This window comes from Croceicoccus naphthovorans, from assembly GCF_001028705.1.
GTDB classification, from domain to species: Bacteria; Pseudomonadota; Alphaproteobacteria; order Sphingomonadales; family Sphingomonadaceae; genus Croceicoccus; species Croceicoccus naphthovorans.
This window is the reverse complement of the sequence record NZ_CP011770.1, coordinates 2550448-2606969: the sequence shown is the minus strand read 5'-3', so window position 1 is coordinate 2606969 and position 56522 is coordinate 2550448. Positions and strand designations below refer to the sequence as shown.

The window sequence follows — 56522 nt, the reverse complement described above, 5'->3', positions numbered from 1 at the left end:
ACACGATCGCCACCCTTGCCGACATCGCCCGGCCCGCCAGTTGCGCGCGGCTGGTGATCAAGGTCGGTTCGGCGCTGCTGGTCGGGCCGGACGGACAGCCCCGCCGTGAATGGCTGGCATCGCTGGTGCAAGAGATTGCCGAGGCGACGGCGCGGGGGCAGCAGGTGATTGTCGTGTCCTCAGGCGCGATTGCGCTGGGCGCGGCGCGATTGGGGCTGGCGAAGGGCGGGCGTGGCAGCCTTGCCGATGCCCAGGCCGCTGCTGCCGTCGGCCAGATCGGGCTGGGCGGATTGTGGGCCGAATTGTTGGCCGAGCACGGGTTGACCGGGGCGCAATTGCTGCTGACGCTCGATGATCTGGAAGATCGGCGGCGGTATCTCAACGCCTCGGCGACATTGGGCCGTTTGCTGGAGGCGGGCGCGGTTCCGGTCGTGAACGAGAACGACTCGGTCGCGACGCAGGAAATCCGCTTTGGCGACAACGACCGGCTGGCCGCGCGCGTGGCGCAGGCCGGGCGGGCCGATGCGGTGCTGCTGCTGTCCGACATCGACGGGCTGTACGATCGCAATCCCAAGGATCCGGCTGCGACGATGGTGCCGGTCGTACGCGGGGTTTCGGCGGATATTCACGCGATGGCCGACGGCGGGTCCGCTTCGGGTCTTGGCTCCGGCGGCATGACCAGCAAGCTGCAAGCCGCGGAAATCGCGGAACGGGCAGGCATCGCGCTGGCCATCATTAATGGCACCTACACCGCGCCGATCGGGCGTGCGCTTGGTAGTGGGACTGGGGATGGCGGGATCGGTACGCTGTTCCTACCCCGCCGCCGCGATGGCGCGCGCAAGGCTTGGCTGGGCGGCCGGTTGAAATTGAAGGGCGTGCTTAACGTCGATGCCGGGGCGGCCAAGGCGCTGTTGTCGGGGCGTAGCCTGCTGGCCAAGGGCGTGACGGCGGTATCGGGCGAATTCACGCGTGGTGATGCGGTCGAGGTGCGCGGACCGGACGGTTTCGCGTTGGCCAAGGGGCTGGCAGAATACGATGCCGCCGAATGCGCGGCGATCATGGGGCGGCATACCGACGATCAGGAATACCTGCTGGGTTATGCACCGCGATCTGCCGTGGTTCATCGCAACCAGATGGTCCTGCTGTGATCATCGCGCTGACCGGTGCGACGGGGTTCGTCGGGTCAACCCTGCTCGATCTGGCATTGGCGGAAGGGCATTCGGTTCGGGCGCTGACCCGGCGCGAGCAACCGGCGCGAGAGGGCGTCGAATGGGTTCGCGGCGATCTGGCTGCGGCCGATGCCTTGCGCGCCTTGTGTGAAGGAGCCGATGCGGTGGTCCACGTGGCTGGCGTGGTCAACGCGCCCGACAATTTTGGGTTCGTGTCGGGTAACGTTACGGGGACGCAAGCGGTTGTCGACGCGGCGAAAGCAGCGGGCGTAGGGCGCTTCGTCCAAGTCTCTTCGCTAGCCGCGCGCGAGCCGAACCTGTCGGATTACGGCAACTCGAAAGCCGGGGCCGAGGCCGTGGTTGAGCGCAGCGGCCTCGACTGGGCGATGGTGCGCCCGCCCGCGATCTATGGCCCGCGCGATACAGAGATGTTCGAGTTGTTCAGGGCGGCGAAGTTGGGCGTTGTGCCCCTCCCGCCCGAAGGTCGCGCCTCGATGATTCACGTTTCGGACCTAGCCGCGCTTTTGCTCGCGCTGGCGGTCACACCGGCGCACGCGGGGCAGGTTTACGAGGCCGATGACGGCGTCGACGGCGGTTGGCGGCACGTCGAAATGGCGCGGGCCATCGGCGATGCCGTTGGGCGCAAGGTGATCCCGATCTCGATGCCCGCCGCCTTGGTGAAAGGCGCGGCACAGATCGACCGATTGATACGCCGCGGCAAGGCCAAGCTGACGCCCGACCGCGCCGGCTACATGATGCATCCCGACTGGACGGCAGACCCTGCCAAGCGCCCGCCCGCTGGGTTGTGGCAGCCGCGTATAGAAACGCGCGAAGGGTTGCGGGCCACGGCGGATTGGTACCGCAACGCCGGCTGGCTCTGAGCCTTTAGAAAACCGGGTCGAAATCGGGCGGCAGGTCGCCGTCCTTGGTCAATCCCGGCACCTGGTGGATACCGCACTCGGTCTTGTCCCAACCGCGCCAGCGGCCCGAACGCGGGTCCTCGCCCTCTGCCACCGTGCTGGTGCAGGGCATGCAGCCGATCGACGGATATCCTTTGGCCACCAGCGGATGGCGGGGCAACTCGTGCTCGTCCATATAGGCGATCAGGTCGTCCCGGCTCCACCCGATCAGCGGGTTGACCTTCAGCCGACCGGCGGAGTCCGAGGTATCGATCTCGAACACCGGCAGTTCGGCGCGGGTCGCCGACTGGAATGCCTTTCGCCCGGTGATGGACGCGTCATAGCCCGTCAGTGCCTTGGCCAGCGGGATCACCTTGCGAATTTCGCAGCAGCCGTCGGGGTCGTAGGACCAGCGCAGCCCGCTCTCATCCTTCGCCGCCAGAGCATCGGCATCGGGCGTCAGGTTGATCAGCCCGGTCAGGCCAAAACGCTCGGCCAGAAGGTCGCGGTATTCCAGAGTTTCGGGAAAATGCTTGCCGGTTTCGAGGAACAGCACCGGTGCATCTTTCGCCACTTTCGAGGCCAAATGCAGCAGCACCGAACTTTCCGCACCGAAGCTGGAGACGAGTGCGATCCGTCCCGCAACGCCGTCGATCAGCACTGCGCGCAAGATATCCTCTGCCGAAGCACCCGCGTAACGGGCGTTCAGCGCGGCGGCATCGTCCGCGGTAAAGCGGACACCGGTGTCGATACGGTCAAGGCGGCGGACAGCTTCCATCGGATCAGCCGTGACGAAGCGCCCAGATCGGCGTGCGGCCATCGGTGGTTTTTTGGTACACGTTGTCCCAGCGATTAAGTGCGGCTTCGACATCGGCCTTGTTCATGGCCTTGTCCGGCGCGAAAGCATCGAATCCGCAGCGGCGCATATAGGCGATCTGGTCGACTGCGACATCGCCCACCGCGCGGATTTCACCCTCGTAGCCAGCTTCGCGCAGAATGCGTGCCGCCGAATAGCCGCGGCCGTCGCCAAAGACGGGGAAGTTCACTTCTACGCGGGTCAGGTGCGATATGTGCGGGAGCAGTTCGCGTGCGTCGTCACCCGGCTCGATGCGAACGGCACCGGCATTGGTCTGTTCGCCGAAGCTGTCGACCGTGACCGCCGGGCTTTCACCCTCGTTGTCTTTTGGCGGCTCGTCGTCGCGCAACCGGTAAAGCTCAACCATAGATCGCCTCCTTGAACGGCTCCATGCCGATACGGCGGTAAGTATCGAGGAAACGTTCCTCACCCTCGCGCTTGGCGAGATAGACTTCGGTGGCCTTTTCAACCGCGTCGACAATGCCGTCCTCGTCGAAACCGGGGCCGGTGATCTTGCCCAGCGTCGTGTCTTCGGCCTCACACCCGCCGAGCAGAAGCTGGTAGTTCTCCACCCCCTTGCGGTCGACGCCGAGGATGCCGATGTGGCCTGCGTGGTGGTGCCCGCAGGCGTTGATGCAGCCCGAAATCTTCAGCTTCAGCTGACCCAGTTCGCCGGTCTTGCCGGTGCTGGCAAAGCGTTCGGAAATCTTCTGCGCGACCGGGATCGAACGTGCGTTGGCAAGGCTGCAATAGTCGAGGCCGGGGCAGGCGATGATATCCTCGATCGTGTCGAGGTTCGGCGCGGCCAGATCATATGCGTCCAGCTTGGCAAACAGTTCGGCCAGACGGCCCTTTTCGACATGCGGGAGGACGATGTTCTGCGTGTGCATGACGCGGCACTCGTCGAACGAATACTCGGTCGCAAGATCGCCCATCAGGCGGATCTGGTCCGCCGTCGCATCACCCGGAATGCCGCCGACCGGCTTCAGACTGATGACCGCGCTGACATAGCCGGGGGCCTTGTGCGGGATCGTGTTGCGGTCCACCCACAGCGCAAAATCCGGGTCGCTGCGATCGATATCGTCGCTTAGGCCGGTCTTGAACGCGGGGTCCGCGAAATAGGGCTTGATCCGCTCCAACTCTGCCAGCGGGGGCTCGATGCCCTGCGACTTCAGGTGCGCGAACTCCTCCTCGACCTGACGCGTGTACTCATCCTTGCCCATTTCGTGGACGAGGATCTTGATGCGCGCCTTGTATTTGTTGTCGCGGCGGCCATGGCGGTTGTAGACGCGCAAGCAAGCCTCGGAATAGGTGATCAGGTCGTCCAGCGCGACGAATTCGTTGATGCACGGCGCAACCATCGGGGTACGGCCCATGCCGCCGCCGACGTAGAATGCGCAGCCGATTTCGCCAGCGTCATTCTTCACGATCTGGATGCCGATGTCGTGCAAACGCATCGCCGCGCGGTCGGTATCCGACGCGATGACTGCGATCTTGAACTTGCGCGGCAGATAGCTGAATTCGGGGTGGAAGCTGGACCATTGGCGCAGCAGTTCGGCGTAGGGGCGCGGGTCGACGACTTCGTCGGCAGCGGCCCCGGCAAAGTGATCCGAACTGATGTTGCGGATGCAGTTGCCGCTGGTCTGGATCGCATGCATCTCGACCTTGGCCAGATCGGCCAGAATGTCGGGTGCGTCCTCCAGCTTGATCCAGTTGTACTGGATGTTCTGGCGCGTGGTGAAGTGGCCATAGCCGCGATCATACTTGTCCGCGATATCGCCCAGCGCCTTCATCTGCGCACCCGATAGCGTGCCGTAGGGCACGGCAACGCGCAGCATGTAAGCGTGCAGTTGCAGGTAGAGGCCGTTCATCAGGCGCAGCGGGCGGAATTGTTCCTCGCTCAGCTCACCCGACAGGCGGCGGCGGGTCTGGTCGCGGAATTCCTCGACGCGGGTGTCGACCATCTGCTGGTCGTATTTGTCATACTGGTACATGGCTTAAATCACCCAGTTTCCGGCCGTCGGATCGGCGGGTTTCAGCGTGAGGTCGGGACGCACCGTCGGGCCAAGGGCGCGGATGCGGTCCTTGATATGGGCGGGGCGCACGCCGTTATCGTCGGTCGTCGCCTCGATGGCATAGGCGGCAAACACGTTGCGCAGGCCTTCTTCGCGCGCGATGATTTCGTCGCCTTTATCGCCGACATCGACGCTGTCGTTCACGTGGCGGGACCAGCTGGTGCCGTCCCACCAGACGACGTCGCCGGACTTCAGGTCATTCCCGGTCAGGATCTTCATTGTTTTGCTCTCAGGGCTATTGCGGCAAGCGCATCGTCACGCTCGCGGGTAACTTCGCCGATCACGATCAGCGCGGGGCTTTTCACGCGCTCATTCTCTACCAGATCGGGCAGAGCGGCCAAGACGCCGCGCAGCACGCGCATTTCGGGGCGGGCGGCATTCTCGATCACGGCCACGGCCATGTCTGGGGCCAGACCGTCTGCGATCAGCTTTTCGGCAATTCTAGCGGCGGTTTTGACACCCATATAGATAACGAGCGTGCGGCCGACCCCGGCAAGGCCCGACCAGTCCTGATCGGACAAGCCCTTGCACTGGCCCGCAACGAAGCTGACGACGCTGGCATGGTCGCGGTGCGTCAGGGCGATCTGCGCAGCGGCACCGGCGGCGTTCGCGGCGCTGATGCCAGGTACGATTTCCACGGGAACGCCAGCGGCGCGGCAGGCCTCTGCCTCTTCGCCGCCGCGTCCGAATACCAGCGGGTCGCCGCCCTTCAAGCGCACGACGTCGTTACCGGCCAGCGCTTCGCGAACCAGCAGGGCGCAGATGTCTTCTTGCGGCATGGTGTGGTGCGCGCGGCGCTTGGCGACGGAAATCAGCCTTGCCTTGGGGTGCGCCATCGCAAGGATCGCGGGATCGACCAGACCGTCGTGGACGACGATCATCGCCTGCGCCAACAGCCTTGCGGCGCGCAGCGTCAGCAGTTCCGGATCGCCGGGGCCCGCGCCTACCAGATAGACGCGGCCGATCTGTTCGGACGGAATCGACATGGATGGCGAAATGGGCGCTCGGCCCGCGCGATGCCAGCCAGAATGCTTTGATGGGGGGGTAGCTGACCTTTAGCGCAGCTGCAAAAAGGGCTAATCGCCTGATTTCACGTCTGTCTTTGCATCGACGCGCTGGGCGATGGCAGCGACCAGTTGTTCGAACTGTGCGTTGCCGCGCAGGTTTATGTCGCGCTGCGGGAAAGGGATTTCGATACCGTGTTCCTGAAACAGGTCCCACAGGTTTTTCAGTACTTCTGACCGAACGTTGCCGACGCCCGCTTCGGGATCGCGAATCCAGCAATGGATCGTGAAGTCGACCGAACTGTCACCATACCCGTTCAGCCATACGCTGGGCGCGGGCAGTTCCAGCACGCGTTTGACCTTTTTGGCCGCCTCCAGCATCAATTCCTCGGCCTTGTGAATGTCGCAGTTGTACGACACGCCGACCGGCACCTGCATGCGTACGTTGCGGCTGGAATAAGACCAGTTTTCCACTTGGTTGATCATCAGGTTTTCGTTGGGAATCAGATATTCGCGCTCGTCGCGCGTGGTAACGGAAATCGCGCGGATGCCGATCTTGCGGATCTGGCCGAACGTCTCGTTCCCGGCCATGTCGGTCACAGCGATCACGTCGCCCGGCTTGATCGATCTGTCCATCAACAGGATCATGCCCGCGATCAGGTTGCCGAATGTTTTCTGAAGGCCGAAACCGATGGCAAGGCCGAACGCGCCGGAAAATACTGCCAGCGCCGTCAGGTCGATGCCCAGAAGGTCGATACCGATCAGCAGGGCAAAGGCCCAGACCGCCATGGTCAGCAGTTTTTCCGCCAAGAGGCTTTGCGTCGGTGACAGGCGCGTCATGCGTTTCAGCAGGGCATGCGCGCCCTTGCTGGCCACGCGGGCAAAGATGATGACGCCCGCGATGACCATGACGACCAACAGCGCGGTCCAGACCGAGAACCGCGTATCGCCCACCGTTACGCCCATTGAATCGAGATAGTCGACGATCTGCGCGATCGTCATCGACTGTTCGGCGACCGCTTCCTTGATCTGGTCCGCGCCTTTCAGCGCATCGTTCTGCGCCGCCTCTGTCGCAGCGGCAGTCGCGGTCGCGACGGGTTCGGCGACGCTGGTGGCATCGGCTATGGGCGGTTCGGCGGTAACGGTCATGCGGCAGCCCCCATCCTGTCGAAAGCCTGCGCAAGATCGGCGATCAGGTCGCCTGCGTCTTCAAGGCCGATGGACAAGCGTATGCCAAGCGTGGCCTCCGGGTCCACCCCTACCGGCGGCCAGCTGCTGACCGAACGGTCGGCGGGGGGGTCGATGGGGATGGCAAGACTTTCAAACCCGCCCCACGAATAGCCGAGGCCGAACAGGGCCAGCGCGTCGACAAACTGCGCGCGTGCGTCGCGGTCGGTGGTTTTCAGGACAAAGGCGAACAACCCGCAGCCGCCGCTGAAGTCGCGCTGCCACAGGTCATGCCCCGGCGCGCCCGGCAGCATCGGACAGAGCACGGCGGCAACCTCTTTGCGCCGGGTCAGCCATTGCGCGACGGCCAGCGCGCTTTCGCTCTCGCGCTTGAGCCGCACGTCGAGCGTGCGCAGACCGCGCAGGGCCAGCGCCGCATCGTCGGGCGATACCACGATGCCCATCTGCTGCGACCGCATCCGCAACCGGCGATACATCCGTTCGGTCCCGGTCGCCGCGCCCATCATCAGGTCGGAATGCCCGCCGACATGCTTGGTCAGGGCATTGACGGTGCAGTCGATGCCCATCGCCAGCGCGGCCAGGCCGGTCGGCCCGCTCCACGTGTTGTCGAGGATCGTCCACGCCCCGATCTCTTTCGCGATGCCGACCAGCGCGGGCAGGTCGCAGACCTCGAACGACAGCGAGCCGGGCGCCTCGAGGAATACTGCCTTCGCCCCTTCAGCCACCAAGGCGCGATAGGCCTCGATGTCGAGCGGATCGAAGAACCGCGTCTCGATCCCGAAGTCCTTGAGCAGCCCCAGTCCCATCTTGCGCGTCGGGTCATAGGCATTGTCAGTGATCAACACGCGGTCGCCGGGTCGCAGCACCGCCATCAGCGCGCCGTTGATCGCCGCCACGCCCGATGGATAGAGGATCGTGCCATGCGCCCCCGGCTCCAGCGCGGTCAGCGCCTCAGCCAGCGCCCATTGCGTCGGCGCGCCGCGACGGCCGTAGAACAGCTTGCCGTCCTCGTTGGTCTTCGGGCCCTCGGCCATGGCGGCGGCATCGGGATATAGGTGCGTGCTGGCGCGCCAGACTGCCGGGTTGACCACGCGATTGGCTTGGCCGGGAATGCCGGTCCACTCCGCCCGCCGCCCCCCGGTGACGAGCCGGGTTGCGGGTTTCAGATCGTCGCTATCGCTCATGCCCGATTTTCCGTCATGCTGGCCCGGTCGCCTTGGGCGTGGCTGGATCGGCAGCCCATTCGCTCCAGCTGCCATCATAGATCGCGCTCGGCTTGCCTAACCGGTCAAGCGCGAATGACAGGTTCGCGGCCGTCACGCCCGAGCCGCAACTGGTGACGATCGGACGGCCCAAATCCAGCCCCGCGCCAAGGAACTCCGCCTCGATTCCCGCCAGGTCCTTCATCGTTCCGTCCGCTTCGTAAAGCGTGCCGATGGGCACATTGCGCGATCCCGGTATATGGCCCGATACCATGCCGGGGCGGATTTCCTCCGCCTCTCCGGTAAAGCGATCCGCGCCGCGCGCATCGACGACCTGTTCGGCGCGGCTGTCGATATTGGCCAGCATCTGCGCCTTGTCGCGCAGCTTCGCGGGATCGGCCTTGGCGGTAAACTTGGCAGGCTGCCATTCCGGCTCGCCCTGTTCCTCTGCGCGTCCCTCGGCCTGCCACTTGCCCAATCCGCCGTCGAGGATCGCAGCATCCTTGCCGAACATCTTCAGCAGGAACCACACCCGTGCCGAGGTGCGGTGCGGGCTGTTGTCGTAGATGACGACGGTGCTGCCGTCGCTGACGCCCAGATCGCCCATCCGCGCGGCGAAAGCATCTGCCGAGGGAGCGGTGTTGTCGAGGCCGCTGGTCATGTCCGCGATCGTATCGAACCCGACGAAGCGTGCGCCCGGGATGTGGCCCGCCAGATACTCGGCCCGCGCATCGCGGCCTGCGGCGGGAAGGTGATAGCTGCCGTCCAGCACGACGAGAGCGTCGCTGCCCAGATTGTCGGCAAGCCATTGGGTCGAAACGAGATGCGGCATGAAGCCCTCCTTTCCATCAGAGGTAGCGTGCCCCCCGCCTGTCGCCAAGGCGCTTGAGCATCTTGCGCGCCCGTGCGAAAGGCGCATCTGCGATGACCGACGAACCGATCAGCCCCCTTCATCCCCAACCCATTCATTTGGGCCAGACCAGTGCCTTGCCCGCTTCTCCCGATGAGGCGGTGCTCGACTATGTGCCCAATCCGCGCACGGGCAGCCTCTACACCGTGCGCTTTGCCGCGCCCGAGTTCACCTCGCTGTGCCCGGTGACTGGCCAGCCCGATTTCGCGCATATCGTTATCGACTATGCGCCGGGCGAGACCATCGTCGAATCGAAATCGCTGAAGCTGTTCCTTGGCTCATTCCGCAACCACTGCGGTTTCCACGAGGATGTGACCGTGGGGATCGGCCAGCGCCTAGCCGACGAAATGAAGCCGCAATGGCTCCGCATCGGCGGGTACTGGTATCCGCGCGGAGGCATTCCCATCGACGTGTTCTGGCAGACCGGGGCACCACCGGTGGGGCTATGGGTACCCGATCAGGGTGTCGCGCCCTATCGGGGGCGCGGCTAGCTAACCGCCAGAGCTTTCCTCTCCGCCCATCATTGTAAAGCCAAGCCCGAACGCACCAAGGCTGAGCGCGGTTGCGATCAGCATCAGCAAGCCATCGCGCACCATCAGTCCCAGCCCGAACGCGGCAATCGCCAGCATCGGCCCCGAACTGGCAAAGGGTAGAACTTCCAGCGGTGGAACCGTCGCACACAGCCCGATGATCAACAGCGCCGCGATCCGCACCGGCACACCGTGGGTCAGCGCTTTCAATCGACCGTGGAACCACTTGTCGAGGAACGCCGCGATCTTGCGCAGCTTGTGGCTCGACTTCTCGACCTTGTCCGCGCTAACCGACCGGTGACGGATAAAGCCGGGAAGCCAGATGTGCTTGCGCCCGAACAGCATCTGCAACGCGATGATCGCGATGATCACGGCGAGAAACGTCGGCACGCCGGGGATCGCGCCGACGGGCGTGATCTCAAGCAGGGCAGGGATCAGCAGGAATGGCCCGTAACTGCGACTGCCGATGGCGTCGAGGACGTCGCCGACCGAAACCTTGTCGTGCTCGTCGGCGACCTCGTCCAGACAGTCGAGAATCTCGCAGACGCTATGCGGATCGTTGGCCATTCGTGTGTTCACATCCCCGTTTGTCACCGAACAATCCGCGAAACCGCGCAAAGTGCCCGCCAAGACGGCTTGGCAGACGCGGGGCGAGGGCGCTAGAGGTTTCGTCCGCGACTATCTCTTACGCGGGAACCCGTCCTCTTCCATGCCAAGCCAGATCATCAGCCTAGCCGGCATCGCCGTTATCCTTGCGATTGCCGTCCTGCTGTCCACCGCCCGCCGCCGCATCCGCCTGCGCGTCGTGGGGGCGGCTTTCGCTTTGCAGGCGCTCATGGCGCTGCTCGTCCTGCGCACGCCGTGGGGCGTCGCAGCGATTTCCGCAATGAGCCGGGGGGTGTCGAACCTGCTCGGCTATGCGGGCGAGGGAACCCGATTCATCTTCGGCCCATTGGCCAGCCCGGAAATCGGCGGCAACAGCTTTGCCATCGCGGCGCTGACGGTGATCATCTTCTTCGCCAGCCTCGTCTCGGTGCTCTATTACCTTGGCGTGATGCAGCTGATTATCCGCTGGGTCGGCGGGGCGATCGGGTGGATCACCGGGATCAGCCGGGTGGAGGCGCTGGCCGCAGCGGCGAATATCTTTGTCGGGCAATCGGAAAGCCCGCTCGTCGTGCGGCCCTATCTGGCGGGCCTTGCGCCCAGCCGCCTGTTCACGATGATGGCGGTGGGCATGGCGGGCGTGGCGGGCACGATCCTTGCCGCCTACGCTTCGCTGCTGGGTGAAGAATACCTGCCCTACTTGCTGGCCGCCGCATTCATGAGCGCACCCGGCGGCATCTTGATGGCCAAGATTATCATGCCCGACACGGACGAGCCAAGCGATGCGGCAGAGGGCGAGCTCGACCTGCCCGATTCGCGCCGCAGCGGTGAGGGTCCCGCTGCGCTGATGCCTGAGGGCGGTCGCCCCGCAAAAGCCGACGTGCCCGACGCGCATGACGACGAGGAAAAGCCCGCGAACGTCCTGATGGCCGCCGCCCAAGGCGCGCAGACCGGCGTGAAGATCGCGGTCGCGGTTGGCGCGATGGTGCTGTCTTTCGTAGCGCTGGTGGCGCTGGCCAATGGCTTGCTGTCGGGCGCGGGGGCCCTGGTGGGGCTGGAGGACCTGACCTTCCAGGCGCTGCTCGGCTATGTTTTCTCGCCGATCATGTTCCTGTTGGGAATTCCTTGGCAGGAGGCGCAGATCGCGGGCGGGCTGTTCGGCACCAAGATCGTGCTCAACGAATTCGTCGCCTTCATCGACCTTGGCGCTCTGGATGCCAGCGCGCTCAGCCCACGGGCGCGGGCCATCGCGACATTCTCGCTTTGCGGGTTCTCGAACTTCTCTTCGATCGCCATCCAGATCGCGGTGATCGGCGGACTGGCCCCGAACCAGCGCCCGGTGGTGGCGAAGCTGGGCCTGCGCGCGCTGGCAGCAGGGTCGCTCGCCAACCTGATGAGCGCGGCGCTGGCGGGCCTTTTCCTTGCCTGAGCGCTTGGCTAAAGCCGCGAAATAGTTACAACCGTTACGAATTGCAGGGTATCACGATGACCAGCCCAATCGCCGCCGTCTCGCTGACCGAACCGATGGACGAACTGGCCGACAAGCTGGGCCGCAGTTTTGGCGAATACGGTTTCGCCGTAGTGCAGGATCACGGCATCGACCCGGACCTGATCGCCCGCGCCGAGGATATGTCGCGCCGCTTCTTCGCGCTGCCCGAAGACGTGAAGCGCCGCTATTTCATCGCTGGCGGCGGCGGTGCGCGCGGCTACACCCCGTTCAAGACGGAAATCGCCAAGGGTTACGACAAGAAAGACCTGAAGGAATTCTGGCACGTCGGTCGCACGCTGCCCGAAGGCGATCCGCTGGCCCAGTACATGGCGCCCAACATCTGGCCCGAAGAGATCGATGGTTTCCGCGCGACGTTCGAGGCGCTCTATACCGAGTTCGAAAAGGCTGGCGGCAAAATCCTGCGCGCATTGGCCATCCATCTGGGGCTGAAGCCGGACTGGTTCGACGCCACAGTGGACAAGGGTAACTCGGTGATGCGGCTGTTGCACTATCCGCCGATCGAGAATGCCGACGGCGCGGTCCGCGCGGCACCGCATGGCGACATCAACACGATCACATTGTTGCTGGGCGCGGAAGAGGCGGGGCTGGAGCTGCTGTCGAAGCAGGGCGAGTGGATCCCTGTGCAACCGCCAAAGGGCGCGCTGGCCGTCAACATCGGCGACATGTTGAGCCGCCTGACCAACGACCGGCTGCGCTCGACCATCCATCAGGTCCGCAACCCGGAAGGCGAGGGCGCGCGGCGGTCGCGTTATTCAATGCCGTTCTTCCTGCATTTCCGGCCCGACTTCGTGATCGAGACCCTGCCATCGTGCATCGATGAAGCGCATCCCGACCAATATCCCGAGTCGCTGACGGCGCACGATTTCCTTGCCATCCGGCTGAAGGAAATCGGCCTGATGTGACAATCGATTCGGTCTTCGGGGCGAATTGTCATCGACCCGTCATACAAGTTACCGGTGAAATCGTTTTTGCCGATCCATGTGGCGGCGCAGCAACACCTGACATAACTGTCAGTAATTGCGATGAAATTTATGAAATTTCCGGCTCTTGCAGTCCTTTGGACTCCTGCAGTCGTCCGCTTTCTGCACAGCGTCATATTGCAGTCGCACAAACGAAAAAATAGCGACGCATTGCCTTTTTAGTTGGCCCTTCGAACCGAGGGGTTGGTCGTCGGGATCGTCAATACTGTGGGGACAGTGCAGTCATGAAACTCAAATACCTTCTCGCCGCATCGGTGGCGGGCATCACCGGAGCCGTCGTGCTCCCCGCGCCGGTCATGGCGCAGCAGATCACCTCGGGCGTCGAGGGCATCGTTCTTGCAGAAGACGGCAGCGCCATTCCCGGTGCCACTGTTACCGTCACCGATGAACGTACGGGCGCGGCGCGCACCGTTAGCGCTGGTTCTTCGGGCAACTTCCGCGTGTCGTCGCTGACGACCGGCGGCCCCTACACGATTACGGCGACCGCACCGGGTTATGAAGGCCAGAGTCTGCCCGACCAGTCGATCACCCTGCAGGGCAACACATCGTTCACGTTCCGCCTTGCGCCGACCGAAGTCGCGGGCGACGTCATCGTCGTCACCGGCGCGCGCGTGCAGGTCACGCAGTTGGCCGTCGGCCCGGGCACAAGCTTTGGCGAACAAATTCTGGACGTTGCGCCGACGTTCAACCGCGACATTCGCGACGTCCTGCGCCTCGATCCACGCGTAAATCTGGCACGCGACGATCTGTCGGGTCAGGATCGCATTTCGTGCCTTGGCGGTAACGACCGTTCCAATGCTTTCACGGTCGATGGAATCAGCCAGAGCGACGTCTATGGCCTGAACGACAACGGCTTCGCATCCCGTTCTTCGGCGCCGCTGCCCTACGATGCGGTTCGCGAGACGCAGGTCCAGTTCGCGCCGTTCGATGTCGATTACGGCAACTTCACCGGCTGTGCGATCAATGTCGTGACAAAGTCGGGTACCAACGATCTGCGTTTTGGCGGGTTCTTCGAATATTCCGACAACGGAATGCGCGGCAACAAGGTGGCCGACGAAGATGTCGGCGCGATCGAAGCCGAAAAACGCTACGGCTTCTATCTCGGTGGTCCAGTGATCAGGGATCGCCTGTTCTTGTTCGCCGCGTACGAGCACCAAGAAGCTGGCGGCCCGCAGGAATACGGCCCGACCGGATCGGGCGCGGCCAAGGAACTCGGTTCGATTTCGCTCGACCAGTTCAACGAAGTTTCGGACATCCTGTCCAGCGTTTATGGCATAGAGACCGGCCCGCTTGCCTACTCCCTACCCTACGAAAACGATCGCTATTTCGTTCGCGCCGACCTGCAGATCACCGACGACCACCGGTTTGAGGCTACCTATCAGCGGCTTGAGGAAAACACGGTCAAGACCGACGACTTCTTTACCTCGACCAGTTCGTCACAACTGACCGGCCTGAACACGTATTACAACTCGGGCACCACGTCGGACTACTATTCGGGTCGTCTGTATTCCCAGTGGTCGGACATGTTCTCGACCGAAGTGCGCTACTCGCGTTCAGAAGTGCTTGATGCGCAGGATCCGATCGGTGGTTACGAAGCTCAGTCTTCGAACCCGACGCCGCGCATCATCGTAGGTATCGACAACCCGACCGGACCCGATGCTACGATCCTTGCGGGTCCGGGCGTCAACCGTTCGGCCAACGCACTTAGCCCGGTTTATTCATGAGGCCGCAGCAGCGAAGTGGATGGGCCTTGATCTGACGTTGGCGGCGTAGTCCGGGCGAGCGTCTTCGACGGCATTTTTCACCGCGTCAGGATCAATGGGCTTTTCGAGGTTGATGGAATGGAGCTCGGAGTTCGGCGGCACAGCCGCACCGCCTAAGTAGGTGCAGGCCTGAGATTGGTGGCGATGGCTTTCAAAACGGAGGCATCGGGACAGGCTGACGCGAAGGCGACACGGATGCGAGTGGCGCTCTCAATGACGCGGGCAGCGACCTTGAGCAGCCTGAGGCGCAACGTTGCGAACTCGGCGGTCGCGAGCGAGGCTGCCTTGGGGATTTCCTGCTGAATGCGCCACAGGAGCCAGTATGCGGCGGTGTGCAGGATGAGGCGCATCTGATTGGCGTTGGGAGAGCGGCACGAGGTGCGATCGCTGGCCAGCTGGGTCTTGTGCAGCTTGATCAGGTTTTCGGCCTGACCGCGCGCGCAGTAGAGCGTATCATAGATGTGCTCGGCCGAGCCTTCGGTCAGCGAAGTGACGACATAGCGGATGTCCATGCCCATCGTACTGGCCTCGATCCGGGCGACGACGCGGCGCTGGCACTTCCAGCTTTTGGCCCCGTAGCGGGTCTCGGCATAGGTGCGCAGGACCGGGTACTGGCGCTGAGCGCGTTTGACCGCACAGGCATCGGCGGCAACGACGATTTCGGGATCGGCGCGTAGCACGGCGTTGGTCGGCAGGCCGAACACGTAGTCGACGCCGCAACCCTCGCAGACGGCCATGACCTCGGGCCGCCCATAGTGCCCGTCGCCGCGGATGGTGATGTGCGTTTCGGGCCATTGCCGGCGGATGTGGCGCACGAGGCGCCGGATGTGACCGGCAGCTTCAACACCAGACGGTGTCTTGCCGGTGCGCAGCAGCATCGCCACCGGCCGGCCAGTGGCGGTGTCGTAGACATGGATCGGCAGGAAGCAACGCTCGCCATGATGACCATTCCAGAACGACAACTGCTGATAGCCATGGACGACATCGCAGGTATCATCGATATCCAGCGTCACCGCCGCCGGCGGGGCCGGATAGCTGGCGCAGTAGATGTCGATCATCGCGGCCAGCATCTTCGCCAACTCGCGCGTGATCGGTGCATTCTCCCACCGGCTCATCGTCGGTTGGCTGGCCAGCCCCGCGCCCGATCCCGGCAGCTTGCCCAGGGCCAGGCGGAAGCCCGGATCGTCGCGCAGGGCATCGAGATCGTCGGCATCCTCATAGCCGCAGGCGATCGCGAACACGCGGGCACGCAGGATGTCGTCGAGGCGATGGATCACCCGCGCAGGATCGCGCGGATCGGCAATGCAAGTCGCAAGCCGCTGGCAGATACCCATCGCGCGCTCGGCCTGCGACAGCAACAGAACGCCGCCGTCCGAAGTGAGCCGACCACCGTCGAACGCGGCTGTGACTTTCTTGCGGTCGACCGCTGGGAATCGGAAGGGGCTTGCGATATCGTCGTTCATGGCGGGTGTGGCCTGTGGCATTTTCTGCCCTGCAGCAGGGCCGGTGTAGACACCCAGTTCCTAATTCAGATCAGAGGCTTATGCCACTCCCGCCAACCCTTCGTAGCCAACCCCGTGAATAAGACGGGTTAGTACCGACATCGACCAGATCCGCATTGCCGGTATGCTCGATGCCGGTCGTCATCAGCTGAAGTTCGGTGCAGAGTTGAACCGCGCATCGTTGAACAACCTTTATGTCTTCAATGCGACGGGTACATTAGTTTTCAGCAATGTCGACGATCTCCGTAACGGGATTATTTCGGCAGGCACCGACCCCAACGGCAACACCTCGACGCTGCCCGGCAATGTCATCTCCGGCGTTACCGCGGGCGCCTTTGCCAGTTACACGCCGACGGGCGACGTCACGACCGCGGCCGCGGCGTTCAAGCGCGACATCTGGTCGATCTTCTTGCAAGACGAGTTTGCGGCAAGCGATGTCCTGACCCTGACGGGCGGTGTCCGCGTCGACTGGTATGACACCAACAAGCACCCCGGCCTGAACCCGAATTTCGTTGAGCGTTACGGTTTTCCCAACACGACCAGTTTCAGCAATCTCGATCCGGTCGTGATGCCGCGCCTTGCCGCGACCTACGACCTGAACGATTTTTCGGTCTTCAGTCGCGCACAGTTGCGTGCAGGTGTCGGCGTATTTTCGGGCGGCGATCCGCTGGTCTGGTTTGGCAATGCCTACCAGAACAATGGCGCGGCCTATGGCCAGACGACCAGTGTTGACCCGGCCTGCGCAGGCGAAGACCTGAGCGTGTTGGACGGCGGTCAGTTCACCGGCATCCCGCAGTGCGTGCTCGACTCCGCCGCGGCGCAGGGCGCTGACGGACTTGGCGATACGCAGTCCATCGATCCCGACCTGAAAATGCCGACGGTCATTCGCGCCAACCTCGGTTTCGCGGCGGATATCGATTTCGCGCCCAGCGGCCTGTTCAGTGGTTGGCACCTCAACGCCGACTATATCTACAGCCGGTATCGCAATCCGCTGTCGGTGGTCGACCTGTCGCAGACGGTTCGTGAAAGCCGTGGCCTGAACGGTTACACGATCGACGGCCGTCCGATCTATGCCGCGATCGACCCGACTGCCCCGGGATGCGACGCGGTTCTGGTCGACGCGGCCAGCGTGGAATGGAGCGGGGTTACCTCGGCCTGTTTCAGCACGCGCCGCGATGACGAGATCATGTTGACGAACGCGGGTGCTTATTCCAGCCAGATCGCGTCGTTCATACTGTCGCGCCATAGCGAAGGCGGTCTGTTCACGTCGGGCGGTTCGGTCGATTTTAGCCTTGGCTACGCCTATACCGACAGCCACGATCGCCGGAACATGTACAACTCGACCGCAACGTCGAACTACGACTATGTCGCGGCTTTCGATCGGCAGAATCCCGATGTTTCGCGTGGTTTCTACGGTAGCCGCCACAACATCAGCGTCAGCACGTCGTTCAAGGAAGTGTTCTTTGACGATCTCGCAACGCGCCTGAACGTGTCGTTCGTCGCCAGTTCGGGCCGCCCCTACAGCCTGACGTTTACGGGTGGAGGCGTATTCAACGACTCGTCATCGGGTAATGACAACGCGCTGCTGTACATTCCGAGCGGGATCGATGATCCGAACATTGCACCTACCTCCGATGCCGAAGCTGTCGCTGCCCTCTATGACTTCACGCAGGGTCTTGGTTGCGCGAAGAAATATGCTGGGTCCACGATCGCTCGGAACACCTGCGAAAACGACTGGTACTTCGATGTTGACCTCTCGTTCTCTCAGGAACTGCCGGGACCGGGGCGTTTCTTCGGGCGTGACGACAAGTTCAAGCTCTATGCAATGTTCGACAACTTCCTGAACTTTGTGGACAAGGACTGGAACATCAGCCGACGTCGCCAGTTCGCGGGTTTCCAGGACATGGCGAACCTTGGTGGGATCGACAGTGAGGGTCGCTACATCATCACCGGGTTCAACGCGACCGGCTTTGAAGGCGATAACGAGATCAAGACAACGGCCTCGGTATGGCGTCTGAAGGTCGGCATCAGCTACGACTTCTGATCCAGCCGGTAGGCCAAAAGCATACGGCGGCGTCCCTTGGGCGTCGCCGTTTGTGTTTTTGCCGCTCTCAGCGCACAAGGATGTTTATGAAACTGCTCAAGATTGTCGCTGCCGTTGCCGTGCTTGCCACTTCGCCCGCCCATGCGTGGGGGCCGACCGGGCATCGGATCGTCGGCCAGATCGCGGCGGACAATATCAGCGGGAAGACGCAGGCCGAAATCGCCATGATCCTGCCAAAGGGCGAGACTCTGGCAGAGGTCTCGACATGGCCCGACGAACAGCGGTCGGACCCGGACGAGTACTGGCAGAAGACCGCCACGCCGTGGCACTGGGTCACGGTTCCGCCAGGTAAGACGTGGGCCGAAGTCGGTGCCCCGCCGGAAGGCGATGCGATGAGCGCGCTGACGGCATTTACGAAGACCTTGCGCGATCCCGCCGCGTCGCAGGAAGACAGGGCGCTGGCCCTGCGCTTCATCGTGCATATCGTGGGCGATTTGCACCAGCCATTGCATAACGGGCGCGGCGACGACCGTGGCGGCAATAATTTCAAGGTCGAATGGTTCGGCAAGGCGACCAACCTCCACTCGGTCTGGGATCGCGAATTGCTGGCGGGCAACGAACTGTCGTTTACCGAATATACCGACCGGCTGGAGGCGCATCTGAAGCCCGAGCAGACCATCGCCTGGTGGACCGCCGATCCCAAGGTCTGGATGGCCGAAAGCATCGCGCTGCGCGACCGGATCTATCCGGAAGAGCAGGGGGCGCAGCTGGGCTATTCCTACCAGTGGACGTGGCGCCCTGCGGCAGAGCAGCGCCTGACGCAGGCGGGCGTGCGGCTGGCGGCCTATCTCGACATGGTTTTCGGCGAGTAACGATTTGCGAAAAATACCTGGGGTCGCAGCAACCCGATATTAACCAGCACCGGCGACAATGGCTGATCTCAAAAGAGGGTCAGCCAATGTCGCGTCGTACCAACGCACGCCTCGATTCGGACCGGCAGGTCGAATGCCGCGTCGACGGTCGGGCGTTTCATGCCGTTCTTTATAACGTATCCGTCACCGGGTGCATGATCGAGATGCCGCTCAACCGCGTCTCTATGGACGATCGCGTGCACATGAAGGCGGAAGGCAACATCCGCATTTCCGGCATCGTGATATGGCAGAACGAACGCAACGCAGGCGTCCGCTTTGATCAGCCTTTGCACGAGGCGGTGGTGCGGTTCCTTGGCTATGACCCGGTGCAGAATGCCGGGCTTTTCCCGACCGATCGGTTCGGTCGGCCCTTGCCGAAACTGCGCAAGTCCGAACGGCCGTTCGCTCGCAACTGATCCGGCGGGCCGATGGCTGCGCGCAGCGAATAGAACGCCTTCATTGCCAAAACATCGGCAGCTTGCGCTGTGCGCAGGCGTTGGTTTTGCGCGCCTTGTGGACGGCCAGACGATCCATGACAAATAAAGCCTTCTGCCCAAGCTATGCTGTCGATCTTGATGGCTACGCATGGGGCGTTCGCGGCGAAGTCGGCTTTACAGCCGGGGTGGGACTGCTTCTTTGTCGAACCCTGGGCCAGCCTGGAATATCGGGAAACCGACATTGCTGAATTCAAGGCGTTGGGTGCTGAGGTGGACTTTGCCGTCGACAAGCGGGATTCTGACGGTCGCGCCGAATTGAGCCTCGACCTCGACGCCGGTAACGGCGTCTCCGGCTTCTTTGCCGGGACCGCCGATTTCGGCGACGACTACAAGTCATGGTGTCTGCGCGGCGGCATCAGCTTCCGCTTCCTTTCTCCTTGCTTTCCTGCACCTGCGATAAGGGCCGTTCCCGATCTCTGATAACAGGTAAATTCATCAACGATTTACGCGAATCGCACTATAATGCCGGGTGAAAGGTGGACGGGCTTTTCCGCGCCCGGTGGCAGCGGACCGTGCCGTGTGATCGTCGTTGAGATTGCAGTCATTCAGCCGGCGCGAAATCGCGGCCTGGCTTGCCGTCATCCTGATCGCGCCCATAGCGCTGGTGTCCGTATTCGTCCTCGTCTCTTCAGAGTTCGAGCGCGATGCCGACCTGTCGCGCCTTGTCCAACGATCATCCGCGACGCGCGGCGACATCGCCGAACTGCTTTCGATCCATCAGGATCTTGAGACGGGGCAGCGCGGCTATCTGCTGACAGACAACGCGACGTTTCTTGAACCCTATTCGGATGCGCGCAGCCGGTTGGACGGCATGTTCCTGAAGGTCGAGGATAGCGTCGGCACTTCGCCCGAACTGGAACGGTTGAAGACGCTGTCGCATCAAAAGCTCGCCTTCGTGGATCGGACCATTGGGTTGGCCCGCAACGGGCAAGGGGCGCAAGCCATCGACATGGTGTCGGACGGACGCGGCATGGCGCTGATGGACGGCATTCGCGACCAGATTGCGGCGATAGAGGCTGCCGAAGCACGGCGCATGGCGGACCGGACCGAAACGGCGGAGGCCTCGCGTACCGCGGTACGGCGGATCGTCTTCGCGCTGTTCGCCGGGCTGGCGATCCTGCTGCTGACTGCCGTGATGACCAGCCTGCGCGCGACCGGATCGCGCAACGCCGCCACGCGCCGTTATCGCGATATCAGCGCCCGGCAAGAGGCGATTTTCGAGAACGCGCAGGACGGAATCGTCACGATCAATCCGTCAGGATCGATAGAGAGCGCCAATCGCGCGGTGGCCGAGATGACGGGCTATGACCCGCAGGACCTGCTCCGCCGCGATATTGGCCTGTTGTTCGAAGTCGCACCCGACGAAGGCCGGGGTGAAAACTTTGTGCGGCGACTCGCTCGCCAGCGCCGCGAAGGGCGCGGCGGCACGATCGAACTGTGGGGCCGCCGCGCCGACGGCTCGCGCTTTCCCTGCGATGTCGCAGTCAGCTCAGTGCCGTTGGAGAGCGGGCCGATCTACGTCGCCATCGTCCGCGACACGACAGAGCGTAAGCGGGTGGACCAGATGAAGAGCGAGTTCGTCTCGACCGTCAGCCACGAATTGCGCACGCCGCTGACCTCTATCGCAGGGTCGCTTGGCCTGTTGTCGGGCGGGGCGGCGGGCAGTCTGCCGGACAAGGCGGCGCGGCTGATCCAGATCGCGCGCGGCAATTGCGAGCGGCTGGTCCGCCTGATCAACGACATTCTCGATATGGAAAAGATCGAGTCCGGCAAGATGGAGATGCGGCTGGAGCCGATGGCGCTCGGCCCGTTTCTGGAGCAGGTCGTGCAGGACAACCAGGGCTATGCCGATGCGCATGGCGTGGCGTTGGAGCTTGCGCCCGTGTCGCCCAACGCATCGGTTATGGGGGATCGGGACCGGCTGATGCAGGTGCTGACGAACCTGGTCTCCAATGCCGTGAAGTTCAGCGCCAAGGGGCAGACGGTGCGGATCGTCGTGACCCCGCTGGACCGGCGCTGGCGTATAGACGTGATCGACGAAGGCAGCGGCATTCCCGAAGCTTTCCGCCCCCGCATCTTCGGCAAATTCGCGCAGGCCGATGGTGCCGACAGCCGACAGAAGGGCGGCACCGGTCTTGGCCTTTCCATCGTCAAGGAAATCGTCATCCGCCACGGCGGCGCGGTGTCGTTCACCTCGGCAGAGGGGGAGGGCACCACCTTCCACACCGACCTGCCCGCGCACGGTTGGACCGCGCGGCCCTATGCCCCGCGCACCGGCGCGCCGCGCGTTTTGCATGTAGAGGACGATCCCGATGTCCTCTCTCTGGTCGCCGATTCCTTGCAGGATCGCTATGCGGTGGAAACCGTTCAGACCCTCGCGGGCGCACGGGCCGCGCTGGCGGAAAGGCATTACGATATCGTCATCCTCGACTACGCCCTGCCCGACGGCAGCGGCAAGGACCTGATCCCGACATTGAATGGACGACGCACGCCCATCGTGGTGTTCACCGCGCAGGATGACGGCCAGTCCTCCGCTCCGCCGGTCGACGCGGTGCTGGTGAAATCGCGCGCGAGTCTCGTCACGCTGGTCGATACGCTCGACCGTCGCATCGCCGAACAGATCGCGGCTGGAGACGTGTGATGGCCAAGGTGCTTTACGTCGATGACGAGGCGGACATTCGTGAGATTGCATGCCTGTCGCTGGAACTGGACCCGTCGCTGAAGGTGCGCGATTGCGCGTCGGGCGCAGAGGGGATCACGGTTGCGACGACGTGGCAGCCCGACCTGATCCTGCTGGACGTGATGATGCCCGGCATGGATGGGCCGACGACGCTGGTGCACTTGCGCGACGCACCCGAAACAGCGGCGATCCCGGTGGTGTTCATCACCGCGCGGGTGCAGCCGGGGGAGAGCGACAAGTATCTCGCGCTGGGCGCGGTGGGCGTTTTGGCCAAACCGTTCGACCCGATGACGCTGGCAGAGCAAGTCGCCGCGTTCCTGCCATGACCGACCGGATTTTCGTTTAATGTCAGAATACTATTTCAAGCGGTTCGAGGATCGCGTACCCCCACCGCCGCTGGAACATTCGCGCCCGGTGGAAATCGCCTGGCAGGTCATGGCGCTCTGCTCGCTGATCGCGGGGGCGATCTATATCCACTGGCGCTGGACCGCGTCGCTGAACCCCGATGCGCTGTGGTTCGCGATCCCGCTCGCGCTAGCGGAGACTTGTGCCTACCTCGGCCTTGTCCTGTTCACTGCCAACCTCTGGAAAGTCAGCGACTATCCGCGCCGACCCGCCCCGGCGACGATCAACGAATGCCTGCAGGAGGAAGAAGGCGCGGACCGTCCGATCTCGGTGGACGTGTTCATTGCGACTTATAACGAGGATGAGGAAATCGTCCGCCTGTCGATCCGCGACGCGATGGCGATGACCTATCCGCACCCGATCGACATCAAGGTCCACGTTCTGGACGATGGCAGCCGCCCGTTGATGGCGGAAGTCGCGCGGGAAGAGGGCGCGAACTACATCACCCGCGAAGGCAACGCCGGGTTCAAGGCAGGAAACCTGCGCAATGCGATGGAGCGGACAAGCGCCGATTTCCTGGTCATCTGCGACGCCGATACGCGCCCGTTCCCGACCATGCTGGAAAACACGCTGGGCTATTTCCGCGATCCCGACGTCGCCATCGTCCAGACGCCGCAGTGGTTCTACGACCTGCCAGAAGGCGAACGCTTGCGTGATGTCTGGGGCCGCAAGGCGGGCGCGGTCGGCCGCGGCTTGGGCGGCGCGATTGAGGCGGTGTTTGGCGAGATACGCATCGGCGAAGACCCCTTCGCCAACGATCCGGCCTTGTTTTATGACGTCATCCAGCGCCGCCGCAATGGCACGAACGCGGCGTTCTGCTGCGGGGCGGCATCGGTCCATCGGCGAGAGGCGGTTATGTTCGTTGCCTTGCGCGCCTATGCCGACGCCATCGAAGGCGCATCGAGAGAGAAACGCACCGCCAGCGACAAATTGCTCCGGCGGCGCGACGCGCGCGATCCGCTGGCCCGGTGGCAGGCCGCGCAAGAGCAGGAACTGACGCCGTACAAGTTCCACGTGTCGGAGGACATCTACTCGACCATCGTCCTCCACCGCGATACCGACCGCAACTGGAAGACGGTGCTGCACCCGCAAGTGGAATCGCGGATGCTCTCGCCGCAGGACCTGCTGAGCTGGACCATTCAGCGCTTCAAGTACGCGGGCGGCAGCCTCGACATCTTCTTCCATGACAATCCGGTGCTGAAACCCGGCCTCTCGCTGGGGCAGCGGGTCATGTATCTGGCGACGTTCTGGTCCTATTTCGCGGCGCTGTGGAACGTGGTGTTCCTGATCGCGCCGGTGATCTACCTGTTCACCGCGATCCCGCCGATCGCGGCCTATACCGGCGACTTCTTCGGCCATGCGCTGCCGTTCCTGGTGCTGAACGAACTGGCCTTCATGCTAGGCACTTGGGGGCTGTCGGGGTTCAAGGGCAAGGTGACGTACCTGTCCAGTTTCCCTATCTCGCTGGGCGCTTTGTGGGCCGTGGCGCGCGGCAAGAAGATCAGTTTTCCGGTCACGCCAAAGCTGCGGCAGGACGGCAATTTCATTCGCCTCGTCTGGCCGCAGGTCGCGGTTATGATCGTGACGCTTGCCGCCATCGCATGGGCGGCGGGCGCGCTGGCGATGGGGGTCGCGGGCTATAGCCTTGGCGGGTTGATCGTGAACGGGCTTTGGGGCCTGAATAACATTCTCGCCATGTCGGTGATGGTGCGCGCCGCGTTCTGGAAGCCGCCAGAGGAGCGGGAGCCGGCGTTGGAAGGGGCGGTACCGGCATGAAGTTTTCGGAAAAACTGCGGCGCGGTCGGGCTCACCTGCTGATCGTGGCGGTGATGATCTTGACCGCTGTCGTCGTGGTGAACCTTGAGGATAAGGCGCTGACCAGCGAGGTCGGGCATCATCCCGAGCATGTGGAGCTACCCGGGCAATAGCCGCTTGGTCAGGGTCAACGTGTTGACGCCGCCCTCGCTGTCATAGGCAACGCTATCGACGCATTGGTGCATGATCATCATCCCGCGCCCGCTCTCGGCAAGAGGGTCGGGCGCGGCGGCATCGGATATGAAGAGGTCCGCCGGAGCGGGCGGGCCGCCGTCGGTCAGCACCAATGTGGCGGTCTCGTCGGTCAGATCGACCGAAAGCCCGATCTTGTCCGCCGCACCTGCTAACCCGTGCTGCACGATGTTGTTCGCCGCCTCGACCAGCGCGAGGTCCAGTTCCATCGCTGCGCCTTCGTCGATCCCGGCGGCAAGGCAGCGGTCGCGCAAAAAATCCGACAACGCGCGCACGGCCAACAGCGTGGCCGGGACGCTTATCTGCGGGTCAGCCGCGAAGGGCATCCCGCGCTTCGTCTTCCGATCCGCAGATCGCGAACAGGGTGTCCAGCCGGGTCAGCTGCAACAACTTCAGCACCGCCGGACCGGCCCCGATCACCGCGATGCGCCCGTCGCCGCCCATCCGCTTTAACAGAGAGACCAGCACGCCAAGCCCGGTGGAATCCATGAACTGCACCGCCGACAGGTCCAGCAATACGCGCCGTTCGCCTTGCGCGACGCGGGTGGTCACCTCGTCCTTGAAAGCGGGGGCGATGGCGGCGTCTAGGCGGGGGTGCTCTACGCGGATCAGGTTGGGATCGCTCATGCCAAAGGCCTATCGCCCAGATCGGGTTCGATGACCAGCAGCGAAATATCGTCCGCCAGCAATGGGTTCGCATCGCGCAAGGACAACGTCAGTTCGACCATTCTGCCGATGCTGTCGATGGGCTTCCCCCGGCATTCGGTCAGGATACGGCCAATACCCTCGGTCCGCAATTCGCGCCCACCCCGATCGCGGCAATCGGACAGGCCGTCCGAATAGAGCGCCAGCCTCGCTCCCGGTCCGAATGCGAAGCCTGTGGGCGTGTAGGTGCTGTCCGTGAACCAGCCGAGCGGGAAGCCGCCTTCGACCTCGACCGTATATTGCCGTTCGCCATCGAACAGGATCGCGGCAGGATGCCCGGCGCGGACCAGCCAGCCTTCGCCGGCTGCCGGATCGACCAGGCCAGCCAACACGGTGGCGTAAATCTCGCTCTCGGTCTCGAGGATTTCGCGGTTCAGGCTGGCCAGCGCGGCGGCCAGTTCGTCCGGCCCGGTCGGGCGCATCTGTTTCAACCGGTGGTGAAAGTGAAAGCTGTCGAGACTGGCCTGAACCCCGTGGCCCTGCACGTCGATCACGAAGAAAAGCGTACGCCCGTTCCCCACGTTCGACGCCCCGATGGAATCGCCGCCCAGCGACGCGGCGGGTTTGTAGACATGCGCGGCCCGCACCCCCGGCAACCGCTCTTGCCGGGGCAAGAGCCGTTCGTGCAGGCTGGCCGCCGCGTCGATGTCGTCCTGCAAGCTCGCCAGCGCATCGCGCATCGCGTCGTGCGCGCTGGCCAGTTCGGCATTGCGGTCCTGAATCAGGCGGTGGAGATGTACCGCGCGCCGCGCGCTTGCCACCGCCAGCATCAATTGCAGCGGATCGACCGGCTTATAGAGAAAATCATCGACCCCGGCATCGACCGCGGCGCGGATCACGTCTTCGTCCCCGCGCGCGGTCATCATCACGATATGCAACGGCGTATCGGCCCGGTCGCGCCCACGGATCGCGGCGACAAGGTCCAGCCCGTCGCGCCCCGGCATCTGGTAATCGGTGACGACCATGTCGACCCCTGCCGCCACCGTGGCCAGCGCGGCGTCGAAGTCGGTCGTGGTCTCGGCATGGCAACCCAGCCTTTCCAGCTCCAGCGCGACATAGTCCGCCATCATCGCATCGTCGTCGACCACCAGTACGCGCAGGACATCGCCAGCGGCAGGCAAGATTTTCGCGTCCATCGCGTTTGCCGTTAGGGGAACGTCCATCTTGTTGTATATAGAGCGGGACTGTGCGCTGCGGGAAGAGCCAAGGCGTGTAAAGTGTTGAGCCGCGTGCTCTTTTCAATGGGATTTCCACCAGATGCGTTTTCGTGTTTCGCATGGCCTTGCCGCCCTGTTGGCCGGTGCCGCGTGCCTTGGGTTTTCGGGCGCCGCGATGGCGCAGGAAACGCCCGATGACGGGGTTGTCTATGCGGGTGCGACGGTTGGCGACGGGTACAACGCCTATGCAGGTGCGGTCGTGGCGTTGCCGGGCGCATCGTTGGGCAATGGGCTGGCGATTCGCGGCGGCGTGTCGGTGGGTGAATATCGCTATGACAGCGAAGGCGCGCGGATAGAGGCGGAATACAAGGCCGCGGAACTGGCGTTGGTCCATCAGTCGTCGGGCGCGTGGGGCTGGGCCAATTTCTCGGTCGGTCCGCGCGTGACGGATACCGATACCGACCCGACCGACCCCGGCAACAAGCGTGAGGGGACCCGCTTTGACGCGGCGGTAACGACCGATGGTGCGGCGGGCAACAACTGGCGGTTGGGCTGGTTCGGGTCCTACGCCTTGGGGGACGAGGCCTATTATGCGCAGCTGCGCTTCGGCCCGCTGCTCGATGCCTCGTCGCAAACGCGCGTCGGCGTGGAAGGCAGCCTTCAGGGTGATGAGACCTATGACAGGCACGCCTACGGCCTCTTCGCCTCGACCGCGATCGCGCGCAACATGGAACTCCGCCTGTCGGGCGGCATCGGCAAGACCGACGGCAGCGACAGCGACGGCTATGCCGCCATCGCGATCAGCCGCCTGTTCTGACCCGCTGGCTGTAACGCAGATGAGCGATTTCGAGGGCCGGCTTGCCGCCCTTCGCGCACGGTTCCGGGACAGATTGATCGAAGAGCGCGACTGGTTCGGGTGCTTTGCTGCCGGCGGCGCTGCCGCCGATGCAGAGGCGGCGCGAGACCGTAGCCACAAGCTGTGCGGAATTGCGGGCAGCATGGGCTATGGCGCGGTTTCCGATGCGGCGCGCGCGCTGGAGCAGGTCTTGATGGACGATGCGGCCCGGTCGGACGTGGCGGGGCGAAGGGCTGATCTTCTCGCGACGCTGAACGCTGCGTTGGCAGACGGTACCGATTAGGGTCTGAACCCGACCATGAATGCCGATCTTGCGGCATTCGAAATGGAACTAACAAAACCTGTCAGTGGTGCAATTTCCGCGCTTGACGATGCTTGCCCCGGATCGAATTCGGGGGTTCCCACGATGCAGCATATCGGCATTATCGCACGGCGTTTGGCGCATATCGCGCTGATGCCGGCGGCGTTTGCGGCCATGCCGGTCGCTGCGCAAGGCGGCAGCGCGGACTTGCGCGGCGCGATCTCTACCCCCGAACCGCGAAATGGCAATGTCGCCGCCCTGACCAAGGCCTGCGATGCATGGATCGGCATCGCCTGCGCCAATCTCGGCCTCTATTTCTCACAAGGGCCGGACGAATACCGCCATCCGGCGGTCGCGCGCATATTCATCCGAAATGGATGCGATGCCTACGTCGCCAAGGCCTGCTTCGCTTATGGGGTCATGCACAAGATTGGGATCGGCGGCCCGGAGAGCGAAAAACGGGCCCCATCCCTGGCCGGCCACGCCTGTGAACCGGGCGAGCGCAAGGCCTGCATGACCCTCGCCCAAATCGCCAGTTCCAGCGATGTGGGCAGCGCCGCCGGCTTTACGCCGGATCGTGCAAGGGAGCATGCCTGTCGCTTGGGGGAGCGGCAGGCATGCAACCGGGGCGAGAGCTGAATGCAGTTTCCCGGCATGAAGCCTCGCCCCCTCTTCCATCGGTTGCGCTTCGGCGGCTAAGCCCCGGTTCGACGGTATCGAGGGGCGAATGGCTGGGCTCTACATCCTGTGCATAGAGGACGAGGCCGACATGGCCGGGCGCATCGGCGATGTCGTGCGAGATGCGGGGCACCGTTTCGCGTGGGAAAGCAGCGCGGCGGACGGGTTGCGCCGGGCCGGAGAGACGGCGTTCGATGTCGTCGTGCTCGACCGGATGCTGGATGGTGAGGACGGTTTGCAAATTCTGTCCCGCCTGCGCGAAAGCGGGGTCGATACGCCCGTTTTGATGCTGAGTGCGCTGGGCCGCTCGACCGACCGGACAGAGGGGCTGGAAGCAGGCGCGGACGACTATCTGGCGAAACCGTTCGAGGGCGGCGAACTGCTGGCGCGGATCAACGCGCTGCACCGCCGCGCATCGGGCCGCACGCATAGCGCGGTGATCCTGTTCGGTGCGTTTGAGTGCCATGTCAAAGCGCGCACCGCGTTTCGCGAGAACAAGCATCTGGCGCTGAGCCCCGGCGAGTTCGATCTGTTCCGCTACCTGATGGAAAACGCGGGCGAAGTCGTGACACGAGAGATGCTGCTGCGCGATGTGTGGGGCATGAATTTCGATCCGCAGACCAATGTGGTCGACGTGAAGATCGCACGTCTGCGGCGTAAACTGGAGGATGGTTTCGGCTCGCCGGCGCTGGAGACGATCTGGGGTTCTGGATACCGCCTGATGGATGGGCGCTGACGCCTTGCGCGCTAAGGGCTCCATCTTTTCCCGCATCGTCTGGGTCAGCATCGGCGCCTCGATACTGCTGATCGCCGGGCTTTGGCTGGTGACTGACCTGACCATCCGATCCACGCTGGAAGACAGCGCGCGCAAGGCGGTCGATGTCGATCTGGCGGGACTGGTCGATATTCACGCCAGCGGCGATACCGATGAACTGGTTCGGCGGATCGGCGACCGGCTGAGCCTGCGGCCTTCCGAAGGGGGCACCCCGCACTACCTGTTGTTAGGCGATGGGGACCGGCTGGCAGGCGACATTCCGGCATGGCCCGCGCTCGATGCAGCGGTTTCGGAGAGCGGCACGATTCGCATCGGCGAGGGCACGCGCGCCTATGCCCGCGCGACCCAGCTTGGGCCGGACCTGCGTCTGCTGGTCGCGCGCGAGACGGACGAGGCGGAGGCGCTGCGGGCACGGGTGCGGGTAGTCTTCATCGTCGGCGGCGCGGCGTTCGTGGCGCTTGTTGCGTTCTTTGGGCAATTGTCGGCGGGGCGGTTGCAGCGGCGGATCGCGCAGGTGAACCTTGCCCTGCGCGATACGGCGGAGAACCGGGGCGGGCTGCCCACCACGGAGCGCCACGGTGACGAGATTGACGATCTGGCGCATGACAGTGCGGCGGTGATCGGGCGGGTGCAGAACCTCTTGACCGCGCATCGTGATACGACCGACCGGTTGGCGCACGAAATCCGCACGCCCTTGATGCACCTCGACGCGCGGCTGGCCAAGGCGCTGGATGCGGGGCCGAGCGACGATGTGTCGCGCCGTCTGGTGGAGGCGCGGGAGGAAATTCGCAGGTTGGTCGGCGTGCTGGAATCATTGCTCGACATCGCGTGGAGCAAGGCGCGCGAGGGCGATCATGCGGGTCTGAAGCCGGTGGACCTGTCGCAAGTCGTGTCGCGGATGTGCGAGCTCTACACCGATAGCGCGGAAGACCTCGGCCTGCATTTCGGAACCGCGATCAGCCCCGGCGTCGTGCTTGATGGCGAGGAACCGCATCTGGCGCGGCTGCTCACCAACCTGCTCGACAACGCACTGAAATACGTGCCGGAGGGCGGGACGATCCGGGTGACATTGACGCCCGGGCCGGTTCTGATCGTAGAGGACGACGGACCGGGCGTGCCCGAGGCGGATCAGGAGGCGATTTTCGAGCGGTTCCATCGGGCGCGTGGTGCAAGCCAAGGGGGCGAGCGGCCCGGTGCGGGGCTGGGGCTGGCGCTGGCCCGCGCGATTGCGGAACGGCACGGACTGACGCTGGAATACCGCGCCAAGGACAAGGGGGCGTGTTTCGTGGTCGAGAGGAAGCGGGCATGAGGGTGGCGGTTCTGACGGCGCTGGCGACTTTGGCGGGATGCGCGACAGTCGAAACTGCGCCGGTTGCGACAACGCCTGCCGATCCGGCGCAGGATATTGCCGCGTTGCTGGTGGAAACCGAAGCGGCCTATCGCGAAGGGCAGACCGAAACGCTGGGTACAAAGCTGGCCGAACTCGGCGCGCTGGGCGTGAAGCCCATCGACGACACCGGCGAAGCCACGCTTGCCGAATGGAGCGCGCGGGCTACGCTATCGCCCCATGCGTGGCGCGGGCGGGTGCTCGGCCCCGGTTTTCTGACCGGCACACTGCCCGCGCGTGGCACCCGCACGATCGAACAGACCTTCCTTTCGGGCCGCAAGGCCGCTGTCGCGGTGCAATCGCCCGACGGTCGCCCGGTCGGCATCCGCATCACCGACGATGACGACGAACCGCTGTGCAAGCAGGAGGCGGAGAAGGTGTCCTGCCGCTGGGTACCTCTCTACACGCATCGCCACCGGATCGAGATTTATAATCCCGGTCGGGAAAACGTGCGCTTCTATCTTGTGATCGACTGACGATCCCGCCACGAAAAGGGCCGGACATCGGGGGGTTTTGATGCGCAAGTTCTTGTTGCTGGCTGCTGCTGCTGCGGCGGTGGGGGCCGTGCCGGCCATGGCGCAGGCACAGGATGCGGTGGAGCAAGTTGCGGCAGGAGCGCCTGCTGCGCTGAAACAGGCGGCGGAAGCCATCGATCCGCTGGCCCAGGCGGCAGAGGCGGAGGCGGCTTGGCAAGCCTATCTGATGGCGCTGGAGGCGTCCGGCGGCGCGGTGGAGGAACAGGCCCACGCCCTCAACCGCATGGGCGACACGCGTTATTATCAGCAGGATATGCAGGGCGCATTGGCCGCTTCGCTGGAGGCGATGAAGCGCCTTGAGGCCGCCGGGCTGACCGATGGCGAGGCGATGGCCGATACGCTGGCCAACAGCGCGGTGTTCTATGGCGCGACCGGCGCGCCGGAGCGGCAATTGCCGTTGCAGGAACGCGCGCTGGCAATCCGCGTCAAACTGTATGGCGCGGACCCTGCCGGGCTGGAACCCGATGCGGCCAAGGCATTGGGCCTGGGCTATCTCAATTATTCGCACGCTCTTTACGAAGCGGGCCGCTTTGCCGAGGCGGCGGATCATGTCGGCCCGTCGATCACCGGGCTGGTCGATGGCGGGTTGTCGGATGCGACGCTGTTCGTCGCGTTTTCCAGCGGGGCCAACATGCTGGTCGATGCGGGACGGTTGGTAGAGGCGCTGAACCTTGCCCAGCGCGGGGTGACGATGGCCAACCGGCTCTTGCCGGAGGGGCATCCTTTCATGGGTTTCGCGCAGGCAACTTTGGCGAAAGTCCTGTTGAAAGCGGGCCGCTATGAGGAAGCTGAGGAACCTGCTCGCACCGCACTGGATATCATGACCGCCACGCTGGGGTCGGACCATCCGAACACGATGGTCGCGCTCCACAATCTAGGCGTGATCAGCGCGCGGCTGGGCCATTATGATGAGGCGATCGCGCTGATGCTGGCGCGTCAGGCAAAGCTGGGTGAAGTGGACGCGGGCGAGACGGTGAACTCGTTCCTCTCCGCCTCCAACGCCGCGCACGAAGCGGGGCGGGCGGATCAGGCAATGGACCTTGCACGGCAGGCGGTTGCCGTGGCCGACACGCTGGCGATGGACGACCGCAAGGCCATCGGCGGCTATGTCGCGCTGGCCGATCGGCAGGAAGAGGCTGGCAATTTCGCGGGCGCGCTGGCGACCTTGCAGATCGTCATCGACCGGTTCGCGGCGATGGACGAAGCGGTGCCGCCTGCGACCGAGATCCAGCGCGGATTGCTTCAGATCGAGGCGGGCGAAGGCAAGGCAGGCTGGCAGCGGGTCGAACAGGCGCACGGGCGGCTGGTCGCGCAGATGGTCGGCGATGCGCAGAGCTTCGAACTCGGCGCCGATCTCGACATTTTTTACGAGCCGGTGATGCAACTGGCTCAGGCGGCGATGCTAAGCGACCGCGCCGACGATGCCTTGCGGGCCTTCGAACTCGCCAGTTGGGGCGCGAATGCGCGAGCGAAACAGTACCTCACGCTGCGCGCGTCTTTCGGGCAGGATGCGCAATCCGCCGCGCTGGTCGAAACGCTGGAAAAAGGTAGCGCGCGGCTGCGCCTGCTGAACCGCGAACGCGCCGCGATGCTGGTTGCGCAGCGTAGCGACGAGGCGGAGGCGCATCGCGTCGAGATCGAACGCTTGCAGGTGGAAGTCGACGAGGCGCGCAAGGCGCTGGCCATCGTGCGCCCCGACTTTGCACAGGCGTTGGAGCCGCAGGCGATCACGGTCGCGGACCTGCAGGCACGGATGACGGCGGACGAGGCTTTGCTGATCGCCATGCCCTCTCGCCATCAGACGTTCAGCATGGTGATCACCGCTGATGGCGTGGCGATGGGGCATACCGATGGCGGCAGGCCCATTGTCCGTCCGCTGGTGTCGCGGTTGCGCGATGCGCTGGACGGACCGGCGGCGCTAACGCGGGAATTCCCGGTCGATGCTGCGAAGGAATTGCACGACCTGATCCTGCCGATGCAGGTCAGGCAGGCATTGTCGGGCAAGGCCCGCGTCGCCGTGGTGACGAGCGATGCCTTGTCGCGCATTCCCTTTGCGATTCTGGCTGGGCCTGACGACGATTGGCTGGTCCGCCACCATGCCTTTTCGACCGCGCTGACGCCGTCTGCCGCGTTCGAACGATCAAGCCCCAATGCGACTAATGGGCGCTTTATCGGCGTCGGCGCTCCGCAACTGGGCGATGGCGAGAGGACCGATGCCTATCGCGGCACCGCGCTTGAACTTGCCGACATTCGCGACTTGCCCGCCTTGCCGCAGGCGGAGCGCGAAGTGGCGCTGGTGGCCGAGGCGAGTGGTGCGAAAGAGCGCGTGATCCTGACCGGGGCGGAGGCCAGCGAGCCGCGTATCCGCGCTGCCAGCCAGCGACCCGCCGACGTGATCCTGTTCGCCACCCACGGCTTGACCGCCGGCGAGATCGGCGGCCTGCGCGAACCCGCGCTGGTCCTGACCCCGCCGGGAAGCGTGACGCAAGCCGAAGACGACGGGTTCCTGCTCGCCAGCGAGATTGCCGGGCTGGGCCTGGCGGCGGATATTGTCATCCTGTCCGCCTGCAACAGTGCGGCGGGGCGCGATGTCACCGCGCCTGCCTATACCGGACTGGCCAATGCGTTTCTCGCTTCGGGCAGCCGGTCGCTGATGCTCTCTCACTGGCGCGTTCGTGACGATGCGGCGGCGCGGTTGACGGCGGCGACGATGACTGGCCTGAGTGGGGACGGCGACTATGCCCGCGCATTGCAACGGGCGCAGCTGGACATGATGGCAGGCAAGGATCACGCGCATCCCGCGTTCTGGGCGCCTTTCGTAATCATCGGCGATTGATCGCGGGAAGCCCCACCCCCGATCAGCACCCCAGACCGATCAGAACCCCAGACCGATCCGCAGGCCCAGCTTTGCGTCCGGCGCATCTTCGGACAAACCCGCGCGTCCGTTCAGGCCCAGCCTGAGATTCGGAGCAAGCTGCGTGCCCAGATCGACGCCAACGCTCTGGCGGTCGCCTGCCTGGCTGCTTTGCGATTGTTCATAGGCATAGGATAACGATACCGCGCTGGTCCGGCTGAACCCGATGCTGGCCCCGGCCGTGCCCGACAGCGTATCGTGCACATCGAACGTGTCAGGCTTGCCAACGAAAGTATAGCCCGCGCCCACGAAGGGTATGACCGATCCGAAGCGTTTCGATATCTGACCCGCCACGCCATAGTCGAACGCGCCGGTGCCCAATCCCCTTTTCTCCGACGCGGTGGGGATTTTGGCCGATGCGGCGACGGCCGCGTCGAACCCGCGAACCGGCAGGCGATAGGCGGCTTGCACCGAGACATCGCCGATCCCCTTACGCCGGACCGGTCGGAATTCGATGTCGGACGATGCGAACAGGGGCGTGCCGAGCAGGCCGCCCTGATTGACGATCAGGTATTTGGGCGCGGTCGTGACCAGATATGGCACCGACGCGGAAAGCGAGACCGGTCCCCGCGAAACCGAGACACCCGCCACCGCCGCCGACGTTTGGTAATCCTCTTCCGCGAATTCGCCGCTGGCATATTCGGCCCCGGCCACCAAGGTGATCCGTGTCGGTGTGGCGCTCTGCTCACGGTCTGTCAAAGCAGCTCCGTCATTGGCCAGCGCGGGGGCGGAGAGGGTCAGGAAAATCAGGTAAAGCGCGTAACGCATCGATTGCAGGCTCCGTCAGAAATGGGGGTGGCCCTTGGGGCCGTCTGGTTCGGGTAACGGATGCGGCAAGCGTTCTAATCCACCCTCGGTCGCGGAATTTCGGCGACGGGTTGACCGGACCTTGGCAAATCGCTGTGCCTAAACAGAACGGTAAACGAAGTGTCGAAATGGCCACGCCGAAACGGTCCGGTCCGTTACGAAACCGCCATTTCCGAACCATTCCGGATGCGACCGGCAGATATGATAGGAAAATAGGGAAAGTTGCGTATTCACGCCGCTGCGCTTTGTGCACGCCGCATGGTCATAGCCGCTGGGTTCCAGTGGAGGTGCCCAGAATAATGACCCAACGTTTTCGCAAAAACCGCTTTATGGCTTCGACGGCAATCCTTGCCGCGGGTGTCCTGCCTGTTCAGCCCGCGCTTGCCGATCCGGCGGTTTTTTTCAATGAAGACCTGAACGCGGGTCTTCAGACCTTCCTCGATACGACCGACGCCGCCGATCAGGCCTATAACGATGCCAATCCCGGCGCGACGCAGGATTCGCTGATTTTCCAGTACGATATAACCAATACCAGCAGCAATCGCTTTGCCGTAACCGACACGACCGGAACGGTTACCGTCTACGTGCAAACGACCTTGGCCGGGGCCCCGGCAATGAATACGGGAGGCGGCGACGAAGGTGGCGACGGCTTCACCAACTGGTCGGTCGGCTATACCGCGGGCGACTGGATGAGCGTTGTCGCGGCAGGCTACACGCTCTCCTTCTACAGCGACGCCAGCTACACGACATCTTACGACATCAACGCCGTCGGTCTTCACGTCAATGACTGGGGCACTTGCTGCACTACCGGGAATACCACACCGGATGGAGGCACGGCGAACGCGTCGGAAATCTACATGATGTTTAACGGGTCGACCCCATTACTGGTCGGCGGGATCGACGCCAGTATCGGCGGTGAAGAGCATTTCGTCGCCGCGATCGACGACCGCAACAACTTCTCCAGCGTGACGATGGTCCCCAATGGCAGCGGCGAAATTTTTGGTGCGGGCGGCTACCTCGTTTTCAGCACGCTGCAGATCGGATCGGTTCCGGCCGGATCGTCGGTGGTCACCGTGGGCACGACCGCCGGGCCGATTTCGGGCGGCGAGAATGCGACGCCCGAAACGGTCGGCGATGGCACTTACGAACCGTCGATGGATGGCGGCACGCTTGCCTTCGATAGCGACGACAGCTTCGACACCGACCTGACCGTTACCGGCAATGGCGGCACCATCGATACCGGCACGTTCTATGTTACGTTGAACGGCACGCTGACCGACGAATCCGACCCTTCTGGCGCACTGACCAAGACCGGGTCGGGCACGTTGTTGCTGACCGGCATGAATACGTTCACCGGTGGGTGGGACATCCAGCAGGGCACGCTGGCAGGTTCGACCGAAACGATTGTGGGCAACGTCGCGAACAGCGGGAACCTGCTGATCGATCAGGACACCGATGGCAGTTTCGCAGGCGACGTGTCGGGCACGGGCTCGCTGACCAAGGATGGCGACGGCAACGTCACGCTGACGGGCACGAACAGCTATACCGGCGGCACGACGATTTCGGGCGGCACGTTGACCGGATCGACCACTTCGCTGACGGGCGATGTGCTGAATAACGCGGCGCTGGTCATCGATCAGAACACCGATGGTACTTTCGCAGGCGACGTGTCGGGCACGGGTTCGCTGACCAAGGACGGCGACGGCAACGTTACGCTGATCGGGACCAACATCTACACCGGCGGCACCACGATTTCGGGCGGTACGCTGACGGGTTCGACGACCTCGGTGACCGGGGACGTGCTGAACAACGCGGCGCTGGTTATCGATCAGGATACCGATGGTACGTTCGCGGGTGATGTATCTGGTACGGGGTCGCTCACCAAGGACGGCGACGGCAACGTTACGCTGACAGGCGTGAACACCTATACCGGTGGCACGACGATTTCGGGCGGTGCACTGACCGGTTCGACCATCTCGCTCACCGGGGATGTGCTGAACGATGCGTTTCTGGTCTTCGATCAGGCTGGCGACGGCACCTTTTCGGGCGATGTTTCGGGAACAGGCTCGCTGATCAAGAGCGGCGGCGGGAACGTCACGCTGACCGGTGCGAACAGCTTTACCGGCGGCACCTTGATTACGGGCGGTACGCTGACGGGATCGACCACGTCGCTGACGGGCGATATCCAGAACGAGGCCGCGCTGGTGATCGATCAGGATGTCGACGGCGACTTTGCAGGTATCATCGTCGGCACCGGTTCGCTGACGAAGCAAGGCGATGGCAACGTCACGCTGACCGGCATGAACGGCTTCACTGGCGGCACCTCGATCCTTGGCGGTACCCTGACGGCCTCGACCATCTCGCTGGGCGGTATGGTGTTGAACGATGCCATCTTGGTCATCGATGAGGATGCCGACGCCGAATTCGCCGGTTCCCTTTCTGGCACCGGCGACGTGGAAAAGACCGGCAGCGGCATCGTCACCTTGTCCGGCCTGCACACCATGACCGGTTCGACCATTATCAGCGAGGGCGGCCTGAATGTCATCGGCAGCTATGCGACGTCGGCGATCACCGTCGGGTCGGGCGGCTTGCTGACGGGCAGCGGCATGGTTGGCGGCGTCCTGGTCCGTGATGGAGCGACCCTTGCGCCCAGCGGCATGATGCTGGCCGATGGCGACGTAACTTTCGCCAGCGGATCGACTCTCTTCGTCAACGCAGATGCGGACGGCAATGCCGACCTGCTCGGCGTGACCGGAGCGCTCGACATTCAGGGCGGCATGGTCAGCGTGCTGGCGGTCCAAGGAACGTATGACTGGCAGACGATCTACCAGATCGCGGCGGCCGACACGGTTAGCGGAGAATTCGACGGGGTAGTCACCGACCTTGCCTTCCTCGATCCCTCGCTGGTCTACAGCGCCAGTGGCGTGTCGCTGGTGATGACGCGCAACGACCTGGACTTTGCCGACGTTGCCGAGACCGCCAACCAGCGCGCATCGGGCGTTGCCTTCGATGCCACGTTCGATCCTGCGACCGACGAGTATTTTGCGTTCGCCAGCCTGAACGGCGTCATGGCGCGCGAAGCGCTCGACGCGCTGAGCGGGGAAATCCACGCAACCGTCGCCAACACGGCATGGCAGGACAGCGCCCGCATTCGCCGCGCGGTGCTGGAACGGCTGGACCTGCCGCGTGCGCAGGGCCCCGAACTGTGGATCCAGATCCAGAGCGGGCGCGACGATATCGACGGCGACGGCAATGCGGCAGGCTACCTGCGCAAGACCACGAACTATGCCGGCGGTTTCGAATACGGGTTCGGCCAGTCAAAGCTGGGCATCGCGGTCGGCTATACCGATGGCGATACGCTGGTGGGCAGCCGCTCGTCCCATGTTTCGACCAAGGGCACGCACGGGCACCTCTATGCGGGAACCGACGCAGGCGCGCTGCGCCTTGCCGCCGGGGCGAGCTATGCCGACTTTGACGTAGAGACCGACCGCAACGTCGCGTTCGCCACGATCGATCAGGACCTGTCCGCCGACTATCGGGTAAAGGTCTATGGCGCCTATGCCCGCGCCGGGGTTCTGGTGCCGGTTGGCAAGGGCGCGATCGAGCCCTTTGCCGGGGTGACGTGGAACCGGTTCGACCGCGATGGCTTTGCCGAAACCGGCGAGACTCTGGCGTTGGATGTCGCCGACGAAAAAGCAGATTGGACCTATTCGTCGCTGGGCCTGAAGGGGCACGTCACGCTCGACCCCGCCGATGCCGTCGCGTTCCGCTTTGCCGCAGAGTGGCAGCATGCGCTGGACGGCCGTTCGACTGAAACAACGATGGCGTTCGATGGCGGGCCGGACTTCATCGTAACGGGGTCGCCACTGGCCAAGGACATGGGCCTGATCGATGCAGGCCTGAACTGGACAATGGCACCGGGGCTGAGCCTCGGCCTGTCATATGGCGGCACCGTGTCGAAACAGGGCTTTTCCCGCACCGGACGCGCGACGCTGTCGTTCCGCTTCTGATCGGGACCGCATGGAGAAAGGCGGGGGCGCGGCGTGGCTGCGTCCCCGTTTTTCGTATCTGCCAAAAATTTTGGGGGAATGGTGCCGGCTACAGGATTCGAACCCGTGGCCCCCTGATTACAAATCAGGTGCTCTACCAACTGAGCTAAGCCGGCCCATTTGCGCGCCTCTGCCCTAAGGCGCGCCGAAGGTCCAGCCCTCGGTTCGCGCAATTGCATCGTTGAGGTGTTTGGGGGACCACAACGCGGGGTCGTCGGCATGGCGGCGCAGCCATGCGGCGGTGAGCAGAGCGTCGGAAGCGTGGTCGTCGATCGGGCCTTCGCGGCCAAGCGCGGGAGAGCCGAGCAAGGCCAGCGCATCGTCGAGTTCACGCCAACTACGAATCTTGCTGCGCCCTGCGCGTCTGGCGGCGGCGATGGCGGGGATCGCGGTGTATATTTCGGTGATGACGGAGCCGGTTGCGGGCAGGCGATCGATGGGCCAGACAGGCACTTTGCGATCCAGCCGGTGCAGCACCCGCATCCCGGTCAGGCTCGATTTCCCGACTTGCGCGGCGCCGACGAGGTTGAAGTTCGACGTTGGCTGGCAGCCCAGCGCGGCTTGTGCCTCTTCGGCGACGCGGAACCGGCCTCTGCGGTGCGGGGCACCATGGCCGTGAAACAGAGCGCCTTCGCGCCCGCCATGGCGGCGGAAGTAAGGCGCAAAGTCGGGGTGATCGACGAAACTGGTTGCGGAGAGGTGCGGATCGGCGGCGCAAACGTCGTCGATCAGGTGCCATAGCGCGTGGGCATCGGCGGGACTGTCAGGCAGACCGGGAAAGAACGCGCCGCAATCGGCGAAGGGCAGCGATATGCCCAGGTCCATGCCGACCAATGTATCTTCGGGCAGGTCTTCGCGCAGCAGGGCCAGTACATCGCCGCGTGACCAGCCGCCTTCGCGGATCAGTAATTCGGGCGCGCCGCCATCTGCACGCGCAAGACCCAGTGCGATGCCTTTTTGCCGCTTGCCTGCCGCGCCGGACCAGTCGATGGCAAGGAAGTGCCGGAACCTGGGCAACAGGCTCAGCCCTTCCGCTCAGCGCGTTTCCTGTCCCACCATTCCATACGCTCTATCACCTGACGCTCGAACCCGCGCGGGACGGGCTTGTAATAGCTCTGCCGCTCCATGCCATCGGGCCAATAGTTTGCGCCGGAAAAGCCGTTCTCTGCATCGTGGTCGTAAGCATAGTCCTTGCCGTAGCCCAAGTCTTTCATCAGCTTTGTCGGCGCATTCAGGATGTTTTGCGGCGGGGCGAGGCTGCCGGTTTCTCTTGCAGACTTCCACGCGGCCTTTTGCGCAACATAGGCCGCGTTCGATTTCGGCGCGGTGGCGAGGTAAAGGCAGGCCTGCACGATCGCCAGTTCGCCTTCCGGGCTGCCCAGAAATTCGTAGGCTTCCTTGGCGGCAAGGCACTGGGTCAGCGCCTGCGGGTCGGCCAATCCGATGTCCTCGCTGGCAAACCGGGTCAGGCGGCGCAGGACGTAGAGCGGCTCCTCTCCCGCCGTCAGCATTCGCGCCATCCAATACAGCGCCGCCTGCGGGTCCGACCCGCGCAGCGATTTGTGCAGGGCCGAGATCAGGTTGTAATGCCCGTCGCGGTCCTTGTCATAAACCGCCAGCCGCCGTTGCAGGAACTTGCGCAAGCCATCGGTGTCGAGCGGCGAGTCGATCTTTGCCGCATAGAGCGTTTCCGCTTGATTGAGCAGGAAGCGCCCGTCGCCATCGGCACTGGCGACCAGCGCGGCGCGGGCGTCGGCGTCGAGGGGCAGCGGCCCCGCCAGGTCCTCCGCCCGGTCGAGCAGGGCAGACAACGCAGTCTCGTCCAAGCGTTCGAGCACGAGAACCTGCGCCCGCGACAGCAATGCGGCGTTGAGTGCGAAGCTCGGGTTCTCGGTCGTCGCGCCGACCAGCGTGACTGTGCCGCGCTCCACGAATGGCAGGAAACCGTCCTGCTGCGCGCGGTTAAATCGGTGGATCTCGTCCACGAACAACAATGTGCGCTGACCCGCCTTTTGCGCGGTTTCGGCCTCGGCAAAGGCTTTTTTCAGGTCCGCCACGCCCGAAAACACAGCGCTGACGACGGCAAAGCGCATGCCCACGCTGTCGGCCAGAAGGCGCGCAATGCTGGTCTTGCCGGTGCCGGGCGGGCCCCACAGGATCATGCTGGTCAGGCGGCCCGCTGCGACCATCCGCCCGATCGTGCCTTCCGGTCCGGTAAGGTGATCCTGCCCCACAACATCCGCCAACGTGCGCGGGCGGAGGCGGTCGGCCAACGGCGCGGCTTCACCCGGTTCGGGGGCGGCGCTGGGCGGTGGCGGGTCGTTTGCGAAAAGGTCGGCCATGGGTGCCGCCAATCTAGGGCGCGCGGCGGCGATTGCCAGTTCGGGTTTTATTGCCGATAACCCTGGCCCGAAAGCCGGGTCGCATCCGGGGGAGAGACAGAATGACGACGACGCGCATCAAGGCACCGACGACCTTCTGGATTGTCGCCGTGCTCAGCCTGTTGTGGAATGCGTTCGGGGCTTACGACTACCTGATGACCCAGCTGCAGAACCGCGAATACCTTGGCAGCATGGGGCAGGGTTTCGGCCTCAACGCCGACCAGATGATCGCCTATTACGCAGCAATGCCGTGGTGGGGCAGCGTGTTCTGGGCATTGGGCGTTTGGGGGTCGGTTGCCGGATCGGTCCTGCTGTTGCTCCGCAGCCGGTTCGCGATGCACGCGTTTATCGTGTCGCTGCTGGGGCTGGTGGTGACGCTCATCCTCGGCTTTGTGGAGCCGATACCGGGGCAGACCGACATGACACTGCCGATCATCTTCTCGATCATTCTTCTGGCGGTACTGCTGGCGCTGATCTCTTACAGCCGCCGCATGATCGCGCGGCGGGTCATCGCCTGATCAACGGTCCGCGGACAGCAACCGCAGATAGGTATCGGCCACCGCCTGATTGATCCGGTCCCAGCTGTTCTCACTGGCCCGCGCTTCGCCAGCGTCGCCGTGGGCGCGGGTCAGGGCCGGATCGGTCAGATAGGCGGCCAGCGCCTTGGCAAATTGCCTTGTGTCGCCGGGCGTGACCAGCGCGCCGGTCTTGCCGTCGTTGACGAGGCTCCGGCTGCCGGTTGCGGCGGCGGCCACGACGGGCAGACCACAGGCCATCACCTCCAGCGTGACGTTGCCGAATGTTTCCGTGACAGAGGGGTTGAACAGCACGTCCATGCTGGCCACCGCGCGGCCAAGGTCGGCCCCCATTTGGTGCCCGATGAACACGCCCGTTCCATTGCCGTCTTTCGGCAGGTGATCCTCGAACCAACCGCGCGCGGGGCCTTCGCCGATGACCAGCACCTTGTGCCGCACGCCCTGCTTGCGCAGCCGTTCGATCGTCTCGGCAAAGACGTCGAGGCCTTTTTCCATTACGAGGCGACCAAGAAAGCCCACCACCGGTTCGTCATCGGCAATGCCCAGCGAACGCCGCCACGCCATGTCGCGCATCGACGGGTGAAAGATCGTGCGATCCACCCCGCGCGTCCATAGCGAGACATCGTCGTTCATCCCCTGCTCTTTCAACAGGGCGACCATCGATTCCGAAGGCGCGATCAGCGCGTCGCAGCGATTATAGAACCGCCGCAGGCCGGCAACGACCAGCGGTTCCAGAAAGCCGAAGCCGTAATAGCGGGGATAGGTTTCAAACCGTGTGTGGACCGAGGCAACCGCCGGAATCCCGCGATCGCGCGCCCATGTCACCGCCTTGTGACCGACGACGTCGGGGCTGGCCACGTGAACCACGCTGGGGTCGAAGGCGGCCAGATCCTTCTTCACCGCTGCCGACAGGGCCACCGGCAGGCGATATTCGGACCTGCCGGGGATCGCGATAGAAGGCACGTTGACCAGCGGGCCGGTCGCCTCGAACGCGGGGTTATCGACCACCGGGGAATACGTGCGGACCTGCGCGCCCTGTCGCAGCAGGTAATCGACCAGCCGGTTGAGCGCCTGATTCGCGCCGTCGCGCACATAATTGTAGTTTCCGCTGAACAGCGCCACGCGCAGACCGTTCAGCGGCTGCACGGCCTCTTCACCCAGCGATTTCGACTGCAGGTCCAGCATTGTTCCGGCCCCTTAGCCCGCACCCGCCGATTTGGCGAGGGGGCGTATCTGCATCGAATGGTGGCCGTTGACATAAATCTGTCAAATCGTTGCTACATGGCCACAATCCAGACGGGTTCGGGGCTTTTGAGTCGCCGCGCGATGGGCCATACAGGCCCGGTTGTAACGACGGGTGGGAAGACAAACGTGCGATTCGTTCGCGCCAGTGCGAGCGGGCGGCGGCTGACGGTGCCGGGCCTGCATGATGTGGTCTGGTGGCTCTTGGCCGCCGGGATCGTCGTGGCCGGGGCGCAACTGTTCTGGATGATCGTGACGCCGGTCTCTCCGCTTGGCGACTGGAAGCCGACGCGGGTGCGCCTGATGAATGATAGCGCTCGGTCGGCTTTGATGACGGGGTTCGATCCCTTTAACCGCGAAGTCGTGATCGTTTCCGTCGATCAGCCCAATGCCGTCGCCGTCGTAACCGACCTTCCGCTGACGCTGTTCGGCATCCGCATGAACCCGGCCTCTGGCGGAGGCACCGCGATCGTCGCCGGATCCGATGGCGAACAGGGGGTCTATCGCATCGGTGAGGAAGTGATGGATGGCGTGACCCTGTCCGCCGTCGCCTTCGATCACGTGACGCTCAGCCGGGGCGGGGGCGCGGAACTGCTCTATCTCGACCAGTCGAAGCCTGCGCCGACCGTCGCGCCCACTACGGTCAATCCCGTGGCACCGCCGCCTCCGGTTGTGCCGCCGCCGCCCGCTGCCCCGCCGCCGCCATCGAGCGAGGTTTCGGCCAGCGCCTTGCAGCAGGGTATCGCCTTTGCGGCGGGCGACGGGGGCATCATGCTTAATGCCAAGGGCGATGGCGCGGCCTTCCGCCGGGCGGGCCTGCGCAGCGGCGATGTGCTGACCGCCGTCAATGGCCGCGCCGTTTCGGGCGCTGGCGATCTTTCCCGGGTGGCTGGCCAGCTCAGTCCCGGTTCCTCAGTCACGATGACCGTCAAGCGCAACGGGCGCGATGTGCCGGTCCGGATAACGGTGTCTCAATGAAGCGTATCACGCGTAGTCTTCAGTCCGCCCTTGCCGCCGTCGCGGTGGTCGCCATGGCGCTGCCGCAAGTGGCGATGGCGCAATATGTGCTGAACGTGCGCGATGCCGACGTGCGCGCCTTCGTGGCCGATGCGGCGCAGGTCACAGGGCGGACTTTCATTGTCGACGGGCGGGTGAACGGCAAGATCTCGGTCGTCACCGAACGCCCGCTAACACGTAGCGAATATTTCGAGGTGTTCCTCGCCACGCTGCGCGCGAATGGCCTTGTCGCCGTGCCCATCGGCAATGGCGCGTTTCGTATTCAGCCCGCGCAAAACGCCGCGTCGCAGCCAAGCCGCCTCGGCACCGCTGGTGCGCCGGACAACGCGATGGTCACCGAAGTGGTGCGGCTTGGTTCGATAGAGGCCGCGCAGGCGGTCGAAACGCTGCGCCCGCTGATAAGCCCGGAAGGCTCGATCACCGCCAACCAGGCGGGCAATTCGCTGGTCGTGGTCGACTATGCCGACAACATCCGCCGCATTCGCGCGCTGGTCCGCCAGATCGACCGCGATACCAGCAGCACCGAGCTTGTTACGTTGAACCACGCGGGTGCGCGCGAAATCGCCGCCGCCCTGTCGGAAATCGCGCCCAAGGCGGGCGGGCTGGCCGGTGTGGTCGCGGTCGATAGCTCCAACTCGATCCTGCTGCGCGGTGATCGGGAGACTTTGTCGAAGCTGGCCGCGATGGCCCGCGACCTCGATGCCCGCGCCGCTGAAGGGTCGGAGATCAAGGTCATCTGGCTCGACTATGCAGATGCCGCCGCGATGGTGCCCATGCTGGAACGGCTGGTCGGCGGCAGCGGGGGCAGCGTGACCCCGGCCGCGAGTTCCACCGTCACCGCCACGACCGGCGGGGGCGAGGATGCCAATGTGGGTTCGGGCCTGAACAACGCTGGCGATGTCGGTGGCGGTGCGATCCAGCTTTCCGGTGGGCGCGGGACCGCGATCATCACTCGCTATCCCGGCGCGAACGCCATCGTCATTTCTGCTCCTGTCGACGTACAGCGGCGGCTTGCCGAATTGGTGCGCCAGCTCGACATCCGGCAGGATCAGGTGCTGGTCGAGGCGATCATTGTCGAAGTGTCGGACAGTGTGGCCAAGGAACTGGGCGTCCAGTTCCTGATCGGCGGCAAGGACATGCCGTTTGCGGTTACGAACTTCAGCAACGTCGCGCCGAACATCCTCGATATCGCGGGCGGTCTGTTGGCCGATGCGACCGACCAGACGACGACTGTGGTCAGCGATGGCGTGGTCTCCAGCTCGACGACTTCGACAGTCGGCGACCTGTTGCGCGAAAACGCGGCGACCGCGGTGTTGGGCGCGCGGGGTGGCTATACCGGCGGCTACACTTCTATCGGCAACGACCGTTATATTGGCGCGCTGATCAATGCGATCCAGGCGGATTCGGATTCGAATATCCTGTCGACACCGCACATCACGACCAATGACAATGTGCCCGCCTCGATCCTGTTCGGGCAGGAAATCCCTGTTTCGACCGGGGAAGCGCTGAGCGGCAATTTCGACAACGCGTTCCGTACGATCCAACGCCAGAACGTCGGTATAGAACTGGACGTCACGCCGCAGATCAACGCGTCGAACGAAGTGCGGCTGGACTTGCGGCAGGAAGTCAGCTCGATCGCCGGGCCGGTATCGAGCGACTTTAACGAGCTGATCATCAACAAACGCGAGATCAAGACGACCGTTACCGTCGGCGACCGCGAGATTATCGTGCTGGGCGGCCTGCTCGACGATAACGAACGGCGCACGATCCAGAAGATCCCGTTGCTGGGCGATATTCCGGTCATCGGCGAATTGTTCAAGTCGCGCGGCAAGAGCCATGCGAAGACGAACCTGATGGTCTTCATCCGCCCCACGATCCTGCGCACAGCGCGCGACCGGCAGGAAGTTACCGCGCGCCGCTATGGCATCATCCGCGATGCGCAGCGCACTTTCGACCCGGATCGGGAGCCGAGCATCGACGAACTGGTCATCGACTATCTCGGCGCCGCCCCGCCGCAAATGCCGAACCGCCCCGATGATGTGATCATAACGCCCGAGAGCGAGGCCGCGCAGTAAGCGAAGCGATGAGCGACGAGCCGCATCTCGACCCCGGACATACCGCGCTGAACGGCGAAGTGCCGCTGGCCGACGATGTTGCGCTGGCCGGGGCAGCGGCGGTCGTGGTGCCTGCGCGCGAGGCGCTCACGCCGCTGCTGACTTATGCCGAGGCGCGCGACTGGGGCGTGATCGTTTCCGACGAGGATGTCGACGGCGCGGTTCCGCTGGTGCTGCGCGAAGGGACGGATGCGACCGTCCTGCTCGAACTGCGCCGCCGTTTTGCGCGGCCCTTGTCGACCCGCCGAGCGACCGCGACCGAGTTCGAGAAGCTGTTGACCGGGGTTTATGGCGACACCGGCGCGCTGGAGGCGGATGGGCTGGGTTTCGAGGCCAGCGACGATGCGCTCGGTCTTGGCCTGCCGAGTGCGGAAGACTTGCTCGACAGCGCCGACGATGCGCCCGCGATCCGGTTGATCAACGGCCTGATCGCGCAAGGCCTGCGCGAAGGCGCGTCGGATATTCACATCGAGCCATACGAGCAGGCGCTGGTCGTGCGGTTCCGCGAAGACGGCGTGCTGAAGGAAAAGCTGCGCATGCCGCCGCATGTCGCGCCGGTGCTTGTCAGCCGTATCAAAGTCATGGCCCGGCTCGATATCGCAGAGCGCCGCGTGCCGCAGGACGGACGCATCGGGCTGTCGCTGGGCGGCAAGCTGGTCGACGTGCGTGTTTCGACTCTGCCGAACCGCGCGGGTGAACGGGTGGTGATGCGCCTGCTCGACAAGGACAATGCGGGGATCGACCTCGCGCAGCTTGGCCTTGACGATCATGCCGAGCGGGTGCTGACCCGCGCGCTCAACGAGCCGAACGGGATCGTGCTGGTCACCGGGCCAACGGGGTCGGGCAAGACGACCACGCTCTATGCCGGATTGCGCACGCTGAACGATGGTCAGCGCAATATCCTGACTGTGGAAGACCCTGTGGAATACGCTGTGGATGGCGTGGGCCAAACGCAGGTGAACGCGAAGGTCGGGCTGTCTTTTGCAGCGGGCCTGCGTGCGATCCTGCGGCAGGACCCGGACGTGGTGATGGTCGGCGAAATCCGTGACAAGGAAACCGCCGACATCGCGGTTCAGGCCTCGCTGACGGGGCACCTCGTGCTCTCCACCGTGCACACCAACGACAGTGTCGGCGCGATCACCCGCATGCGCGACATGGGCGTCGAACCATTCCTGCTGGCAAGTACATTGCGCGCGGTCATCGCCCAGCGTCTGGTGCGCCGCCTGTGCAAGGTTTGCCGCCGTGAGGGTGAGATCGACCCGGCGTTGGGTGAAATCCTGAACATCAAGCCGGGCAAGACGGTCTTCCATGCGGTCGGCTGCGACGCTTGCGGCCATTCGGGCTATCAGGGGCGGATCGGCTTGTTCGAGGCGCTGCGCGTCGACGATACCGTGCGCCGGCTGGTCAACGCAGGCGCATCGGAAGAGGAAATCGCCGACCATGTTTTCGGCAAGGACGCGGCTGGCAACCGGCGCGGGACGCGACTGGTGCGCGCGGCAAAGCGCCTTGTCCTGTCGGGGGAGACCAGCCCCGAGGAAGCGGCGCGCGTCGCCCGGCGCGATGATGGCGGCGTCGTGGTCTGATGCCGCGCTGGTCCTATCTTGCGGTCGACCCCACGGGGAAAGAGCGGCGCGGCGCGATCGACGCCGCCAGCCTGCCCGCTGCGCGTGAGCAATTGACGACCCGCCGCTGGCACGTCCTGCGGTTGGAGGAGGGCGCGGCCAAGGCGCGGACATCTACCCCCGGATCGTTCAGCCTGCCCAGCCGCACGCCGAAACTGCGCGCCCGCGAACTGGCACTGTTCACGCGGCAATTCTCCTCGCTCATGATCGTCAGCCCGTTGGAAGAAGCGCTGCGCACGATCAGCCGCCAGACCGAAAAGGCCAAGGCCCGCGCGATCCTGACCAACGTGCATCAGGGCGTGGTCGAAGGCCAACCACTGGCCGAGGCGATGCGCCGCGAACCCGCCAGCTTCCCACCGATTTATCGCGCGATGGTATCGGCAGGCGAATCCAGCGGCAGCCTGCCCCGCATTGCCGAGCGGCTGGCCGACATGCTGGAAAAGCAGGCGGCGGCGCGGTCAAAGATTTTCGCCGCAATGGCCTATCCGGTGGTCCTGTCGCTGATGGCCATCGGCGTCGTGATGCTGTTGATGATTTCGGTCGTGCCGCGTGTGGTCGAGCAATTCGACAATGCTGCGCGTCAGCTTCCGCTGCTGACCCGCGCGGTGATCTGGTTGTCGCAGTTCCTCTCGGCTTGGTGGTGGGCGCTGGCGCTGGTCGCCGCTCTGGCCATGCTCGGTTTCCTGCGCGCGATGGCGGTTCCGGCGTTCAAGTACCGCTTCGACGCGTTCCTGCTGCGCCTGCCGTTCATCGGCCGCCTGATCCGCGATACCCACGCCGCCGCGCTGGCCCGCACGCTGGCAACGATGATCGACGCGCGCCTGCCGCTGGTCGACGGGCTGAAGCTGTCGAGCCGCACCGTGTCGAACGCCGTGCAGCGTCAGGCGCTGGAGCGCATTACCGAAAAAGTGCGCGCCGGCACCTCGCTATCGACAGCGCTGCGCGAGGCCGGGACGTTTCCGCCGTTGCTCGTCTATCTCGCCGCCAGTGGCGAGAGCGCGGGTCGGCTGGGCGACATGCTGGAACGCGCGGCCGACTACCTCGAACGCGAATTCTCGCAATTTACCGCGGCGGCGATGGCGCTTTTGGAGCCGTTGATTATCATCGTCATGGGCGTGATCGTCGCGCTCATCATCCTCGCTATCCTGCTGCCGATCCTGCAACTTCAGGACCTGACCGGACTTTGACTTATGACTGACCAGACCCAGACCACCGCACCTGATGCGCGCAAGAAGCGTCGCAACGGCTTTTCTCTCGTCGAATTGATGGTCGTGCTGTTTATCATCGCGCTGCTGGCGACGGTGGTGGCGATCAACGTGTTGCCCAGCCAGGACAAGGCGATGAAGGTCAAGGCGCAGAGCGACATCGCGACGATGGCGCAGGCGATGGAAATGTATCGGCTGGACAACGCGACCTACCCCAGCCAGTCGGACGGGTTGAACGCGCTGGTCAGCCCGCCCGCGACGCTGACGATGCCGCAGAATTACCGCAGCGGCGGCTATATCAAGTCGCTGCCCGCCGATCCGTGGGGCCGCGCCTATCAGTATCGCTCGCCCGGCAATAACGGCAAGCCGTTCGAGATTTTTTCGCTGGGTGCCGACGGTCAGCCGGGCGGTGAGGGAGACAACGCCGACATCGTCGGCTGACCTGCCATGGCGCTGCGCCTGAATCATGATGTGCCGCCCGAAAGCGGTCCAGAAACTGCCTCCGCAGCGGCGGGTTGGATCGTCCTGCTGGGCGAGGCGCCCCGTGCCGACTGGCGCGTGTGGCGCGTTTCGGGAGACCGGTTGAGCGGTGGCGACGCGTTGACGCCGGGTGAGGATGCGACGCCTTGGGATGAGGATGAGGTGCACCGTGTGATCGCGCTGGCTCCGGCGGCGCTGGCCCCGGTGCGGATCGTGCCGCGTGGCGATATGCCGATGGCCCAGGCGCTGGCCGCGACCCGGCTCGACCCGCCGGGTCTGCGCGGCGCGCCCGAAGCAACGCACGTCGCGGTTGCCGCCGGTGCCGATGGCGAAACGGTGCTGAGCGCCGCCGTCGCCAAGACGGACATGGATGTGTGGCTGGCCGAACTGGCCGCCAATGGCGTCGATGCGGCGGCGATCTTGCCCGCCGCACTGGCTCTTCCCGCTGCCGAGGCGGGACAGGTCATGACCGGTACATTGGGTGCGCAACCCTTGGCGCGAAGCCCTGCGATGGCCTTTGCGGGCGAGGACGATCTCGTCGCCGCTCTCGCGCCCGATGCGCAGGTGGTAGAGGCGGACGAAGAGGCCTTGGCACGGCGTATGCTGGCGCAGTTTGCCGCGCCCGAACTTGATTTGCGGCAAGGTGCCTATGCCCTGCCGCGCGTGTCCTATTTCCGCCTGCCCGACTGGCGGCAACTGGCGCGGATGACGGCGATCCTTGCGCTGCTCGTCCTCGCGATTTTCCTCGTCGAGACGGTCAAGCTCAACCTCGACGCCGATGCGCGTGAAGATGCCGCGATTGCCGCCGCGCAGGCGCGGTTCCCTGGCGTAGGCGATCTGGCCACCGCCGAAACGCAGATCCGCGGCGAACTGCTGCGGCGCGGGGCGGGCGGTGTGGCCTTTGCCGATAGCGCGCCCGCCGTGTTTGCCGCGATGCAGCCGGTGCCGTCGGTGAAGCTGCGCAACCTTAGCTGGCAGGGCGATGGTACGCTGGCTATTCGCGCCGCTGCGCCCAGCGGAGATGCGCTGAACCAGATGCTGATCGCCCTGCAACGCGATGGCTGGCAGATCACCGTGCCGCCAGAGCTGACCTCCGACGCGACGGGATCGACCATCGCCGACATCACGGTGCGCGCACCATGAGCGCGGTGCTGAACCCCGTGCGCGACTGGTATATTGCGCTGACGCTGCGAGAGCGGGTGCTGGTCGGCGTGGCCGGTGGACTGATCGCGGCGATCGTGCTGGTCTTCGGCATGATCCTGCCGCTGGGTGCGGCGCACGATGCCGCGCATGTCCGGCATGAAGAAGCCGTGCGCGCCTCGGGCCGGGTGCTGGCCGGTCTGGAGGCGCTGGAAAACGCGCCGCCGCCCAGTGGAGGCGGGCCGGTTGCGCAGGCCGTCGCCCAGATCGCCGATGCCGAGGGGCTGGTGCTGCAATCCAATCAGGCGCGCGGCAATGACAGCACCGTCGTCGTAGTCCCGACCGCCGCGCCGGGATCGGCATTGGCGTTCATCGACCTGCTGCGCCGTCAGGGCATCGTGGCCGAGCAAGTGACGATTACGCCGTCTGCGGACGGGTCGGTTTCGGTCAACGCCACGGTGCGGAGGGCCGGATCGTGATTGGGCGCTGGATATTCATTCGCGACGGTCGCCTTTCGCGCACGACGAAAGCGGTGCTGGTCCTTCTGGTGCTGATCGCGCTTGTTGGCTTGCTGCCGCTGCGGTTGGTGCTGGGTGCGGCCAACGGCAGCGGGTCGCTTTCGGCGAGCGAGGTTGCCGGAACCGCGTGGGATGGCGCTGCGGGTGATTTCACGGCGGGCGGTCTGCCGCTTGGTTCGCTTTATGTAGCGCTGCGACCGCTGCCGCTGTTGCTTGGTCGGACAGAGTTCTCGCTCAACCGTCCGGCGATGCCCGGTCAGCCGGAGTTCCACGCCGCCGCGCGTGGGGGCGAAGGCTGGGTGCTGTTGAAAGAGGCCAACGGTCAGATCGACTTGGCGGGCCTGATGGCTCCGTTGCCGGTCCGCGCGCTCAGTTTTGCCGACTTTCAGGTCGAGATGAACGAGGGCGCTTGCGTATCCGCCAGTGGCCAGCTTGGCCTGATCGTGCCCAGCCTTGGCCCCGCGCTGCCCGGCGATACCATCCTGTCCGGCCCCGCGAGCTGCGAGGATGGTGCACTGGTCGTGCCGATGGTCGGACCGACCGGGACCGAGAAGCTGAACCTGACGCTGCGTCCCGACAGCACCTGGCAGGCCGACCTGATGTTGGCCGGCCTGCCGGTAGAAGTTGCGGGTCCGCTGATCGAGATGGGCTTTACCGAAAAGCCCGGCGGTCTCGGCTTCAGCGCGCGGGGTACGCTTTAAGCGCCCGGATTGTCAGGCAAGGATGGAGCTGAGGAACCAGACGCGTTCCTCGGCCTGATCGGTCCAGTCGTCGATCAAACCGTCAGTCGCGTTGTCGCCAGCCTCTCCGGCCAGTTCCTTCACCGCTTTCAGCGATTTCACCAGCGTGGCGTTGTCGTCGCGCAGCTGCTCGACCATTTGCATCGCGCCGAGGTTGGAGTCGTCTTCGTCCGCAACCTTGGTCTTGGCCGCGACCGATCCGATCGAGGTCAGCGTATCCGCCCCGTTTTTGCGCACGCGTTCGGCGATGATGTCGACGTTGCCAAAGATCTCGGTCGCCTGTTCGTCGAACAGCAGGTGCAGGTCGCGAAATTCGCGGCCCTTCACGTGCCAGTGGAAATTCTTGGTCTTGAGGTAAAGAGCGAGATGGTCGGCAAGGAGGCCGTTGAGGCCGTCTACCAGCGCCTTCTTCGTGTTGTCGCCCATGATCGTTTCTCCTGTCTGTCGTCCGTTTGAATATTCACCCTATTAACCGACAGAGCAGGCGCGCGTTTCGTTCATATTACCGGACACAGAGATCGGGAAAGCCGATCAGGGCCTTAATCGTCGGCGCGAATCCAACTTGCGCGCCAGCGCGGCCAGCCCGGAAACCAGCGGCGGGATCGCGATGAGCGACAATACGACCTTGGCCAGCATCTGCCCCGCCATCAGCGGCGCGATGGGGAACACGCCATAGAACGCGACAGTGATGAAGATGACCGTATCGACCGCCTGCGACAGCGCCCCAGCGATCCCGGCGCGCAGCCAGATCGGCCCGCCGAACTTTTCGCGAATGGCGCTGATCACCGTAACGTTGAGCAGTTGCGAGATGCCGTACGCGATCGGCCCGGCGATCCAAATCCGCCACGTGCCGCCAAGGATGGTCTGGATCGCGTTCAGCCGATCCGGGTCCATTTCCGGCGAGGCGGGCAGTTCCAGCACGAAGATCGACAGCAGGATCGATGCGAAGATGGGCGCGAAGCCCCACAGGACCAGTTTGTTCGCGGTGCCCTTGCCGTAAACTTCCGCGATCGCGCCCCCCATCGCCACCAGCGTCAGAAAGGCGAACATACCCGCCTCTACCGCCAGCGGACCCAGCGCGACCTGCTTGTTGCCCAGCACACCGGCGAATGTGCACATACCGCCGTAGAAGATGGCGATGGCGAACAGGCCGGGGGCGAAAAGGCCTTTGGGCACGGCGGTCAGGCCCAGCGGGGCGGTGTCGGTCTTGTCCTGCATGGCGTGCAGGGTTAGCGGCTTTGCGGCCCGCTGCAAGAGGCGACCGCGCGCGATTGACCCGCAATCCCGCGTTCTCTAACCGCCGGGCAACAAGTTTCCCCTGAAATGAGTCGCGTATTTCCCCGATGGCCGAAGACACATTCGATATCGTTGCATTGGGCGATGCCATCGTCGACGTGCTCGTGCGCCGGGACGAGGCGTTTCTGAACGCCACCGGCGCGACCAAAGGGACGATGCAATTGCTGACCGCCGAGCAGGCGGATGCGCTGGCCAAGGCCATGGCGGAAACCGGCGAGGTTGAGGAAATTCCCGGCGGCTCGGCGGCCAACACGCTGGCTGGCGCGGCGGCGGAGGGGGCGCGGTGCCGGTTCATCGGACAGATCGGCGATGACAGGCTGGGCCGGAAGTTTGCCGACCAAATGCATGCCCTTTCGATCCGGTTCGATACGCCGGCGATTTCGGTGCCTACGGGGCGCTGCATGATCGTCGTCACCCCGGATGGGGAGCGAACGATGCGCACCGCGCCGGGGGCGAGCCATTGCCTGACCGCCGATGCGCTGGACGAAGACGCGATCCGCGCAGCCAGCGTGCTGTTCCTCGAAGGGTATCTCTGGGGACCGGAAGGTCCGCGCGCGGCGATGCGCCGCGCCATCGAGATTGCGCATGGAGCGGGGCGCAAGATCGCCTTCACCCTGTCCGATTCCATCACCCTGCCGGGGCGGCGCGAAAGCCTTGTCTCGCTGGTGGCCGATGGGGGCATCGACATCCTGTTCTCGAATATCCTCGAAGCCTGCATGCTGGCCGGAACCGACGATCCGGTCGCCGCGGTCGAACAACTTGCGCCGCAGGTGGAAACGTTAATCATGACGCGCGGTCCGCACGGGGCCATCGGCTATTCGGGCGGTCAGCGGGTCGAAGTTCCGGCAGCGCACGTGGAAAAAGTGGTCGACACGACTGGCGCGGGCGATCAGTTCGCGGCCGGGTTCATCGCTGCATACGTGCGCAGTGCGGACTTGCGCGAATGCCTGGAGGCGGGAACGCGGACGGCGGCGGCGGTGATCGGCCATGTCGGCGCGCGTCCCTTGGTAGAGATCGGAGACGGGGCATGAGCGGGTTGCAGCGACTGGCCGTCTATTGCGGATCGGCGGCGGGCACGAACCCGGCGCATCTGCAATCGGCGCGCGAACTGGGCAAGGTGATGGCTGCGCGCGGGATCGACCTTGTCTATGGCGGCGGCAAATTGGGCCTGATGGGCGCGATTGCCGATACGGTGCTGGAAAACGGCGGGCGCGCCTATGGCGTGATCCCGGCGGCGCTGGTCAGCCACGAGGTGGCGCATACCGGCCTGACCGAGCTGCACGAAGTGGCCGACATGCATCAGCGCAAGGCCAAGATGACGCAGCTGGCCGACGGCTTTTTATGCCTTGCGGGCGGGATCGGCACGTTCGACGAATTGTTCGAGGCGTGGACGTGGAACGCGCTGGGCTATCACGCAAAGCCGTTCTGCCTGCTGAACACCGATGGGTATTGGGACAAGTTTCTGGGCTTTTGCGACCACGTCCGCGACGAGGGGTTCATGAGCGCGGGTCGCCGCGAACAGTTGCTGAGTGCCGATACCATCGACGAGGCTTTGGCCAAGCTGAAAACCGCCATTGCCGCGGCCAGCGACGGGCCGGTCTGGTAACTCAGTCGAGCGCGTCCGGCCCGAAGGCGGCGGGCAAAAGCTTTGCGATGGTCATTTCCTGCATCGCGTCGCCAGTGGCCGACGCGCTGATCACCGTCACATCGCGGCCCGATAGCGCGGCGGCTTCGTGGATGGCCTGACGGCACCCGCCGCATGGCGTAACCGGGTCGCAGCCGCCGATAGCTCCGTCCGCCAGCATCCCGCCCGCCACGACAACCCGCGCGACGTTCCTTAGGCCAAAGGCATGCTGCGCCGCCGATAGCGCCGCCTGCTCGGCGCAGATGCCGAGGCGATAGCAGGCGTTCTCCATGTTCGCTCCCGTCACCACCTGACCATCGGTTGATTCTACCGCGCAGCCCACGTGGAACCCGGAATAGGGGGCGTGCGCTTTCAGCGCGGCTGCGCGGGCGAGGGCGATCAGGTCTGTGGTCGATTTCACGCGTCCAGCAATACCGCGACTAAAGTCGAGAGCAAGCACGGCTTTTCACTGCGTAAAGTTTTCCTATATTGGGGCCAAGTTATCCTTTAACGGATCGTATCACGGGGCCCGCGCCCCGCAGACCGGATGGAGAATATCATGGCCACGACCACGCAGGATGCGCCGCTGGCGGCTGCCACCGCGCTTGTCGAAAAAGCGAAGGCTGACAAGGCGTTGAGGCCGACCATCGCAGGATTCTTTGACGAAGCGACATTCACGGTCAGCTACGTCATCAGCGATTGCGCCACCAAAGAGGCCGCGATCATCGATTCGGTGCTGGACTATGACGCGGCATCGGGCACGACCGGCTTTGAAAGCGCGGATCGCATCGTCGAATATGTCGAAACGAGCGGTCTCAATGTCGTTTGGCTGATCGAAACGCACGCCCATGCCGATCATCTGTCGGCAGCGCCCTACCTTCAGGAGAAGCTGGGCGGGAAACTGGCCATCGGGGCCGATATCGTTCGTGTGCAGGACGTGTTCGGCAAGATGTTCAACGCTGGGTCCGACTTCGAAAGGGACGGTTCGCAGTTCGACCATTTGTTCAAGGATGGCGATACATTTCGCATCGGCAACCTTGAGGGCATTGCCCTGCACGTGCCCGGCCACACCCCCGCCGACATGGCGTTCCTGATCGGTGATGCGGCGTTTGTAGGCGACACGATCTTCATGCCCGATTTCGGCACCGCGCGCGCCGACTTTCCCGGCGGCGATGCGCGTCAGCTGTTCCAGTCGATCCGCCGGCTGCTATCCCTGCCGCGCGAGACGCGGCTGTTTCTGTGCCACGACTACAAGGCCCCGGGCCGCGATGTCTTCGCATGGGAAACCACGGTTGGTCAGCAGCGGGACGAGAACGTGCACGTGAAGGACGGAACCACCGAGGACGAATTCGTCGAAATGCGCACCAGCCGGGATCGCACGCTTTCGATGCCGAACCTGATCATGCCGTCTGTGCAGGTGAACATGCGCGGCGGGCGGCTGCCAGAACCGGAGGATAATGGCGTCAGCTATATCAAGATACCGGTCAACGCCGTCGGGCGGCCCGCGAAATGATCCTGCCCCAATTCAGCATAGCGGGCTTTCCCGACGCGCAACCGGTTGAGGGACTGATCGGCGGTCTGCTGATCGGGTTGGCGGGGGCGATCATGTTGCTGGGCAACGGGCGGATCGCAGGGATCAGCGGGCTGACCGCGCGGACCTTGGGGCTGACCAAGGGTACGCCGTGGCCGATTGCCGCCACCTTTGTA

General features: G+C 64.3%; 55 protein-coding genes and 1 tRNA gene (2 of these 56 only partly in view). 35 read left to right on the top strand and 21 right to left on the bottom strand.

What is annotated here, in order from left to right:
* Positions 1–1148, top strand: the 3' portion of a protein-coding gene (gene proB / locus AB433_RS13120; RefSeq protein WP_047821586.1) for a glutamate 5-kinase. 7 nt of this gene lie to the left of the window's left edge; only the last 1148 of its 1155 coding nucleotides appear in the window; its start codon lies beyond the left edge, outside the window; it ends in the stop codon at positions 1146–1148.
* A complete protein-coding gene (locus AB433_RS13115; protein WP_047821584.1) occupies positions 1145–2050 on the top strand; it encodes an NAD-dependent epimerase/dehydratase family protein in 906 nt (301 codons plus the stop codon). The genes proB and AB433_RS13115 overlap by 4 nt, the downstream gene beginning before the upstream one ends.
* Positions 2051–2054: 4 nt before the next feature.
* Here the strand turns inward: AB433_RS13115 and AB433_RS13110 are convergent, their stop codons facing one another.
* From AB433_RS13110 to AB433_RS13075, 8 genes are all read right to left on the bottom strand, one after another.
* Positions 2055–2846: a phosphoadenylyl-sulfate reductase gene (locus AB433_RS13110; protein ID WP_047824073.1), complete on the bottom strand. Its 792-nt coding sequence runs from the start codon at positions 2844–2846 to the stop codon at positions 2055–2057.
* Positions 2847–2850: 4 nt separating this feature from the next.
* Positions 2851–3291 carry a DUF934 domain-containing protein gene (locus AB433_RS13105; RefSeq protein ID WP_047821582.1) on the bottom strand — a complete coding sequence of 147 codons (441 nt, stop codon included), beginning with the start codon at positions 3289–3291 and terminating at the stop codon, positions 2851–2853.
* Entirely contained in the window at positions 3284–4918 is a 1635-nt protein-coding gene (locus AB433_RS13100; protein WP_047821579.1) for a nitrite/sulfite reductase, read from the bottom strand. Before AB433_RS13100 ends, AB433_RS13105 begins: the two co-directional genes overlap by 8 nt.
* Before the next feature lie 3 nt (positions 4919–4921).
* A complete protein-coding gene (locus tag AB433_RS13095) occupies positions 4922–5218 on the bottom strand; it encodes a DUF2849 domain-containing protein (RefSeq protein ID WP_047821577.1) in 297 nt (98 codons plus the stop codon).
* Positions 5215–5985: a uroporphyrinogen-III C-methyltransferase gene (gene cobA, locus AB433_RS13090; RefSeq protein ID WP_047821575.1), complete on the bottom strand. Its 771-nt coding sequence runs from the start codon at positions 5983–5985 to the stop codon at positions 5215–5217. Before cobA ends, AB433_RS13095 begins: the two co-directional genes overlap by 4 nt.
* Positions 5986–6075: 90 nt before the next feature.
* On the bottom strand, positions 6076–7152 hold the full coding sequence (locus tag AB433_RS13085) for a mechanosensitive ion channel family protein (protein WP_047821574.1): 1077 nt from the start codon (positions 7150–7152) through the stop codon (positions 6076–6078).
* Positions 7149–8375: a cystathionine beta-lyase gene (gene metC, locus AB433_RS13080; RefSeq protein WP_047821572.1), complete on the bottom strand. Its 1227-nt coding sequence runs from the start codon at positions 8373–8375 to the stop codon at positions 7149–7151. Before metC ends, AB433_RS13085 begins: the two co-directional genes overlap by 4 nt.
* A gap of 13 nt (positions 8376–8388) precedes the next feature.
* On the bottom strand, positions 8389–9225 hold the full coding sequence (locus AB433_RS13075) for a sulfurtransferase (protein WP_047821570.1): 837 nt from the start codon (positions 9223–9225) through the stop codon (positions 8389–8391).
* 92 nt (positions 9226–9317) lie between these two features.
* Between AB433_RS13075 and queF the strand changes: the two genes are divergently transcribed.
* Positions 9318–9794 (top strand): preQ(1) synthase, encoded by a 477-nt coding sequence (gene queF / locus AB433_RS13070; protein ID WP_047821567.1) that lies wholly within the window; start codon positions 9318–9320, stop codon positions 9792–9794.
* Here the strand turns inward: queF and AB433_RS13065 are convergent, their stop codons facing one another.
* Positions 9795–10400, bottom strand: a complete 606-nt coding sequence (locus tag AB433_RS13065; protein WP_047821565.1) for an exopolysaccharide biosynthesis protein — start codon at positions 10398–10400, stop codon at positions 9795–9797.
* Positions 10401–10542: 142 nt separating this feature from the next.
* Between AB433_RS13065 and AB433_RS13060 the strand changes: the two genes are divergently transcribed.
* From AB433_RS13060 to AB433_RS13050, 3 genes are all read left to right on the top strand, one after another.
* Positions 10543–11865 carry a NupC/NupG family nucleoside CNT transporter gene (locus tag AB433_RS13060; protein WP_047821564.1) on the top strand — a complete coding sequence of 441 codons (1323 nt, stop codon included), beginning with the start codon at positions 10543–10545 and terminating at the stop codon, positions 11863–11865.
* Positions 11866–11921: 56 nt separating this feature from the next.
* Complete coding sequence (locus AB433_RS13055) at positions 11922–12848, top strand: isopenicillin N synthase family dioxygenase (protein ID WP_047821562.1); 927 nt, start codon at positions 11922–11924, stop codon at positions 12846–12848.
* A 302-nt stretch (positions 12849–13150) separates the two neighbouring features.
* The gene (locus AB433_RS13050) at positions 13151–14650 is read left to right on the top strand and encodes a TonB-dependent receptor (RefSeq protein WP_053059160.1); all 1500 of its coding nucleotides are present in this window, start codon (positions 13151–13153) and stop codon (positions 14648–14650) included.
* Positions 14651–14802: 152 nt separating this feature from the next.
* On the opposite strand, the gene AB433_RS13045 is transcribed toward AB433_RS13050, so the two are convergent.
* Positions 14803–16152 carry an IS1380 family transposase gene (locus tag AB433_RS13045; RefSeq protein WP_169749280.1) on the bottom strand — a complete coding sequence of 450 codons (1350 nt, stop codon included), beginning with the start codon at positions 16150–16152 and terminating at the stop codon, positions 14803–14805.
* Positions 16153–16315: 163 nt separating this feature from the next.
* Here AB433_RS13045 and AB433_RS13040 point away from each other — a divergent pair, with 163 nt between their 5' ends.
* The 8 genes from AB433_RS13040 (at position 16316) to AB433_RS20580 (ending at position 24656) form a co-directional block, all read left to right on the top strand.
* Complete coding sequence (locus AB433_RS13040) at positions 16316–18235, top strand: TonB-dependent receptor domain-containing protein (protein ID WP_053059159.1); 1920 nt, start codon at positions 16316–16318, stop codon at positions 18233–18235.
* 86 nt (positions 18236–18321) lie between these two features.
* Positions 18322–19107 (top strand): S1/P1 nuclease, encoded by a 786-nt coding sequence (locus tag AB433_RS13035; protein ID WP_053059284.1) that lies wholly within the window; start codon positions 18322–18324, stop codon positions 19105–19107.
* 86 nt (positions 19108–19193) lie between these two features.
* Complete coding sequence (locus AB433_RS13030; protein WP_047821560.1) at positions 19194–19562, top strand: PilZ domain-containing protein; 369 nt, start codon at positions 19194–19196, stop codon at positions 19560–19562.
* A gap of 144 nt (positions 19563–19706) precedes the next feature.
* On the top strand, positions 19707–20063 hold the full coding sequence (locus AB433_RS13025) for a hypothetical protein (protein ID WP_047821557.1): 357 nt from the start codon (positions 19707–19709) through the stop codon (positions 20061–20063).
* A gap of 115 nt (positions 20064–20178) precedes the next feature.
* On the top strand, positions 20179–22284 hold the full coding sequence (locus AB433_RS19570; RefSeq protein WP_053059158.1) for an ATP-binding protein: 2106 nt from the start codon (positions 20179–20181) through the stop codon (positions 22282–22284).
* The gene (locus tag AB433_RS13015) at positions 22284–22649 is read left to right on the top strand and encodes a response regulator (RefSeq protein WP_047821555.1); all 366 of its coding nucleotides are present in this window, start codon (positions 22284–22286) and stop codon (positions 22647–22649) included. The genes AB433_RS19570 and AB433_RS13015 overlap by 1 nt, the downstream gene beginning before the upstream one ends.
* A 19-nt stretch (positions 22650–22668) precedes the next feature.
* Positions 22669–24504, top strand: coding sequence for a glycosyltransferase (locus tag AB433_RS13010; RefSeq protein ID WP_047821554.1), 1836 nt, complete (start codon positions 22669–22671; stop codon positions 24502–24504).
* The gene (locus tag AB433_RS20580) at positions 24501–24656 is read left to right on the top strand and encodes a hypothetical protein (RefSeq protein ID WP_156170814.1); all 156 of its coding nucleotides are present in this window, start codon (positions 24501–24503) and stop codon (positions 24654–24656) included. The genes AB433_RS13010 and AB433_RS20580 overlap by 4 nt, the downstream gene beginning before the upstream one ends.
* Here the strand turns inward: AB433_RS20580 and AB433_RS13005 are convergent.
* The 3 genes from AB433_RS13005 to AB433_RS12995 are packed head-to-tail and all read right to left on the bottom strand — an operon-like array spanning position 24642 to position 26576.
* Entirely contained in the window at positions 24642–25061 is a 420-nt protein-coding gene (locus tag AB433_RS13005; RefSeq protein WP_047821552.1) for an ATP-binding protein, read from the bottom strand. The two genes, AB433_RS20580 and AB433_RS13005, sit on opposite strands and share 15 nt — an antisense overlap.
* Entirely contained in the window at positions 25045–25362 is a 318-nt protein-coding gene (locus tag AB433_RS13000; RefSeq protein ID WP_047821549.1) for an STAS domain-containing protein, read from the bottom strand. The genes AB433_RS13005 and AB433_RS13000 overlap by 17 nt, the downstream gene beginning before the upstream one ends.
* Positions 25359–26576 (bottom strand): PP2C family protein-serine/threonine phosphatase, encoded by a 1218-nt coding sequence (locus AB433_RS12995; RefSeq protein ID WP_053059157.1) that lies wholly within the window; start codon positions 26574–26576, stop codon positions 25359–25361. Before AB433_RS12995 ends, AB433_RS13000 begins: the two co-directional genes overlap by 4 nt.
* A 121-nt stretch (positions 26577–26697) precedes the next feature.
* Here AB433_RS12995 and bcsS point away from each other — a divergent pair, with 121 nt between their 5' ends.
* From bcsS to AB433_RS12960, 7 genes are all read left to right on the top strand, one after another.
* Positions 26698–27414 carry a cellulose biosynthesis protein BcsS gene (gene bcsS, locus AB433_RS12990; RefSeq protein ID WP_047821547.1) on the top strand — a complete coding sequence of 239 codons (717 nt, stop codon included), beginning with the start codon at positions 26698–26700 and terminating at the stop codon, positions 27412–27414.
* Positions 27415–27433: 19 nt separating this feature from the next.
* On the top strand, positions 27434–27736 hold the full coding sequence (locus AB433_RS12985; RefSeq protein ID WP_047821545.1) for an Hpt domain-containing protein: 303 nt from the start codon (positions 27434–27436) through the stop codon (positions 27734–27736).
* A 15-nt stretch (positions 27737–27751) separates the two neighbouring features.
* Positions 27752–28393, top strand: coding sequence for an SEL1-like repeat protein (locus AB433_RS12980; RefSeq protein WP_047821542.1), 642 nt, complete (start codon positions 27752–27754; stop codon positions 28391–28393).
* Positions 28394–28481: 88 nt separating this feature from the next.
* Complete coding sequence (locus AB433_RS12975; RefSeq protein ID WP_047821540.1) at positions 28482–29168, top strand: response regulator transcription factor; 687 nt, start codon at positions 28482–28484, stop codon at positions 29166–29168.
* The gene (locus AB433_RS12970; RefSeq protein ID WP_047821539.1) at positions 29158–30516 is read left to right on the top strand and encodes a sensor histidine kinase; all 1359 of its coding nucleotides are present in this window, start codon (positions 29158–29160) and stop codon (positions 30514–30516) included. The genes AB433_RS12975 and AB433_RS12970 overlap by 11 nt, the downstream gene beginning before the upstream one ends.
* The gene (locus tag AB433_RS12965; protein WP_156170812.1) at positions 30513–31070 is read left to right on the top strand and encodes a hypothetical protein; all 558 of its coding nucleotides are present in this window, start codon (positions 30513–30515) and stop codon (positions 31068–31070) included. The genes AB433_RS12970 and AB433_RS12965 overlap by 4 nt, the downstream gene beginning before the upstream one ends.
* A gap of 40 nt (positions 31071–31110) precedes the next feature.
* Entirely contained in the window at positions 31111–33966 is a 2856-nt protein-coding gene (locus tag AB433_RS12960) for a CHAT domain-containing tetratricopeptide repeat protein (RefSeq protein ID WP_047821535.1), read from the top strand.
* A 39-nt stretch (positions 33967–34005) separates the two neighbouring features.
* Here the strand turns inward: AB433_RS12960 and AB433_RS12955 are convergent, their stop codons facing one another.
* Positions 34006–34812, bottom strand: a complete 807-nt coding sequence (locus AB433_RS12955; RefSeq protein ID WP_047821533.1) for a transporter — start codon at positions 34810–34812, stop codon at positions 34006–34008.
* Between the two features lie 338 nt (positions 34813–35150).
* Between AB433_RS12955 and AB433_RS12950 the strand changes: the two genes are divergently transcribed.
* Positions 35151–38861: an autotransporter domain-containing protein gene (locus tag AB433_RS12950; RefSeq protein ID WP_169749357.1), complete on the top strand. Its 3711-nt coding sequence runs from the start codon at positions 35151–35153 to the stop codon at positions 38859–38861.
* Positions 38862–38940: 79 nt separating this feature from the next.
* Here AB433_RS12950 and AB433_RS12945 read toward each other — a convergent pair.
* From AB433_RS12945 to AB433_RS12935, 3 genes are all read right to left on the bottom strand, one after another.
* Positions 38941–39016 (bottom strand) — tRNA-Thr (locus AB433_RS12945).
* A gap of 19 nt (positions 39017–39035) precedes the next feature.
* Entirely contained in the window at positions 39036–39917 is an 882-nt protein-coding gene (locus AB433_RS12940) for a hypothetical protein (RefSeq protein WP_047821528.1), read from the bottom strand.
* Positions 39918–39922: 5 nt separating this feature from the next.
* On the bottom strand, positions 39923–41242 hold the full coding sequence (locus AB433_RS12935; protein ID WP_047821526.1) for a replication-associated recombination protein A: 1320 nt from the start codon (positions 41240–41242) through the stop codon (positions 39923–39925).
* 101 nt (positions 41243–41343) lie between these two features.
* On the opposite strand from AB433_RS12935, the gene AB433_RS12930 reads away from it, so the two are divergent.
* The gene (locus tag AB433_RS12930; protein ID WP_047821524.1) at positions 41344–41799 is read left to right on the top strand and encodes a hypothetical protein; all 456 of its coding nucleotides are present in this window, start codon (positions 41344–41346) and stop codon (positions 41797–41799) included.
* On the opposite strand, the gene AB433_RS12925 is transcribed toward AB433_RS12930, so the two are convergent.
* The gene (locus tag AB433_RS12925; RefSeq protein ID WP_047821521.1) at positions 41800–43002 is read right to left on the bottom strand and encodes a glycosyltransferase family 4 protein; all 1203 of its coding nucleotides are present in this window, start codon (positions 43000–43002) and stop codon (positions 41800–41802) included.
* A gap of 186 nt (positions 43003–43188) precedes the next feature.
* Here AB433_RS12925 and AB433_RS12920 point away from each other — a divergent pair, with 186 nt between their 5' ends.
* From AB433_RS12920 to gspN, 8 genes are read left to right on the top strand one after another with little or no spacing between them, the layout of a single operon-like run.
* A complete protein-coding gene (locus AB433_RS12920) occupies positions 43189–44037 on the top strand; it encodes a type II secretion system protein N (RefSeq protein ID WP_047824060.1) in 849 nt (282 codons plus the stop codon).
* A complete protein-coding gene (gspD, locus tag AB433_RS12915; RefSeq protein ID WP_047821520.1) occupies positions 44034–46151 on the top strand; it encodes a type II secretion system secretin GspD in 2118 nt (705 codons plus the stop codon). The genes AB433_RS12920 and gspD overlap by 4 nt, the downstream gene beginning before the upstream one ends.
* 8 nt (positions 46152–46159) lie before the next feature.
* Entirely contained in the window at positions 46160–47773 is a 1614-nt protein-coding gene (locus tag AB433_RS12910) for a GspE/PulE family protein (RefSeq protein ID WP_047821518.1), read from the top strand.
* The gene (gspF, locus tag AB433_RS12905) at positions 47773–48999 is read left to right on the top strand and encodes a type II secretion system inner membrane protein GspF (RefSeq protein WP_047821516.1); all 1227 of its coding nucleotides are present in this window, start codon (positions 47773–47775) and stop codon (positions 48997–48999) included. Before AB433_RS12910 ends, gspF begins: the two co-directional genes overlap by 1 nt.
* Before the next feature lie 3 nt (positions 49000–49002).
* Complete coding sequence (gene gspG, locus AB433_RS12900; RefSeq protein ID WP_047821514.1) at positions 49003–49458, top strand: type II secretion system major pseudopilin GspG; 456 nt, start codon at positions 49003–49005, stop codon at positions 49456–49458.
* A 6-nt stretch (positions 49459–49464) separates the two neighbouring features.
* Complete coding sequence (gene gspL, locus AB433_RS12895) at positions 49465–50640, top strand: type II secretion system protein GspL (protein WP_047821512.1); 1176 nt, start codon at positions 49465–49467, stop codon at positions 50638–50640.
* A complete protein-coding gene (gene gspM / locus AB433_RS19565) occupies positions 50637–51116 on the top strand; it encodes a type II secretion system protein GspM (RefSeq protein WP_053059155.1) in 480 nt (159 codons plus the stop codon). The genes gspL and gspM overlap by 4 nt, the downstream gene beginning before the upstream one ends.
* Entirely contained in the window at positions 51113–51856 is a 744-nt protein-coding gene (gene gspN / locus AB433_RS12885) for a type II secretion system protein N (RefSeq protein ID WP_047821510.1), read from the top strand. The genes gspM and gspN overlap by 4 nt, the downstream gene beginning before the upstream one ends.
* 12 nt (positions 51857–51868) lie before the next feature.
* On the opposite strand, the gene AB433_RS12880 is transcribed toward gspN, so the two are convergent.
* Together AB433_RS12880 and AB433_RS12875 are read right to left on the bottom strand one after the other, a co-directional pair.
* Entirely contained in the window at positions 51869–52321 is a 453-nt protein-coding gene (locus AB433_RS12880) for a Dps family protein (RefSeq protein WP_047821508.1), read from the bottom strand.
* A 105-nt stretch (positions 52322–52426) separates the two neighbouring features.
* Positions 52427–53113, bottom strand: coding sequence for a queuosine precursor transporter (locus AB433_RS12875; RefSeq protein WP_082135059.1), 687 nt, complete (start codon positions 53111–53113; stop codon positions 52427–52429).
* Between the two features lie 125 nt (positions 53114–53238).
* On the opposite strand from AB433_RS12875, the gene AB433_RS12870 reads away from it, so the two are divergent.
* Complete coding sequence (locus tag AB433_RS12870) at positions 53239–54222, top strand: adenosine kinase (RefSeq protein WP_047821506.1); 984 nt, start codon at positions 53239–53241, stop codon at positions 54220–54222.
* Between the two features lie 5 nt (positions 54223–54227).
* A complete protein-coding gene (locus AB433_RS12865) occupies positions 54228–54797 on the top strand; it encodes an LOG family protein (RefSeq protein WP_218916967.1) in 570 nt (189 codons plus the stop codon).
* 1 nt (position 54798) lies between these two features.
* Here the strand turns inward: AB433_RS12865 and AB433_RS12860 are convergent, their stop codons facing one another.
* The gene (locus AB433_RS12860; protein ID WP_047821501.1) at positions 54799–55236 is read right to left on the bottom strand and encodes a cytidine deaminase; all 438 of its coding nucleotides are present in this window, start codon (positions 55234–55236) and stop codon (positions 54799–54801) included.
* Between the two features lie 138 nt (positions 55237–55374).
* On the opposite strand from AB433_RS12860, the gene AB433_RS12855 reads away from it, so the two are divergent.
* Together AB433_RS12855 and AB433_RS12850 are read left to right on the top strand one after the other, a co-directional pair.
* On the top strand, positions 55375–56328 hold the full coding sequence (locus AB433_RS12855) for an MBL fold metallo-hydrolase (protein ID WP_047824054.1): 954 nt from the start codon (positions 55375–55377) through the stop codon (positions 56326–56328).
* A protein-coding gene (locus AB433_RS12850; RefSeq protein ID WP_047821499.1) for a YeeE/YedE family protein crosses the window boundary here: on the top strand, positions 56325–56522 show its beginning. It continues 261 nt past the right edge of the window; 198 of the gene's 459 nt are visible here — the first part of the coding sequence; its start codon is at positions 56325–56327; its stop codon lies off the right edge, out of view. Before AB433_RS12855 ends, AB433_RS12850 begins: the two co-directional genes overlap by 4 nt.

Coding starts and splice junctions, on each gene's coding strand:
- AB433_RS12880 (WP_047821508.1), bottom strand. CDS start 52,321: ATGGGCGACAACACGAAGAAGGCGCTGGTAGACGGCCTCAACGGCCTC.
- queF (WP_047821567.1), top strand. CDS start 9,318: ATGACCGACGAACCGATCAGCCCCCTTCATCCCCAACCCATTCATTTG.
- AB433_RS12855 (WP_047824054.1), top strand. CDS start 55,375: ATGGCCACGACCACGCAGGATGCGCCGCTGGCGGCTGCCACCGCGCTT.
- AB433_RS13105 (WP_047821582.1), bottom strand. CDS start 3,291: ATGGTTGAGCTTTACCGGTTGCGCGACGACGAGCCGCCAAAAGACAAC.
- AB433_RS13015 (WP_047821555.1), top strand. CDS start 22,284: ATGGCCAAGGTGCTTTACGTCGATGACGAGGCGGACATTCGTGAGATT.
- AB433_RS12870 (WP_047821506.1), top strand. CDS start 53,239: ATGGCCGAAGACACATTCGATATCGTTGCATTGGGCGATGCCATCGTC.
- AB433_RS13075 (WP_047821570.1), bottom strand. CDS start 9,225: ATGCCGCATCTCGTTTCGACCCAATGGCTTGCCGACAATCTGGGCAGC.
- gspL (WP_047821512.1), top strand. CDS start 49,465: ATGGCGCTGCGCCTGAATCATGATGTGCCGCCCGAAAGCGGTCCAGAA.
- AB433_RS12960 (WP_047821535.1), top strand. CDS start 31,111: ATGCGCAAGTTCTTGTTGCTGGCTGCTGCTGCTGCGGCGGTGGGGGCC.
- AB433_RS20580 (WP_156170814.1), top strand. CDS start 24,501: ATGAAGTTTTCGGAAAAACTGCGGCGCGGTCGGGCTCACCTGCTGATC.
- AB433_RS13000 (WP_047821549.1), bottom strand. CDS start 25,362: ATGAGCGATCCCAACCTGATCCGCGTAGAGCACCCCCGCCTAGACGCC.
- AB433_RS12965 (WP_156170812.1), top strand. CDS start 30,513: ATGAGGGTGGCGGTTCTGACGGCGCTGGCGACTTTGGCGGGATGCGCG.
- AB433_RS12955 (WP_047821533.1), bottom strand. CDS start 34,812: ATGCGTTACGCGCTTTACCTGATTTTCCTGACCCTCTCCGCCCCCGCG.
- AB433_RS12950 (WP_169749357.1), top strand. CDS start 35,151: ATGACCCAACGTTTTCGCAAAAACCGCTTTATGGCTTCGACGGCAATC.
- AB433_RS12875 (WP_082135059.1), bottom strand. CDS start 53,113: ATGCAGGACAAGACCGACACCGCCCCGCTGGGCCTGACCGCCGTGCCC.
- AB433_RS13055 (WP_047821562.1), top strand. CDS start 11,922: ATGACCAGCCCAATCGCCGCCGTCTCGCTGACCGAACCGATGGACGAA.
- AB433_RS13035 (WP_053059284.1), top strand. CDS start 18,322: ATGAAACTGCTCAAGATTGTCGCTGCCGTTGCCGTGCTTGCCACTTCG.
- AB433_RS13045 (WP_169749280.1), bottom strand. CDS start 16,152: ATGAACGACGATATCGCAAGCCCCTTCCGATTCCCAGCGGTCGACCGC.
- AB433_RS12910 (WP_047821518.1), top strand. CDS start 46,160: ATGAGCGACGAGCCGCATCTCGACCCCGGACATACCGCGCTGAACGGC.
- AB433_RS13030 (WP_047821560.1), top strand. CDS start 19,194: ATGTCGCGTCGTACCAACGCACGCCTCGATTCGGACCGGCAGGTCGAA.
- gspM (WP_053059155.1), top strand. CDS start 50,637: ATGAGCGCGGTGCTGAACCCCGTGCGCGACTGGTATATTGCGCTGACG.
- cobA (WP_047821575.1), bottom strand. CDS start 5,985: ATGTCGATTCCGTCCGAACAGATCGGCCGCGTCTATCTGGTAGGCGCG.
- AB433_RS12935 (WP_047821526.1), bottom strand. CDS start 41,242: ATGGCCGACCTTTTCGCAAACGACCCGCCACCGCCCAGCGCCGCCCCC.
- metC (WP_047821572.1), bottom strand. CDS start 8,375: ATGAGCGATAGCGACGATCTGAAACCCGCAACCCGGCTCGTCACCGGG.
- AB433_RS13050 (WP_053059160.1), top strand. CDS start 13,151: ATGAAACTCAAATACCTTCTCGCCGCATCGGTGGCGGGCATCACCGGA.
- gspD (WP_047821520.1), top strand. CDS start 44,034: ATGAAGCGTATCACGCGTAGTCTTCAGTCCGCCCTTGCCGCCGTCGCG.
- AB433_RS12975 (WP_047821540.1), top strand. CDS start 28,482: ATGGCTGGGCTCTACATCCTGTGCATAGAGGACGAGGCCGACATGGCC.
- AB433_RS13010 (WP_047821554.1), top strand. CDS start 22,669: ATGTCAGAATACTATTTCAAGCGGTTCGAGGATCGCGTACCCCCACCG.
- bcsS (WP_047821547.1), top strand. CDS start 26,698: ATGCGTTTTCGTGTTTCGCATGGCCTTGCCGCCCTGTTGGCCGGTGCC.
- AB433_RS12930 (WP_047821524.1), top strand. CDS start 41,344: ATGACGACGACGCGCATCAAGGCACCGACGACCTTCTGGATTGTCGCC.
- AB433_RS12995 (WP_053059157.1), bottom strand. CDS start 26,576: ATGGACGCGAAAATCTTGCCTGCCGCTGGCGATGTCCTGCGCGTACTG.
- gspG (WP_047821514.1), top strand. CDS start 49,003: ATGACTGACCAGACCCAGACCACCGCACCTGATGCGCGCAAGAAGCGT.
- AB433_RS12970 (WP_047821539.1), top strand. CDS start 29,158: ATGGGCGCTGACGCCTTGCGCGCTAAGGGCTCCATCTTTTCCCGCATC.
- AB433_RS13110 (WP_047824073.1), bottom strand. CDS start 2,846: ATGGAAGCTGTCCGCCGCCTTGACCGTATCGACACCGGTGTCCGCTTT.
- AB433_RS13040 (WP_053059159.1), top strand. CDS start 16,316: ATGCTCGATGCCGGTCGTCATCAGCTGAAGTTCGGTGCAGAGTTGAAC.
- gspF (WP_047821516.1), top strand. CDS start 47,773: ATGCCGCGCTGGTCCTATCTTGCGGTCGACCCCACGGGGAAAGAGCGG.
- AB433_RS12980 (WP_047821542.1), top strand. CDS start 27,752: ATGAATGCCGATCTTGCGGCATTCGAAATGGAACTAACAAAACCTGTC.
- AB433_RS13095 (WP_047821577.1), bottom strand. CDS start 5,218: ATGAAGATCCTGACCGGGAATGACCTGAAGTCCGGCGACGTCGTCTGG.
- AB433_RS13005 (WP_047821552.1), bottom strand. CDS start 25,061: ATGCCCTTCGCGGCTGACCCGCAGATAAGCGTCCCGGCCACGCTGTTG.
- AB433_RS13025 (WP_047821557.1), top strand. CDS start 19,707: ATGCTGTCGATCTTGATGGCTACGCATGGGGCGTTCGCGGCGAAGTCG.
- AB433_RS13085 (WP_047821574.1), bottom strand. CDS start 7,152: ATGACCGTTACCGCCGAACCGCCCATAGCCGATGCCACCAGCGTCGCC.
- AB433_RS12985 (WP_047821545.1), top strand. CDS start 27,434: ATGAGCGATTTCGAGGGCCGGCTTGCCGCCCTTCGCGCACGGTTCCGG.
- AB433_RS13065 (WP_047821565.1), bottom strand. CDS start 10,400: ATGGCCAACGATCCGCATAGCGTCTGCGAGATTCTCGACTGTCTGGAC.
- AB433_RS13060 (WP_047821564.1), top strand. CDS start 10,543: ATGCCAAGCCAGATCATCAGCCTAGCCGGCATCGCCGTTATCCTTGCG.
- AB433_RS13100 (WP_047821579.1), bottom strand. CDS start 4,918: ATGTACCAGTATGACAAATACGACCAGCAGATGGTCGACACCCGCGTC.
- AB433_RS12925 (WP_047821521.1), bottom strand. CDS start 43,002: ATGCTGGACCTGCAGTCGAAATCGCTGGGTGAAGAGGCCGTGCAGCCG.